The organism is Pseudophaeobacter profundi (genome assembly GCF_029697505.1).
GTDB lineage: Bacteria > Pseudomonadota > Alphaproteobacteria > Rhodobacterales > Rhodobacteraceae > Pseudophaeobacter > Pseudophaeobacter profundi.
In genome coordinates this window covers 110,576-165,750 of sequence record NZ_JARJEF010000006.1, presented here as the reverse complement: position 1 = coordinate 165,750, position 55,175 = coordinate 110,576, and the positions used below count along the sequence as shown (strand labels likewise).

Genomic DNA, 55,175 nt, shown 5'->3' with positions numbered 1-55,175 from the left:
GCAAAAATCGGCGAAGCGTAGAGGTTGTCTACCGGAATATCAAAGAAGCCCTGGATTTGCGCGGCATGCAGATCCATGGTCAGGACCCGCTCTACGCCGGCGCCGGTCAGCATATTGGCGACCAGCTTGGATGAAATCGGTGTGCGGGCCTTGGTGCGGCGGTCCTGACGGGCATAGCCGAAGTAGGGGATCACGGCGGTAATGCGTTGCGCAGAAGAGCGGCGCAGCGCATCAGAGATGATCAGCAGTTCCATCAGGTTATCATTCGCCGGATTGGAGGTCGGCTGAATGATGAACATGTCCTCACCGCGTACGTTCTCGTAAACCTCGACAAAGATCTCGCCGTCGTTAAAGCGTTCAACGCGAGCATCAACCAGACCTTGGTCGACACCACGGTGCATGCTCATTCGGCGGGCAATGGAAGTGGCAAGAGGGAGGTTGGCGTTCCCAGCAATAAGCTTGGGTTCGTGTAAAGTCGGCATTGGCTGATATCCCCGGCAGCAATGGCTATGTGACAGATTCGTGATCTTGCTCACCGCTTAACATGTGCGTAGCTTTCAGCCTAGTTCTAAGCGGGAGAAAACCACCATGGCCGTCATTGATTTCTACTTCTCGACCCTGTCGCCCTACGCATATCTGGCCGGAACCCGACTGGAAGAAGCGGCAGAGCGACAGAATGCGACGATCAATTACAAACCTTTGGACATTATTGCCCTGTTTGGTCGCACCGGTGGCACCCCTCCGAAGGATCGCCATATCTCGCGCCAGGAATACCGGGTGATAGAGATGCAGCGGCAGGCAAAAAAGAATGGGCTGGTGCTGAACCTCAAACCCGCCCATTGGCCAACCAACCCGGCGCCGTCGTCCTATGCGATCATTGCCGCACAGGCCGCAGGCGGCGGTGATATGGGGGCGCTTGTGCATGGGATCCTGCGGGCCGTCTGGGCGGAAGAACGCGATATTGCCCAGGACGATGTGATCAAATCCTGCCTGCAAGATGCCGGCTTTGACCCTGCACTGGCGGATAGCGGTCTCTTGGCCGGTGCCGAGACCTACGCGCAAAACCTAGAGGATGCCGTCAATGCCGGTGTCTTTGGTGTGCCGTTTTATATCACCGAAGATGGTGCGCGGTTCTGGGGACAGGACCGGATCACCGATCTGGAAGAACATCTTGCGGGCTGATACGGCTGGTGGGGATCAGATGAAGGATATCATTTTGAGCGAAGTTTTTTCCCGGCGTTTTGGGGCTGGGCCCCGTCAGGTTCTGGCGGTTCATTGTTCGCTTGCCCATTCGGGGGCCTGGCGCGGGCTGGCCACAGAGATGGAGCAGGAGATCACGCTCACCGCCTTTGATATGTTTTCCCATGGCCGCAGCCCGGATTGGGATGAACAGGCGACGGATTATCAAACGGCCAATGTGGCGGCCGGGCTGGCGCAACTGGGGGCCGCCGGGGTGCCGATGGATTTGATCGGCCATTCCTTTGGAGCCACCGTGGCGCTGCGCATGGCGCAGGCGCGTCCAGATCTGGTTAATAGCCTGACCCTGATCGAACCCGTGCTTTTTGCGGTGACGCGCCAGGACGCCCCCGATGCGCAGGCGGCACTAGAGGCCATAGAAGCCCCCTTTGCAGAGCTTTATGCCGCCGGAGACATTGAGGGTGCCACCCGGTTTTTTAACCGTATGTGGGGCACGGGCAAGCCAAAATGGCCGGATCTGACAGAGCAGGCGCGTGCGGCGATGATCCGCGCCATGGCAGTAGTCCCCAAGAGCTATGACACGCTATATCTGGACAACAACGGGGTGCTAGAGCCTGGGGCCTTGGCGGCTGTATCCATGCCGGTTCTGTTGCTCAGCGGCGGTGACAGCCAGCCGGTGATGCCGCTGATCAACGAAGGGCTGGCCCGGCGCCTGCCACAGGCGGTGAGCGTGGTTGTGCCTGAGACCGGGCATATGCTGCCGATCACCCATCCGACCGCGACCGCAGATCTGCTGCGCCGTTTCTGGGGGCAGGCTGCCCGCTAGAGCAGGGCCAGAAACTGATCCATCTGGGCTGTACTGATGGCCCAGTCGCAGACAAAACGCGCGGTGACCCGTTCTGTCAGATCACCCTCTAGCGGGCCATCCCACAGATGGTAGGCGGCGCCCGCTTCAAACAGGCGCTGATGGGTGGCACGGGGAAGGGCGGCAAAGATCATGTTTGCCTGCGGCTCATGCTGAAAGCTGGCCCCGGCCTGGCGCAGACCCGCCGCCAGATAAGCGCAGTTTGCATTGGCCTTGCGGGCGCTGTCGCGCCACAGGTCATCGCTCAGATAGGCCAGCATCTGTGCCGAAAGGTAACGATGCTTGGAAAACAGGTGGCCGCCGCGCTTGCGCCGTAGCTCAAACTCGCGGGCGTGTTTTGGATCAAAGAAGATCACCGCTTCGACCCCCATCAGCCCATTCTTGGTGCCGCCAAAGGACAGGGCGTCGACGCCAGCTTTCCATGTCATTTCAGCCGGGGTGCAGTCCAGGGCCACCATGGCATTGGCAAACCGGGCACCATCCAGATGCAGCGAAAGACCAAATTCGCGGGTCACAGCTGAAAGCGCCTGCAGTTCGTCCAGACTATAGAGCGTACCGCGTTCGGTGACCTGCGTCAGCGAAACAGGCCCACGCTGTGGCCCATGTACGCCGCGGGTTTCCTCTGCTGCGATGGTGGCGTACAGCGCCTGCGGTGTCATCTTGTCGTCACGCCCGGGCGCGCCAGGAACCAACGTCAGCTTGGCGCCGCCTGTGTAAAATTCCGGCGCATTGCATTCATCTTCGTGGATATGCGCGGTGGGGGTGCAAAAGATGGTTTCAAACGGCTGGCTCAGGGTGGCCAGCGCGATAGAGTTTGCCGCAGTGCCGGTAGCCACCAGATGCACCGCTGCCTCGGGCGCCTCGAAAATATCCCGCAGGCGTTTGGTTACTTCGGCCATTTCCGCATCGGCACCATAGCCCATGGCATAGCCTTCGTTGGCTTTTGCAAGGGCGTGCAGAACCTGGGCCGGAACCGGACCGGAATTGTCAGAGGCAAAGTACATCAGATCGGCTCCTCGATGATATGGTCTTCCCAGTCTTCTTCCGGGATATCGAATTCTGAAACGGTCCAGCCGCGCACGGTAACGCCTGCGGCATGGGGGCTATCGGGGTCGCCAGTCAGCAGGGGGTGCCACTGGGGCAGGGGCTTGCCTTGCCAGAGCAGCCGATAGGCGCAGGTCTGTGGCATCCAATAGGCATGGGTATCCAGGTTATCGGGCCGGAGCACGATGCATTCCGGAATGAACTGGTGGCGATTTTCATAATGGGCGCAGTGGCAGCTGTTGTCATCCAGCAGGCGGCAGGCCACGCGGGTCAGGGCGATCTCACCGCTGTCCTCGTCTTCAAGCTTGTTCAGGCAGCATTTTCCGCAGCCATCACAGAGAGCTTCCCATTCCTGTTGGTTGAGCTTGTCGAGCGGCTTCTTCTCCCAAAAGCGCGGCGTCAGCCCTCTGCGATCAATCCCGTCGCTCATGTGGTCACCTGCGGTTCAGCGGCAAGGATGGCGCGGGCACGGGCGCAATCGGCGTTCATCTGTTCAATCAGTGCCTCAAGCCCGTCGAATTTCATTTCCGGGCGCAGATATTCCACCAGCGCCACCGAAAGCGTCGCGCCATAGAGATTGCCTGTAAAATCAAACAGGAAGGTTTCGATATTGGGGTGGGCCCCGTCAAACATGGGTCGCACCCCAATAGAGGCCGCCCCCTGATAGCTGCCCTTATGTGGTCCATCCAGCACATCAACCAGCACCGCATAGACGCCGAAGGCCGGGGGATGCAGCCCGTCGATCGACATATTTGCAGTGGGAAAGCCCAGGTCACGGCCGCGTTGTTCGCCGCCGATCACCTTACCTTCGATCCGGTGCCAATGGCTGAGCATGGCCGCCGCATCCCGCGGTCGTCCCTCGCTCAGCGCAGTGCGGATTGCGGTAGAGGAAACGGTATGTTCTGAATGGGCCATCAAGGGCGCGATGGTGACGCCAAACCCCATTTCAGCACCAAAACGCTGCAGATCGGCGGCAGTGCCGCTGCGCCCCTTGCCAAAACAGAAATCAGCCCCCACCACCACATGGCGCAGGCCAAGCCCATCGGCGATGACGCGGCGGGCAAAGTCTTCCGGCGGCAGGCTCGACAGGGCGGCGTTGAAATTCAGCTCATAGAGCCGCTCTACCCCCAGTTTTTCCAACCGCGAGGCGCGGGCCTCGGGCGACATCAGGCGGAACGGTGGGGCGTTGGGGGCAAAAAAGGCGCGCGGGTGGGGTTCAAAGGTCATCACCCCCAGCGGGGCATCGGGGGCCGCGGCGCGGGCCTGCTCGATGACCGATTGATGGCCCCGGTGAACGCCGTCAAAATTGCCGATCGCAACGCTGGCGCCACGATCTTGCTGTTCTACGAATTGATAGTCTCGGATGATGCGCATGGCGTCTGCCTAGCGCCCTGCACTGGGGCTTGCAAGCACCGGATGGCTGTGCAGGCGGTGAAAGATGACCGGACTGCGGATCCGCCTTGGGCTACAGCCCCGCGCTGCAGGTGGCGCGTCAGTCGAACTTGCGCGAGGGGGCCATGACCATGGCTTCACCGACCAGAACCTTTTTGCCATCCACCATGCAGCGACAATCCAGTTTGACCCGGCGTTTGTCGATGACGATATCAGTGACTTCGACCTCGGCCAGGACCATATCGCCGGGCCGCACCGGGGCGAGAAATTTCAGCGATTGGCTCATATAGATGGTGCCATGGCCGGGCAGCTGTTCGCCAATGACCGCAGAGATCAGGCCGGCTGTCAGCATGCCGTGGGCAATGCGACCCTGAAAGATGGTGTCCTGAGCGTAAGCGTCATCCAGATGCACCGGGTTGCGATCAGTGGAGACCTGCGAGAACATCTCGATATCTTCGTCGGTGATCACTTTGCGGACAAAGCGCGTCATGCCCATCTCTATGTCTTCGATGCAGATGGTTCCGCGCGGCAGGTTATCCAACATTTGACCCTCCATGAGATCACCCTGACCGGGGCGGTCTTGCAATTTTCGAGCGCAAATATGCGCCATTTGGTAACTTTATTACTTTGCAGGTGCAGAAAATCAAGTGGTTTTTATGGCTGTTCCGGTGGTTCTATAGCCTGGTGCTGGGGGGCAGTGCGTGAAAGCTCGACGTCAGAGGGGGCGACGTCGAGCGAAGGAGGATGTGCCATAACTTTGAAAGTTAGGTGTTTTTTGCTACCGAAGAAACCCGATGCTGAAGGTTGGCGCTGCGCTTTCCTGTTCCAGATAGGCGGTGAGCGCTGCAGCATCTGGCTGGGTTGTTGTTTTTGTTTCACGGGCCGCCAGCCCGCCGGTGATAAACAGGGAATCAATTCCTTCGCCCATCGCGCCGGCCACATCGGTGTGCGGCCCGTCGCCAATGGCCAGAATGTCACCATCGGGAATATCGGTGCCCAGCTCGGCCAGACGACGACGGGCAAGGTCATAGATCGGCGGGTAGGGCTTGCCAAAGTAAAGGCTCTCGCCGCCCATCTCGGTATAAAGCCGCGCCAGCGCACCGGCACACCACTCCCGCTTTTCGCCGCGATCAACGATGATATCGGGATTGGCACAAAGCAGTTTCATGCCCATTTGTTTGGCCAGCATGAAATCGGCGCGGTTCACCTCTGGGTCGGCCATGGTATCAAAGGGGCCACAGCAGACGATGCCCTCGGCCTCGGCCAGGGGAACGCGGGTGATTTCGACCGGGTTGTGAATCACGTTCAGGGGCTCAAAAAAGCCGGCATCACGCTGCCATTCACCCATGAAATAGACTTTGCTGCCAACAGCGCCCGTAAACATCGCCGAACGGGCAGAATCGCCAGAGGTGGCGATGGTGTCATAGGCATCCTCTGGTACGCCAAATTCGGCCAGCTGCCCGGCCACCCCGGCGCGCGGTTTTGGCGAATTGGTCACCAGCACCACGATACCGCCACGGGCACGGTAGGCCTGCAGCGCGGCGACGGCTTCGGGAAAGGCGGTAACCCCATTGTGGACGCAGCCCCAGAGGTCGACAAAAAGCGCGCTGTAGCGGTCAGAGACCTCTGCGAGGGATTGGATGATGCGGGACATATATGCGCCTTTCCTGTCTGCGCCGCGCCGTCTGGTTTTGACGGGGCTAGGCTGTGCGGGGCTAAATATGACCGAGTTCCCCGGCCGATGCCACCGCGAAACGTGCAGGCCGCACTGGCGCAGGGGGAAATCGCCAGCAAACCGACATCCGGAAAAAGACGGGGAAAGCGCAGGCTGGGGCGGGTGGACCGGCGGCACCAAGGCGCCGCTGGCCAGAGATAACAAGCAGCGCTTAGGCGGCTTTTTTCAGCGCTTTTTTAGCGGCCTTCAGTTTTTCTTCCTGACGGGCAACCTTGGCTGCGCGCAGTTTGACTTCTTTTTTCAGGTCTTTGATTTTTGCTTTTTTGGCGTCGGCTTTTTTGCTCATGACGTTTGTCCTTGTCTCAAGTTTCAGAAGTAGTGTTGTCATGCTCACGCAGGAACCCACGGATGAAGCGGCGAATTTCGCGGGCGGCACTGGTGTCCAGCCCGTCGCACAGATCTACAAATGCGTCCCGCTCTTCCTTCGAGATCCGAATGATAAGCTGGGCATCCTTGCGGACCTTTTTGGTCTTTTCTGCTTTGGCCATCTGTGGCGGCTCCTAAGTAAGCGTGATTTTGTTACTGCAATGAATATCGTTTGTATATACATAAATTCCCCCGGTGGACGATTGTATCCGTCCCCAATCGAACAGGAGGGTATAAACAGGCTGGTATAAAACAGGCGGGCGCAAAAAGGGCGCCCCATTGGGACGCCCTGAAACAGTCAGCAGTCAGATGCTGTGGGTGACAGCCTGCTCATCAGAGTTTGAGGTTCGGAATGATCTGCTTTTTGCGGCTCATGACGCCGGGCAGGACAACCGAGTCGCCTTCAACAGTGACGCCAAAGCTCTTCTCGGCGACGGATTTCACCAGATCGTTGGGCACCATCAGGGTGGCTTCTTCGTTGAGGATATCCACCACAAAGAGCAGAACCTGATCAACACCGTCTTCGGTGGCCACGGTGGTCATGGTCTCCATCAGGCTGGCCTGACGGTCCAGCACCACGGCAGGAGCTGTGGTTTCCAGCACCGAGACGCGGAACTTGGTTCCCTCAACCGCGTATTCCTTGCTGTCCATGCGCAGCAGTTCTGCGTCCGAGAAGGACGAGACGTCGGATTTGGCGGCAAACATATCGGCGGCATAGGCGGCGATATCAATGCCCAGATCCGCGGCCAGCTTTTCGGATACGGCACGATCATGATCGGTGGTGGTGGGCGAGCGGAATTCCAGCGTGTCCGACAGGATGCAGGTCAGCGCCGCGCCTTTGATGGCTTCGGGCATCTTTGCCATGTCGTCACCGATCAGATCATACATGATGGTGGCGGTGCAGGCGAGCGGGCGGATGGTGATGTCGATGGGACCTTTGGTCTCCAGCCCGCCAACCAGTTTGTGGTGGTCGATGATGGCCTGAACGTCGGCGCCATTGATATTGGCGGGCAGCTCGGCGGGGTTGTTGGTGTCAACAATGACTACGGCCTGATCGTCGGCCACATCGGCGATGATTTCAGGTTTGTCCAGGTTCCAGCGCTGCAGCATAAAGGCGGCTTCGGTGTTGGGTTCCCCCAGCAGCTTGGCTTCGGCGGCGATGCCTTTGATCTCGTTCAGGTACCAGGCCCAGATGATTGGGGAGCCGGTGGAATCGGTATCGGGGGATTTATGGCCAAAAACTTGGACGGTCATGATGCTATCCTGTGAACAAAGGGGAGTTTGGCCGCCTTATAACAGGGTAAAACCACTTGTCACCCCACCAAGGCTGCAATGCGGCGCTTAGCCCTGTGCATGGCTTGTGCATCGGTCTGCACCGGCAATGCCGCCCGGCCGTCAGGCGCAGGGGCTGCGTGGCTATTTTGTTTTGCCAAACCTGCGGTTATGGTCGCGCGCATGGAGCGTGAAGATCAACTATATCCGCCTGTTAAGGCGCTGCTGCAATCCCAGGGCTATGAGGTCAAGGGCGAGGTCGGGGCAGCGGATGTGATGGCACGGCGCGGGCAAGAGGATCCGGTGATTGTCGAGCTGAAGTTGCGGTTTTCACTGTCGCTGTTTCATCAGGCGGTGACCCGCCAGTCGGTGACGGATCTGGTCTATATCGCAGTGCCGCGACCCAAGGGGCGGCAGTCGCGGCGGATGCTCAAGGATAATCTGGCCCTGTGCCGCCGTCTGGCGCTGGGGTTGATCACCGTGCTGCCAGATGGCCGCTGCGAGGTGCACTGCGACCCAGGTCCCTACGCACCGCGCAAATCGAAAAAACGCCAGCAACGGCTGCTGCGAGAATTTGAGCGCCTGCGCGGTGATCCCAACGCAGGCGGAGCCACCCGGCACGGCATTGTCACAGCCTATCGCCAGGATGCCCTGCGCTGTGCGGCCTATCTGGCCGAAGCAGGGGCCACCAAGGGATCCGAGGTGGCAAAGGCCACGCAGGTTGCCCGGGCCACAGCGGTGATGGCGGCCAATCACTATGGCTGGTTTGAGCGGGTGTCGACGGGCATTTATCAACTGACCGATGCAGGCAGCGCCGGGCTGACGCACTGGGCCTATAGCTGGGAAGGCACCGGTGGCGACTAATCGCCAAGCCGACGCGGGACCAAGAAGGCGGGCGCCTATGGAAGAATGCAGTCCCTATGATTTTACTGATGTTATAAATTACTATTAAAATTAAATGGCTTAGCTGTGTTCTCCGTGGCGCGGGGCCTGGGCGAAATCGCCGAAGGCGCTTGGGGCTGGGCCTGGCGGCATAAGGCGTGATCGGTTTCACTGCTTCCCCGTTGCGCAGCGGATGCAAGAAAAATGAATCCAGTGGTTGACTCACTCTGTTTTGGCTCCTAGCTATTCGATCGTTAGCACTCACCAGTCTTGAGTGATAACGCCTCTTGCAACGCGCAGGAGGGAACAGAGATAACAACCTTTGAGCCTATAAAGGAGCTGCAAAGATGGCCTTGAAACCACTCCACGACCGCGTGTTGGTTCGTCGCACCGAAAGCGAAGAAAAAACCTCTGGTGGGTTGATCATTCCTGAATCCGCCAAAGAAAAGCCCAGCGAAGGCCAAGTCGTCGCAATCGGCGAAGGCGCACGCAAGGACAGCGGTGAACTGATCGCGATGGCCGTTTCGGTTGGCGACAATATCCTGTTTGGCAAATGGTCCGGCACCGAAGTCACCGTCGACGGCGAAGAGCTGCTGATGATGAAGGAAAGCGACATCATGGGTATCATCGAGTAAGCTTTGCCGCTTCTCTGATCTCATATCACGCTTATTTACAAAGATTTTCTCGAGGAGAATAAAACATGGCTGCTAAGGACGTCAAATTTGACACCGATGCCCGTAACCGTATGTTGGCCGGCGTCAACATCCTGGCCGATGCTGTCAAGGTAACCCTGGGCCCCAAAGGCCGTAACGTGGTTCTGGACAAGAGCTTTGGCGCACCACGCATCACCAAAGACGGTGTGTCGGTTGCCAAGGAAATCGAACTGGAAGACAAGTTCGAAAACATGGGCGCCCAGATGGTGAAGGAAGTTGCTTCCCGCACCAATGACGAAGCGGGCGACGGCACCACCACCGCCACCGTTCTGGCCCAGGCCATCGTCAAAGAAGGCCTGAAGCAAGTTGCAGCCGGTCTGAACCCAATGGACCTGAAGCGCGGCATCGACCTGGCAACAAGCAAGGTTGTTGAAGGCATCAAAGCAATGGCCCGCGAAGTCAAAGACTCCGCAGAAGTTGCTCAGGTTGGCACCATCTCCGCCAACGGCGAAGCTGAAATCGGCCAGCAGATTGCTGACGCGATGCAGAAAGTCGGCAACGAAGGCGTGATCACCGTTGAAGAGAACAAGGGTCTGGAAACCGAGACCACTGTTGTCGAAGGCATGCAGTTCGACCGCGGCTACCTGTCGCCTTACTTCGTGACCAATGCTGACAAGATGGTTGCAGATCTTGAAGACTGCATGATCCTGCTGCACGAGAAGAAGCTGTCCTCGCTGCAGGCGATGGTGCCTCTGCTTGAGCAGGTGATCCAGTCGCAGAAGCCTCTGCTGATCATTGCTGAAGACGTCGAAGGCGAAGCGCTGGCAACTCTGGTTGTCAACAAACTGCGCGGCGGCCTGAAGATTGCGGCAGTGAAAGCACCTGGTTTCGGCGATCGCCGTAAAGCCATGATGCAGGATCTGGCCATTCTGACCGGCGGTCAGGTGATCTCCGAAGATCTGGGCATGAAGCTCGAGTCCGTCACCATGGACATGCTGGGCACCGCCAAGAAGGTCGAAATCACCAAAGACGAAACAACCATCGTTGACGGTGCAGGTTCCAAGGCCGAGATCGAAGCCCGCGTTGGCCAGATCCGCGCCCAGATCGAAGAAACCACTTCCGATTACGATCGTGAAAAGCTGCAGGAACGCGTTGCCAAACTGGCAGGCGGTGTTGCCGTGATCCGCGTTGGCGGCATGACCGAAACCGAAGTGAAAGAGCGCAAAGACCGCGTTGACGATGCCCTGAACGCAACCCGTGCGGCTGTGCAAGAAGGCGTGATCGTTGGTGGTGGTGTTGCTCTGGTTCAGGCAGGCAAGGCGCTGGAAGGTCTGGAAGGCGCAAACGCTGATCAGACTGCAGGTATCGTTATCGTGCGTAAAGCGATTGAAGCACCCCTGCGTCAGATCGCCGAAAACGCCGGTGTTGACGGTGCTGTGGTTGCTGGCAAAGTACGCGAAAGCGACGACAAGAACTTTGGCTTCAACGCGCAGACCGAAGAATATGGCGACATGTTTGCCTTTGGTGTGATCGACCCTGCCAAAGTGGCACGGACTGCCCTGGAAGATGCAGCCTCGATTGCTGGTCTGCTGATCACCACCGAAGCCATGGTTGCGGACAAGCCATCCAAAGACGGCGGCGCAGGTGGCGGCATGCCCGACATGGGCGGCATGGGCGGCATGGGCGGCATGATGTAAATCACGCCATCCTACCGGATGAATTGGGGGTCGCCTTTGGGCGACCCCCTTTTTGTTGCGCGCAGTCCTGCCGCGACGCCATCGCACCCCGCTTCACAGGGCTGCGAGTGTGGTTGCGCTGTCGTGCCCCCTGGGGTAGCGATCTGCTGACACGACATATCTGTGCCGGAATTCCCGGTCCGCGCGAGGCCCCGTGATGCAGCTGATCATACTGGTTCTTCTTGTCTTGATTGCCTTTGCGGCCAATTCTGTGCTTGGCCGGATGGCGATCAGTTGGGGCTATATGGATGCGCTTGGCTTTGGGCTTTTGCGGCTGGCTGCGGGCGCGGTGATGCTGTCGAGTCTGTGCCTGTTGCGCGGCGGTCATGGGCTGCGACAGCCGCTCTGGGCCAGTATCCGCGGCGGTGCGGCACTGACGCTCTATATGATTGGGTTTTGCCTGGCCTATCAGGGGCTTGATGCAGGGCTTGGGGCCTTGGTCCTGTTTGGTGTGGTACAGATTGCGATGTTTGGCTGGGGGGCGCTGCGTGGCAACCGGGTTGGCGCGGGGCAATTGGCGGGAGCCGGTCTGGCCTTTGTGGCGCTTGCCTATGTGGTCTGGCCGGACCAACAGTTGCAGGTGCCGCTGTGGGAGGCGGGCCTTATGGCACTTAGCGGGCTTGGCTGGGCCGCCTATAGCCTGCTGGGGCGTGGCGTGCGCGATCCGATTGCGGCCAGCGCGGTCAATTTTCTTTGGGCCACCGGGCTGATGCTGCCCTTTGTCTGGCTGTTCCAGGTCGAGGCGGTGATTTCTGCGCCGGGGGTTGCCCTGGCGGTTCTGTCCGGTGCGGTGACCTCGGGGCTGGGCTATGCGCTGTGGTATCGGGTCCTGCCGCAGCTGCAGCCCGCCGTGGCTGCAACAATCCAGCTGAGCGTCCCGGTGATTGCCATCCTCGGCGGTGTGATCTGGTTGAGCGAGCCCCTGGGGCTGCGACTGGTTCTGGGCACGCTTGGGGTACTGGCCGGCATTGCCTTGGTGATCTGGGCGCCAAGGCTGGCCAATTTCAAACGGGCCTGATTTGGGGTTTTCTCATCCCGTGCAAGCGCCTATCTGAAGGGTATGCAACCACTGACCAAAACCCTTGTACCGGCGGCTCTGTTGTTGGTGACCCAGCTGACCCCGGATCCGGCAGCGGCGGATTGTGTCGTGCTGCTGCATGGGCTGGCCCGCACCGAGAGCTCTTTTGTGGTGCTGGAGCAGGTACTGGAAAAACGTGGCTACCAAGTGGAACGGCCGGGCTACCCTTCTACGGAACACACCATCGCAGAGCTGGCGGCGCAGACCCTGCCAGCCGCGATCACCGCCTGCGGCAGCGATCAGCCAATCCATTTTGTGACCCATTCCATGGGGGGAATTTTGCTGCGCTATCATCTGCAGGATCCGGCGCACCGGCCTGCAAGCCTGGGGCGCAGCGTGATGCTTGGGCCGCCGAACCAAGGCAGCGAAGTGGTGGACGAGCTGGGAGACTGGGCCGTCTTTGGCATGATCAACGGACCGGCGGGCGGCAGCCTTGGCACCGGCCGTGACAGCCTGCCCAAACACCTGCCGCCAGTGGATTTCCCCTTGGGCGTTATCGCTGGAAACAGATCTATCAGCCCGGTGTTTTCGGCGATGATACCTGGTGATGATGATGGCAAGGTCTCTGTCGAGAGCACGAGGGTTGACGGCATGCTCGATCATCTCACGCTGCCTGTCACCCATACCTTTATGATGAATGATCCCTTGGTGATGACCCAGGTGCTACAGTTTATCGAACAGGGCGCATTTGACCCGGAAATTACCTGGATAGAGGGCCTGTCCGAGGTGATGGAGGGAACCTGCCTTGGCGCGGACTGTGGCTATGGGCTGCCGAATATCAGATAGAAGGGCATAGACCGATGACATTGCAAGAACTGCGCCTTCAGGGCGGTGATGTGCTGACCCCTGCGGGACTGGAGCGCAATGGAGAAATTGGCCTGGCGCAGGGGCGGATCAGTGCGGGCGGCTCTGGCCGTGCAGTCGATCTGTCGGGCTATCTGCTGCTGCCGGGCATCATTGATGCCCATGGCGACGGGTTTGAACGCCACTTGGCCCCCCGACGCGGCGCCATGAAGCAGATGGCCGAAGGGGTTGTCGCCACCGAGGCAGAGCTGGCCGCCAATGGCATCACCACGGCGGTTCTGGCCCAGTTTCACAGTTGGGAAGGGGGGCTGCGTAGCCCCGACTATGCCGGCCAGGTCTTTGCCGCCCTGGCCGAGGTTCGCGGCGATCTTGTGACCGATCTGATCCCGCAGCTGCGTTTTGAAACCCATATGCTGGACGATTATGCAGCGCTGCCACAGAAAATTGCAGACTGGGCCGTGCCCTACATCGTTTTCAACGATCACCTGCCGCATGACCGTCTGGCCCAGGGTAAAAAGCCGCCCCGGCTGACCGGACAGGCGTTGAAGGCTGGACGCAATCCTGACAGGCATTTTGAGATGCTGCTGGAGATGCACCGCCGCAGTGGCGAAGTCCCTGCCGCCCTAGAGGCGCTTTGTACGCAGTTGCATCACCTGGACCTGCGCATCGGCAGCCATGATGACCAGACTGCGCAGGACCGTGCCACATGGCGCGCACGCGGCGCGCTGATTTCCGAGTTTCCCGAAACCCAAGAGGCCGCCGAGGCGGCGCGGGCAGGCGGCGATCATATTATTCTGGGCGCGCCCAATGTGGTGCGGGGGGGCTCGCACAAGGGCAACGCCTCGGCGTTGGATCTGATTGCCATGGGGCTCTGTGATGCGCTGGCCTCGGATTACCATTATCCTAGTCCACGTCGTGCGGCCCTGATGCTGGCGCGGGCCGGACTGCTAGATCTGGGCGCGGCCTGGGGCCTGGTCTCTTCCGGGCCTGCGCAGCTGCTGGGGCTTTCTGATCGGGGGGATTTTTCCGTGGGAAAACGTGCTGATATGGTGATCCTGGACAGGGCAAGCGAGCGGGTCGCGGCCACGCTATCGGGCGGGCGGCTAAGCTATATGTCTGGCGAGATCGCAACACGGTTCATCGGGTAGCTTGTCGCAGATCAGGTTTGCCTGTCTGCGCCGAAAGACCAAGCGCCCGCCCTCAGTCGAGAGCGGGCGCTTTGCCTGTGCCATGAGAGGGATGTCACTTTTGCGCGCGGATGATCCGGTTCACATGGGCCATCTTGCGGCCTGGCTTGGCCTCGGCTTTGCCGTATAGGTGCAGGGCGCAGTCGCGCTCTTGCGCCAGTTCGGGCAGGCGGTCCATATCGTCGCCGATGAGGTTTTCCATCACCACATCCGCATGACGCTGCCCATCGCCCAGGGGCCAGCCTGCCACCGCGCGGATATGCTGTTCAAACTGATCAACCGCGCAGCCATTCTGCGTCCAGTGGCCAGAATTATGCACCCGTGGCGCGATTTCATTCACCACCAGCCCCTGTGGGGTGACAAACAGTTCGACGCCAAGCACACCGACATAGTCCAGCGCGTTCAGCACCTTGGCGGCAAGCAGCACCGCATCCATCCGCTGCCCCGCGCTAAGGCGTGCAGGCACGGTGGTGGTGTGCAGGATACCGTCGCGGTGAACATTTTCACCGGGGTCATAGCAGGCGACTTCACCGGTGATGCCGCGCGCCGCGATGACAGAGACCTCGTGGCTGAAGTCCACAAAGCCTTCCAGCACAGATGGGGCACCTGCCATGGCCTCCAGCGCGTCACCCGCCTGGTCAGGCGACATGATGCGGGCCTGGCCCTTGCCATCATAGCCAAAGCGCCGGGTCTTGAGGATTGCAGGCGTGCCGATCTCGGCCAGCGCGGCATCTAGGCTGGCGGTATCTGTGATATCGGCAAAGGCGGCGATTTTCAGATCCAACCCCTGCAGAAAGGTCTTTTCGGTCAGGCGATCCTGTGAAATTCGCAGCGCCTCGCGGCCGGGCCGAATGGGGCGATGCGCCTCCAGGGTATCCAGCGCGGCGGTGGGGATGTTTTCAAATTCATAGGTGACCACATCCACCGCATTGGCAAAACGCAGGAGCGCCTCGGTGTCCTCATAGCCGGCGGTGGTCACCTGATCGGCAACCTGGCCTGCGGGGGGATTGGCACCGGGTTCAAAGATATGAGTCTTGAAGCCAAGCCGCGCCGCCGCAACCGAGAGCATGCGCCCCAGTTGGCCGCCGCCTAGGATGCCAATGGTCGAACCGGGTTTTAACGCATCAGTCATCAACGGGTTCCTCTGGGATAGAGGCCGACAGGGCAGCGCGCCAGGCGTCCAGCCGTTCGGCCAAGGCCGGATCCTGCAGTGCCAGAATGCCCGCAGCCATCAGGCCCGCATTGGCGGCGCCGGCGGCACCGATGGCCATGGTCGCCACGGGAAAGCCCTTGGGCATCTGCACGATGGAGTAGAGCGAATCCACCCCCGACAGGGCGCGGGTCTGAACTGGCACGCCAACAACGGGTACCCGCGTTTTTGACGCCACCATGCCTGGCAGATGCGCGGCCCCTCCGGCCCCTGCAATGATCACCTGCAGACCGCGATCCGCTGCCGATTTCCCATAGGACCAGAGCCGATCCGGGGTGCGGTGTGCCGAAACGATCTTTGCCTCATAGGGGATGCCGAGTTCATCGAGAAGCGTGGCGGCCTCTTTCAGGGTGGGCCAGTCGGACTGGCTGCCCATGATGATGCCCACTTTGATGTCGCTGGGGGTGCTTGGCATGTGTTTTGTCCTGTCATGCCGCAGATTCCACGCGGGGAAGACTGCTTGGGTGGAAGGAGTGCGCACTATAGTCAAACTTGTCCATGGTGCAATGCGACAATGCGGTGATGTGCTGTAGAGGGCGGCTTGCCCTTGAAGAGGCCGCGCCGTGCAGATACCCGTTTGGCTGAAATCCTTAGCGGCAACCCTTGCCCTCCCTCAGGCGGGGGAAGGGGGCATTGGGGGGGCAATCCGCCGTGGCGCGGGGCAGGCCGTGACGTCAGGCAATGATATCGGGTGTCAGGCGGTCTTCGATCTGCGAGATCTTATCTTTCAGGCCGAGTTTTTGCTTTTTCAGCCGTCGGATTGTCAGCTGATCGCTGGTGCCACGTTCCTGCAGGGCGGTGATCGCCTCATCCAGATCGCGGTGCTGTCTGCGAAAGACTGCCAGCTCGACTGTGAGAACCTCGTCGTTCTTCATTGACATATCAGCAGGAGCATTCATGGGCGACTCAAACCATAAGGGAACCGGGAGGGCTAAGGTACTTCCTTAACGCCTTTTCCGCTAGACCTAGCGGTCAGAGACTTGAGAATTCTATATAAGTCACCATATTCTAGATATGCAGTTGCCGCTCAGGGACTGTGGATCAACGTCGCTTTGAAGTAAAAGGACGATACACGTGTCGAAACTCACCTTGGGTTCATACCCGCACATGCTGGGGTTTGAACAGTTGGAACGCCTGCTGGAACGCTCTGCGAAATCTGGAAACGAAGGCTATCCACCTTATAACATTGAACAAACTTCCGACTTTTCCTATCGCATCACCCTCGCTGTGGCAGGTTTTGCCGAGTCTGATCTGGCGATCACCGTCGAAGATCGGCAACTGGTAATCCGTGGCCGACAGGGCGATGACGGCGACGGGCGGGTCTTTTTGCACCGGGGAATCGCGGCGCGCCAGTTTCAGCGCATGTTTGTGTTGGCGGATGGCGTCGATGTGGGCGAGGCGGTTATGGAAAACGGGCTGTTGCACGTTGATCTCACACGCTCGCGTCCGGAAACTGTGGTTCAGACGATCAATATCAAAAAGGGGTAAGAGCAATGCAAACGCCATTTGACACCAATTCCACCGGTCCGCGTATCGTCTATGTCAAAGCGGTCGCGGTATCTGATCTGCCTAAGGACGTGCAGGCCAATGCCGAAGGGCGCGATCTACTCTATGCCGTGCATGATTCCGAGGGCGAGCAGCTGGCGGTCGTCACTGACCGGAAGCTGGCATTCTTGCTGGCGCGTCAGAATGACCTTTCTCCGGTTGCTGTGCACTAGGCCCTGGCCTCGAAACACCTGTAGGCTCTGGCCTCAAAACGCTTCTGCGCCCTCTCATCCGAGGGGGCGCTTTTGTTTGCGATGGCCAGAGGTGGTATTCACGTCGTTTAGGTGTGTTATGCTTTGGCAAAACTCAGCCAAACAGGTGGGGCGTGATGGGCAGATATGATTTTGATTGGGTCGATGCGTTTTCGGATCGTGCCTTTGGCGGCAATGGCTGTGCGGTGGTTCATGGGGGGGCGCATTTGCCGGTCGATATCTGCACCGCCTATGTGCGCGAAACGTCTTTGGTGGAATGCACCTTCACCGGCCCTTCTGAGGTGGCAGACCTTCAGGTGCGCTATTTCCTGGCCAGCCGCGAGATCCCCTTTGCCGGCCATCCTACCATTGCCACCGTGGCGGCGCTGCGCGACCGCGGCCTGATTGGTGATGGCGCGCTGCGGTTGGAAACCGGGGCAGGTGTCGTGCCAGTCGCGGTGCGCGGGGATCAGATCGAAATGACCCAGGTGGCGCCGCAGTTCGGCCTCTGTCCCGATTCGGCTCTGGTGGCCGCAGCAATTTCGCTGCCGGTCGAGGCCATTCTGGGGCGGCCGCAAACGGTCTCTACCGGGTTGCCCTTTTGTATTACCGTGCTGAAGGACCAGGAGGCGCTGGCAGCAGCCCGGCTTGACCTCGCGGCACTGGCGCGGCTGGGGCAGGCGCAGGGGGCGGATGGGATTGATATGATGGAACCCTTTCTGGTGACCCTGCAGGGGGCCACAGAAGTGGGCGATACCTATGCGCGGTCGCTGATGGCGCCCCCCAGTCCGCCGGAAGATCCGTTCACCGGCTCTGCCAGCGGCGCGATGGGCGCCTATCTGTGGCGCAACGGCCTGATGCAGAAAGATAGCTTTGTGGCCGAACAGGGCCATGGCATGGGTCGCCCTGGGCAGGCGCGTATCAGCCTGGTTGGCCCCGCCGAGGCCCCCGAAGGGATCCGGGTTGCGGGCACAGGGTACGTGCTGATGCGCGGCACGGTGGATCTGCCGGATTCAGCCTAACCCCGCTTCAGGCGTCGGGCGTCACGTTCTGCGCGGCGTTTGGATTTCCTGCGGTCCCAGGCGCGGCGCAGCCCTTGGGTCTTCAGCTCTGCTTCGGGGTCGAACATCAGGATCGAATTGCGAAAAATCCATTCGCCAACCGAACCGCGGCATCCCTTTTCCGGCCATAGGGACCGTTCTGACCAGATGTAATTCTCCCTGCGCTCGTCTGATTGTACCGGCTGCGCCATCGCCTGGTGCGACAGGCGGATCATCAGCTGCATGATGTTCTCTTCTTCCAGAACTTTGTCTCGGGCGGTGCGAATGGCTGCCTGGGCGCCTTCCCAGCGGCCATTTTGCATATCGCGGACCATGCGCTGGGCTTCCTGTTCCGGGTTGCTAAGGTCCAGGGTCGCAAAGCTGTCTTCTGGGAAATACGCAGGCACATTGGTGCAGCCGGCATAGAAGGGAAAGGACCAGCACAGCCATGGATCGGTCAGCTTCTCTGTCCAGACATGCGGGCCTTCGCCGTTTTCAATCGCAAGATTGTATTTGTTGGGCAGCAGCGCGTCGGCCTTGTCATCAACCGGGGTAAAGCCGCGACCGTATAGTTCGATATGTTCCGGGATCAGCTGGGTCATGGCCTCGACAAAGCGCATGCGCTTGCGGTGAAATTCCGTATAGACCTTGTTCGAGGTGACGATCGCGATTTTGTCTTGTTTCGCTGGGATGGCCAGAGTCTTGAACCAGTCATAGCCATGCGGCGCGCGCTGACCCGAAAAATCGGTACCAACCCACCAATACCAGCAGACGGCCCGGTGCCATTTCTTGGTGGTCAGCGGTTTGTCCGTGGTGGTCAGGGCCAGGCCAAACTGATTGAGAAAGCGGCAGCTATAGGGGTGAATGACATCCGGTTCCGCTGCGATAAAGATGCTGCGTTCGCGCGGTACCCGGCTTTTGATTGTGTACGAGGCGCGGTTAAACGCGATCAGGACGTCGGTATCTTCCGGGACGGTAGAGCCAAAGGTGAACCTGACATTTCCAATCTGCGATAGTCCGCCGGGTGCTTGTTTGAGAAATGAAATCTGGGGAATGTCGGTGAAAACATGAGTCTTAATCTGCTGGGGCATCTGTATCTTTACCTGTGAATAGGCCCAGTTTAGGTGGGAAACCGCCTACACGAAAGTGTGAATACCGCCGAAATCGCCATAAAATAACGCGCGCCCCTTCGTCAAAAGGGACGCGCGTCGCTGATATTTGTTGACTGCCTGTGGCAGCCTGGCGGGGCTGATCGCACCTTAGCCGGAGATCAGGCCCATGTTTTCCAGCTTCAGCAGCACCTGATGCGCGCAGTTGTCGACATCGACGTTTTCGGTCTCGACGCTCAGCTCGGGGTTGGTGGGCACGTCATAGGGATCAGAGATCCCGGTGAATTCCTTGATCTTGCCTTCACGGGCCAGTTTGTACAGGCCCTTGCGGTCGCGGCGTTCGCATTCTTCCAGCGAGGTGGCGACGTGGATTTCCACAAAGGCACCAAAGGCTTCGACATCTTCACGCACGGCCCGGCGGGTGGTGGCGTAGGGCGCAATGGGCGCACAGATGGCGATGCCGCCGTTCTTGGTGATCTCGGACGCCACATAGCCGATGCGGCGGATGTTGAGGTCGCGGTGCTCTTTCGAGAAGCCCAGCTCGGAGCTGAGGTTCTTACGCACGATATCGCCATCCAGCAGGGTCACGGGGCGGCCGCCCATTTCCATCAGCTTGATCATCAGCGCGTTGGCGATGGTGGATTTGCCGGATCCGGACAGGCCGGTCAGGAAGACGGTAAAGCCCTGCTTGGAACGCGGTGGCTTGGTGCGGCGCAGTTCCTTGACCACTTCAGGGAAAGAGAACCACTCGGGGATCTCCAGACCCTCGGAGAGGCGGCGGCGCAGCTCGGTGCCGGAAATGTTGAGGATGGTAACGTTATCCTTGTCTTCGATCTCGTCGATGGCTTCATATTGGGCGCGCTCGGACACCCAAACCATATGTTTGAAATCGACCATTTCGATGCCCATTTCTTCCTGATGGGTGCGGAACAGATCCTGCGCATCATAGGGGCCATAGAAATCTTCACCGGCCGAGTTCTTGCCAGGGCCAGCGTGGTCGCGGCCAACGATGAAATGGGTGCAGCCGTGGTTCTTGCGGATCAGCCCGTGCCAGACCGCTTCGCGGGGGCCTGCCATACGCATCGCCAGGTTCAGCAGGCTCATCGAGGTGGTGGAGGCGGGGTATTTGTCCAGCACGGCCTCGTAGCAGCGCACGCGGGTAAAGTGATCGACATCGCCGGGTTTGGTCATGCCGACAACCGGGTGGATCAGCAGGTTGGCCTGGGCTTCACGCGCGGCGCGGAAGGTCAGTTCCTGGTGGGCGCGGTGCAGCGGGTTGCGGGTCTGGAAGGCCACAACTTTGCGCCAGCCCAGCTTGCGGAAGTAGGCGCGCAGTTCGTTCGGGGTGTCGCGACGGGCGCGGAAGTCATAGTGCACAGGCTGCTGGATGCCGGTGACAGGGCCACCCAGATAGATCTTGCCGGCCTGATTGTGCAGGTAGTTGACCGCAGGGTGTGCGGCATCGTCGGCGCCAAACACCATTTCGGCTTCGCGTGCTTTGTTTGGCGTCCAGCTGTCGGTGACAGTCATGGTTGCCAGGATCACGCCTTCCTGATCGCGCAGTGCGATATCCTCGCCCACTTCCAGCGAGGCGGCAAATTCTTCGGATACATCCAGATTGATCGGCATTGGCCAGAGCGTGCCGTCGGCCAGGCGCATGTTTTCCACAACACCGTTGTAGTCTTCCTCGGTCAGGAAGCCTTTCAGCGGGTTGAAGCCGCCGTTCATCAGCAGTTCAAGATCGCAGATCTGGCGTGGGGTCAGGTCGTGGCTTTTCAGTTCGCCCGCCTCGGTTTTCAGCTTCTGGGCAGAGTCATAGGAGACATAGAGCTCGGGGATAGGAGCCAGGTTATTCTGCATTGGATGAGTCCTGTGTTTGATATGGGGCAAGCCGCTTGCGGTGCCGGTAAGTTCCGCGTGCAGCACATCGTATTCAGCCAGCTTGCGGGAGAGGAATTGATCGGTGAGTCGTCTTTTTTCAGCGGCGCCACGTCGTGTCAGCGTGTAGGCAAAGCGCTGCCGCTTATCGGGGCCAGCCCTGTCGCTTATGGTTATCAGCCCGCTATCGGCGACACTGCGCAACAGTGTGTTCAATCGCCCCAAAGAAAGACCCAGCGCTGTTGCCGTGGCGCGCTGTGACGCCTCCGGTGCCAGATCAAGCTGGCGCAGGAGGCGGAAGATCTGGTCTTCCTCGTTTGGGGTGGCGGGTGTGGCGGGCAGTGTCATGGCGCGATGGTATCTGGGTCAATGTGTGTTCACGCGTGAACGCATCGCATAAATGGCCCTGCGAGCAAAGGCCAAAAATACCTGCAATGCTTGGGATCGGGAGGCGTTGCTGCGCTGCAACGCCATTTGATCTGCTATGGCCTTGATTGCCGTAATACTGTCCCGTCCGGCAGGGATAATCAGGACTGTGGTTCAGATTTTTGCAAAATTTCGGGAAGTGTCGCAGCCTGACGCAGGGCAAGGGCCATCAGCGGCTCTGCGACGCCGCGCAGATGAAAGCTGCGCAGATCGAGATCTGAGGTGGCGTAGCCTGCCGCGTATAATACTGCGGCCGAAACCATCAACTCGACCCCTTCGTTCTTGCTGGCGCCCTCCAGGCGGCTGGCGGCATTGACGGTATCACCGATGATGGTGCGTGGGGCATGGCCTGCGGCGCCAATCTCGCCAATGACCAACTCGCCCAGATGCAGCCCCATGCCGATCTTTATGGGTTCATCCCCTTCCGCCTGCAGGGTCTGGTTGAAGGTTTCAAGTGCCAGGCCAATCTGGCTGGCGGCCCGAAGCGCCGCCTGGGCGGATTGCTTGGCCTCTGCCGCATCAAAGACGGCAAGAAAGCCATCGCCAAGGTATTTGTCCACATGGCCGCCGCTGCTGGTGACGCAGGGGACAACCGCATCAAAGAATCGGTTCAGCAAAAAGACCACATCATAGGGCAATTGCGCAGAGGTGCGGGCGGTAAAGCCGCGCATGTCGAGGAACAGGATCGCCAGCTGCTGTTCACGCCCCTGGCTGGCATGGGCGCGCTTTCGACGGCCGTTGGGGTGAAACATGCGGGTCACGGTGAGTGGTGTCTCTGGGCGGATCTGGCAGGCCAGCCGCATATTGGTCTGGGCTTTGACCGCCGCCAGGCTGCGTGCCTCGGGTGGGGCAGGGGGGGGCAGGCTGTCGCTGCCCGCGTCGATCACGACCCGGCAGGTGGTGCAGCGGCCCTTGCCGCCGCAGAGGGAGGTATGGGGCACTGCGTGGCTGCGTGACATTTCCAAAAGGGTCATGCCCTTTTCCGCGGTAATCGAGGGGCCGTCGGAATAGCTGATACGCACGGATCGGCCATTGCGGCGCAGCTTTTGTATCGCATAGGCGCAGGCAGTCAGGGCAAGCAGCAGCAAGAAGATCTGTAATAGCCGGGTTTCGGTCAGGCGCAGGGTGGCAAAACTCTCGGGGGTGGGCCAATTGAAATAGGCCATCAGATCGGCGCGCCTGCTGCCCTCGACAAAGATGTCATAGATCCGCCGCCCTTCGCTCAGCAATCCGGCCAGGGCGAAACTGGGAATGAAAACCGCCAGTCCGATCATGTAGGGGAGGGTCTTGCGCCACCATCGTGTGAGGCGCAGCCAGAAATGCAGCCCTATGCAGCCATGGATCCAGACCACCAGCAGCAGCGCCGACTGCCACCAGATCACCGGGCTGTTCCACATCAGCACGATAATATAGGGGTAGTCATCGCGCACTGCAAAGAGGTGATGCGCAACAGAGCTATGGGTGATGTGGGACAAGAGCTGCAGCGGGATCAGCAGGCCCAGAATGGTCTGAACAGCCTCGCCCAGGGGCATGCGCAGGCTACGTTTGCGCGCCAGCCGCCACAGCGCGAGGCCAGGATGCAGCAACAGGGAACTTGCCATGATGACAATCCCCAGGGGATTGCGCGTAATGACATGGCGCGCGTCTTGCATCGCCTCCATCGCGGTTGGTGAAAACAGTCCAAGCCCAAGGTTGATGAAATGAAAGAAAGCATAGGTCATCAACACCAGCCCGGTGATTATCCTGGTGCGGGTGATCCAATTCCCCTGCCAGAGTGCGCTTGCCACCCGCCGCTTCTCCTGTCTTGTGGGTTCTGTCCAGAAGCAGAGTGCCGGGCGTAGCCGCCCGGGTCAATGGCAGGGCAATGCCCCGTCGATCCTGGGTCGATCCTGCGGCGGCCGTGCCGATGCCAGGGCTGGGGCCGGGGCCAGGGCCGGGCGAGGGCGGTGTCTAGCTCTCCAGCCCCCAGCCATCGGGGGAAAACCCATGCTTCAGTGCGGCGCGGGTGGCCACTTCCTCGCCGATCCAGATGCCGGTGGCCGAAACCATCTGATCTGACAGCGTCGCGGCAAGATAGGGGGCACCATCTTCTGCGTCATCGGCACTGACATAGGTGCAGCTATACTCGCTGCGGCTCAGCTCCTCTGCCAAGGCACGCCAATCGGCCCCGTCGTGGGTGGGGACAAAGAAATAATCCACGTCCGCCACCTCGGGCAGGCCATGTTCGGCCTGCAGGGCGTTGAATGCCGCTACGGTTTCGGCGCGCTGGGTGTCGAAATCCTGCGGCATCCGGCTTACTCCTGTTCCGCGATAAAGCGTTCCGCGTCCAGCGCGGCCATGCAGCCCATTCCGGCCGAGGTCACCGCCTGGCGGTATTTGTGATCGGTCAGATCTCCTGCGGCAAAGATCCCGGGAACCGAGGTTTCGGTGGTGCCGGGCTTGACCGAGACGTATCCGCCATTGTGCATTTCAAGGCTATCCTTGACCAGTTCATTGGCCGGGGCGTGACCGATGGCCACAAAGACGCCCTTGCAGGGGATCTCGGTGATTTCGCCAGTCTTGCTGTGTTTGACGCGCACGCCCTCAACCCCAAGCGGGCTTTCGCTGCCGATCACCTCATCCAGTTCATGGAACCAGAGCGGCTCAATCTTGGGGTTTTTCATCAGCCGATCAATCAGGATCTTTTCGGCGCGCAGTTCGTCGCGGCGGTGGATCAACGTCACCTTGGAGGCAAAATTGGTCAGGAACAGCGCTTCTTCGACTGCGGTGTTGCCGCCACCAATTACCACGATTTCCTGGCCGCGATAAAAGAAACCGTCACAGGTTGCGCAGGCGGAAACGCCAAAGCCCTTGAACTTGTCTTCAGTTTCCAGACCCAGCCATTTGGCACGGGCGCCCGTGGCCAGGATCACAGCATCCGCCGTATAGGTGGTGCCGCTGTCGCCCTTGGCGGTGAAGGGACGCGCAGAGGTGTCGAGCGAGGTGATGATGTCGCCGATGATTTCGCAGCCCATGGCCTGGGCATGTTCCTGCATCTTGATCATCAGATCCGGGCCCTGCACCTCGGTAAAGCCGGGGTAGTTTTCCACTTCGGTGGTGGTGGTCAGCTGGCCGCCGGGCTCGATGCCCTGCACCAGGATGGGTTCCAGCATGGCGCGGGCGGCATAGACGCCAGCGGTATAGCCGGCTGGACCGGAGCCAATGATCAAAACCTTGGTGTGGCGCGTGTCGCTCATCTCGTATCCCCAATAACTGCGCAGTATTTGCACATTGAATCAGCAAAAATGGCGTCCGTGGCCGCCGTCAGGCTTGCATATAACGATAGGGGGGCGGCTCTTAAACCCCTGTTGCGCGGGCAAGGCGGGGCCTGGGGCGCACGATTTGGTGTGATCTGCGGCACCGGCTGCGCGACCTAGGGGAGGGGGCGTTTGCCGCTTGAACTTGGTAGGGGCAAAGAATATTGCGCCATTGTGAAATAATATTGCGCAGTCTTGCAGCAGTGCTATAAGAAACGCAATCTGACAGGAGCTTTACACCATGGTCACAACCCGTCTTGATCCGATTGATCGCAAGATACTCTCGGAGTTGCAGGCCGATGGGCGCATGACTAATGTCGAGTTGGCCAAGCGTGTGGGCATTTCTGCCCCGCCCTGCCTGCGCCGGGTGCGCGCCCTGGAAGAGGCTGGACTGATCGGCGGCTACCACGCCGATGTCAACGCCCGCGAGCTGGGCTTTGAGGTGCAGGTCTTTGCTATGGTGGGGCTGGAAAGCCAGGCCGAATCCGAACTCACCGCCTTTGAAGAGCAATGCCGCAGTTGGCCCTTGGTGCGCGAGTGTCACATGCTGAACGGTGAGGTGGATTTCATCCTGAAATGCGTCGCTCCGGATCTGAGCACCTTTCAAAGCTTTCTGACAGCGCAGCTCTTGACCACTCCAAATGTGGCCAGCGTGAAGACATCGCTGGTGATCCGTGGTGCCAAGGATGAACCAGGGGTGCCCTTTGATGTTCTGGAAGAACGGCTGCAGCGCGAGGCCTGAGCCGCGCGATCCCCCATTTCCTATCTTGCTGCGGCTGTTTGGCCAAGGGTGATGGCCCGGCTAGGGCTGGTCACCACGTTCTGGGGCCTGGCTGCGCTCATAGGCCAGTGGGCCAAAGCCTGAAATCGTATCGATATGGCTAAAGAGGTTGAGATAGAGGGTCTTGATGGCATAGCTGACCAGCTTCAGCGCCTCTGGGCCGGGATGATAGGTCTCGAACTCTAACCCGCCGACCCGGATCACCGCATGTTTGGGCAGGCAAAGGTGAAACAGATCCACCACTGTCGGTGGCGCGGTTTCAAAGATGTTCATGCCATCCTGAAATTCTTCCGCCAGGGTCAGCAGCGGTGGTCGATCGGTGCCGACCCGCAGATGTGGCGGCATCCGCAAGAGCCGCGCAGCAGGCCCCGCCACCACGCAGGAGGTTGGCTTTTGCAGGCCCAGGCTGTCAGCCATGAAACTGGTCAGGCGATGGCTGCGCCCCTTGGCATCAGCGCGGGCGGGCACCAGGCTGGTGCTGCCTTTCCAGATCAGCGGCTGGCAAGAGCCGTCCTGGGTGATCAGCTGGTCGCCGGGCAGCAGGTCTTCGACGGCGATTGGCCCGTTGCAGGTATCCACCATTGATCCTCGGGTAAAGGCGCTGAAGGCATCTTCGAAAATCGGCAGGGCTGGGGCGATATGGCGGGTTTCAGCGATTGCGCCATCGGGCAGCAGGGTGCTCACCTCATAGCGGCGCAGCTGGGGCTTTGTGCCCAGGCGAAGGGTCGCCGGATCCTGAAGCAAGGCCCGGGCTTCGGAAGCCCTGGCCGCGGCCTGTTGGAGTGACAGTGGCAGGGTCATGTGATCTGGCCCTTCGGTCGGCCCTGCCACCCGAATGCCGATCCCCATCGGCGCAGCGAACTGGCAGGGTGGTTTGGGGGAAAGATTATTGTCTGCATAATATGGCTCTGCACCAAAGTGCTTTACGGGTTACTATTTGGTCAATCTGCGAGATGCGGCCAATAGCCAGAGCATCCTGCGGGCGTTTCCTTAGGCGAGTGTGGTGGCGAATACCTAAGAAAGGGTCACTGCGCTCACAGATATCGCATGGTTTGCGGGCTGTTTACGGGCGGTTTGTCGTGGTTTTCGATCAGGATTGGCAGTGGCGCAGGCGGATCGGCCCTATGCTAGGCGCGCTGCTGTTGCGCAGACAGGTCGCTCTCCGCGGGATCCAGCGTAAATGGCTGTCTGGACTGCGGCAGCTGCCTTTTGCAATGTTTCTGCCAAGGGAGCCGCTGAATATCTGATTTTGCTTCTGAAATCATCGATTTTAGAAAACGTGATCCGGTGCTCATTTTGCAACTCCCAGCTGTAGGCCTCGGTGTTACCCAAGGCTTGTTTCAGCTTACTATCGGTAATCATTGCGTCATGAATATGGCTGGCCCATGGAAATTCCCAAGCACAGAGTTACCTCGGGCTGCGGCACCGTGTTCGAATGTTTCCCGGTTAAGGTGTTGATATTTAATTTTATTTTATTACGTTTTTGAGATCCGGGTGTCATCTGCGGCGAAATGGGGCCAAACCTGTGCGGCGCTGCCCTGATTTCGACCCTATAGGGCGATGCAGGAAATTAACCTTCCGTAGTCGGCTTCCCCCGCGTGGGTGGTGCGTCGGTAGGAATAAAACATATCCGCATCGCTATAGGTACAATGGCGGGTCCATTCGACCTGACCAATGCCTGCGGTGCGCAGCAGGTGCAGCCCCAGGCCGGGCAGGTCGAACTGATAGCGCCCCGCCGTACCATTGGCAAAGAAACGGGCGTGATCCGGGTCTTGCTGCAGGAAGTCTTCGTAGAACTCCGGTCCCACCTCATAGGCGCGTTGCGAAATGGACGGGCCGATCACTGCATGGGTCTTGCTGCGATCAGCGCCGAGGTCTTCCATCGCGTTCAACGTAGCCTCCAGCACGCCGTCCAATGCGCCGCGCCACCCTGCATGGGCGGCACCAATGACCCCTGCCTCGGCATCGGCAAACAGCACGGGCTGGCAGTCGGCGGTCAGAATCCCAAGGGCGATTCCGGGCGTTTTGGTCACCATGGCATCGGCGCGCGGGCGGTCGGTGGTGGGGGCGGTGATCACCGCCACATCGGCGGAATGCACCTGATGCACCCCAACCAGCGCTGTTGGTGCCACCTGCATGGCCTTGGCCACGCGCGCGCGATTCAGCGTTACCGCATCACGCTGATCGCTAGAGCCGAAGCCGCAGTTCAACCCCTTGAACACGCCGGTAGAGGCACCACCGCGACGGGTGAAGAACCCGTGATGAACACCGTCCAGTAGATCAGAGGTCAGAATTTCCAGCGTCATGAGATCAATCCAGGTGGTAATGAGGTCGTGGCGGGGGTGATCCCCAGAACTTTGAACAGGTTTCCCATTTCATCCGGGTGCGTCAACCGTCGATGTGCGGCAACCAGGCTGTCGAGCGCGGCGCCCTCCAGTCGGTTCGCCAGGGCGCGGGCGCGTTCGGTTATGCCAAGCCGCTCCAGAAAGACCCCCTGCGGTGTGACCCTGCTGTGGCTACAGCCCGCACCGGTCGCCACGCTGCACAGCACTTCAAAATCCACATGCGCGGTCAGGTCGGCAGTCCCTGGCACAAGCAGAGGATCCACTGGTGCATGCGATTTCAACGCCTGTAGCGTGTCACCCAAAGAACGCCAGTCTCCATAGTCGATGATCAGCGCAGCGCCGCCATGCTGGGCAATGCGCTGGGCCAGGCTGGCCGTGATGGGGGGGCTTGCGGGGCATAGCTCTACCAGATCGTCGGATTTGGTATCGGCCAGGCGGTGTTCCAGCGCGGGCTGTGGTGCTGCAGGGCCAAGCCCGAAGCACAGCGCGCCCTCGGCCAGGCCAACGCAGCGTTCGCGCCAGCCATCCCCATCGCGGACAAACTGGCGGATGGGAAGGGCATCAAAAAATTCATTGGCCACCAGGAACAGCGGCTGCTGCGGCAGCGCCTCTATGCTGTCGGCCCAGGTGACCTCATAGCCTTGCAGGGTCTCGGCCTGGGTGCGGCGCAGGCTTGGCGAGGCCTCAACCAGATGCAGGCGCAGCGCGGTGTGAAAGCCGGGCACGGCGCGGGTGGCGCGCAACAGATCCGCCATCAGGGTGCCGCGTCCGGGGCCCAGTTCGGCCAGGGTAAAGACCTTGGGGGCGCCCTGATCCAGCCAGCTTTGCGCCAGCGACAGGCCGATGAGTTCGCCAAACATCTGGCTGATCTCTGGCGCAGTGGTGAAATCCCCTGTCGTGCCAAAGGGTTGCTGGCGGGTGTAATAGCCATGTTCCGGATGCAGCAGGCAGTCTGCCATATAATCAGCCAGGCTGATCGGACCGTCGCTTCGGATACGGGCGGCCAGCTGATCCAGCAGCGATGTCATGCCGGGGCACCCACCACGGGCCGAGCTCGCAGAGCAAAGTACAGCCCCAGCGCAATCATCGGCAGCGACAGGATTTGCCCCATCGTCAGACCATAACCGCCCAGCTGCCAGGCCAGTCCCAGCGGGTTGCCCGGGCTGACAAAATGCGCATCGGGCTGGCGAAAGAACTCTACCAGGAAGCGCGCCGCGCCATATCCCGCCAGGAACAGGCCCAGGGCCAGACCTGGGCGCAAGAATGCCTGACGCCGCCAGACCAGCCAGATTAGCAGGCCGCCCAGCACCAGCCCCTCCAGCAGCGCTTCATAGAGCTGCGATGGATGACGGGCGCAGAGCGCGCCCAGGGCCTGTCCGCAGCTTTGCGCCGCGTCCCCCGGGAAGACCACGCCCCAGGGCAGCTCGGTGGGGCGGCCCCATAGCTCGGCGTTGATGAAATTGGCCAGTCGCCCTAGCAGCAACCCCGTCGGCACCGTATAGGCGACCAGATCGGCCATCTGTATCTTGGCGATCCCGTGGCGTGCGGCATAGGCCCAGGTCGCGACAATCACCCCAAGCAGGCCGCCGTGAAAGGCCATGCCGCCCTGCCAGATGCGCAGAATTTCCATCGGATGGCTGAGATAGTAGCCCGGCTGGTAGAACAGCACAAAGCCAAGCCGCCCCCCGAGAATCACCCCAAGAATGATCCAGGTCATCAAATCTTCGACCTGCTGGGGCTGCATTGGTGGGGTTTGCGCGGGCCAAAGGCGCTGCGTTTTCAGCGCAGCGACCGCCAGGCGCCAGGCAATCACGATGCCAACAATATAGGCCAGGGCGTACCAACGCAGGGCAAACTCCATGCCAAACAGGGAAATCGAGAAAATCTCGGGCGAAATATCGGGGAATGGGATCATGGCCTGCATGTGGTCCTGAATGCCTCTGGTCGTGAAGGGAAGTCAACGGCTTGCCGATGACCCTTTGCACCCCATATAGGGGGGGAGAGCGATACGGAGAAGATGATGCAGAGCCGCAACAAGATCATGGATGATATTTCCCAGCTGATGACCAATGCGATGGGCGTGGCCCAGGGTGCAAAGGACGAAGCAGATACCGCGATGAAGGGGCTGATGGATCGTTGGTTGGCCGACCACGATTTTGTCACCCGCGAAGAATTTGATGCGGTACGCGCCATGGCGCAAAAGGCACGCGAAGAAAACGAGGCCCTGAAGTTGCGCCTGGAGGCGCTTGAAGCCAAGGGCTAAGTGAGGCTGATCTGCCTGGCGCTGTTTGCCGGGTGCTTTTCGTCCGCTGTGCTGTACGGCGCAACGTGATGGCGTGCTGTGCCTGCGCCTGACGTGGTTGACCCATTCCATCCTGCCTGCGTCGATTTTTCAGGGCGCTAGCTTGGCTGTCCTCGCCCGTGCCTCTGCGCCGCTGTTTGGGGGCAAGGGGGCATTGGATCTGTGTCTCTCTGCTACCCTCACCCTCTGTTGCGCTGGGCAGTACCCGCGCGGCCTTCCCGTCGATTTATGCTTTCGCGGCCTGTTGCTGTGCCGGGGGTGCCGGTCCTGTTCATGGCCAGGCCGTGGAAGGTGCGAGGCGGCCTAGTATGCAATATTTTGCGGCTGAAGCGCTTTCGTCCACAACTTATTGCAGATATCCCCAGATAAAGGGTTGCCAGGATCACTCCCTCTTGCCACCATATATGGTATAGAGGCGGGGATGCTCCTCGTTCTGTAGACCAGAAACCTAGCTGTAGCGGGCACGCAGTGCCCCAGCGGTTAGAGACCCGAGAGGTGAGACTATGGCCCTTTCCGAATATCTTCTGGACGACGAGGCACACCCGATTGACATCGTCGAAAACCTTGCTGCGCATCATGATTGGGATTTTGACCGCATTGGCGACGATCAGATCGCCATGGCCGTCGAAGGTCAGTGGCGCACCTATTCGCTGACCCTTGCCTGGTCAGGTTATGAAGAAACGCTGCGGCTGATTTGCAGCTTTGAGATGGAACCACCCACCGCGATGATTCCGCAGCTGTATGAGCTGATCAATCTGATGAATGATCAGTGCTGGGCAGGCGGTTTCACCTATTGGGCGGATCACAAGGTGATGCTCTATCGCTATGGGCTGGTTCTGGCGGGCGGGCAATCGGCCAGCCCCGAGCAGATCGACGCGATGATCCATGCGGCAGTGTCTAGCTGCGAGCGCTACTATCCGGCGATCCAGCTGACCACCTGGGCTGACAGATCCCCCAAAGATGCTATTCAGGTCGCCATTGCAGAGACCTACGGCCGGGCATAAGATCTTGCCGTTCTAGGGTATTTTTGGAAACTTGTGCGGCGGGCGCCGTTTGGCGCGGTCGGCTGAACCCCTGACATTTTGTGCATTGGCCGATACGTGACGCGCGATTGACTTGGGAAGATGAACAGATGACCATATCACAGATTGAAACCGGCGGGCTGGTTCTGCTGGGCTGCGGCAAAATGGGCTCGGCTATGCTGGCAGGTTGGCTGGAGGGCGGATTGCCTGCAAGCTCGGTCTGGGTGCTGGACCCACACCCGTCAGAGTGGTTGCAGGGCACTGGGGTGCATATCAATCAAGACCTGCCCGGAGAGCCAGCTTTGGTGCTGGTGGCGGTAAAGCCCCAGATGATGGGCGCGGCATTGCCAAAATTGCAGGCGCTGGGCAATGGCAAGACGCTGTTTGTGTCGGTTGCGGCAGGCACGTCAATTGCCAGTTTCGAAGAGATCCTGGGCGATCAGACGCCGATTGTGCGCGCCATGCCCAACACCCCTGCCGCCATTGGCCAGGGCATCACGGCACTGGTTGGCAATCGGCGCGCCTCTGCCGCCGATCTTGACGTGACCGAAGAGCTGCTGTCCGCAATTGGCGAGACCCTGCGCCTGGAGTCCGAGGCCCAGATGGATGCAGTCACCGGGGTCAGCGGCTCTGGTCCGGCCTATGTGTTCCACCTGATCGAAACGCTGGCTGCCGCCGGAGAGGCCCAGGGCCTGCCGGCTGACATGGCGATGAAACTGGCCAAGGCCACTGTGGCCGGGGCCGGGGCATTGGCCAAGGTCGCCGAGGAAAGCCCCAGCCAGCTGCGGATGAATGTGACCAGCCCCAATGGCACCACCCAGGCGGCGCTAGAGGTTCTTATGCAGGAAGAGGGCGGCTTTCCCGATCTGTTGAAACGCGCCGTTGCGGCGGCGGCCAACCGATCAAAGGAGCTGTCGCGTGGCTGATCTTGATTTTGATGACTTCCTGAAGGTGGATATTCGCGTCGGAGAGGTGATCCGCGCGGAGCCCTATCCAGAGGCGCGCAAACCGGCGATCAAGATCTGGATCGATTTTGGCGCTGAGATCGGCGAGAAAAAGACCTCTGCCCAGGTGACGGCGCATTACACGCCGGAAACGCTGATTGGCAAACAGGTGCTGGCGGTGGTGAATTTCCCGCCGCGTCAGATCGGGAAATTCATGTCAGAGGTGCTGGTGCTGGGGCTGCCGGATGACGACGGAGAAATTCGCCTGGTTGGCCCCGACGGGCCGGTTCCGCTGGGGGGAAGGATGCATTGACGATGAAGCTGTTGATTACACGACCGATGACCGCCGCAGTCGAGGCCCGCGCGCGGGCTGAGTTTGATGTTGATATTCGCGCTGACACCCGCGTTATGTCCCGGCAAGAGATGACGGCCGCATTGCGGGACTATGATCTGGTGATGCCAACGCTGGGCGATACCTTTGATGCCAGTGTCTTTGCCGAAGTGGCAAACCCACGCTGCAAGCTTTTGGCCAATTTTGGCGTTGGGATCAATCATATCGATGTGGCCGCTGCACATGCCCATGGGGTGCAGGTGAGCAACACGCCCGGTGCCGTCACCGATGCCACGGCGGATATTGCCCTGACGCTGATCCTGATGTCGGCGCGCCGGGCAGGCGCGGGGGAACGGCTGGTGCGCAGTGGCGACTGGTCTGGCTGGCATCCGACCCAGATGCTGGGCCAGCATGTGACCGGCAAAAAGCTGGGTGTTGTCGGGATGGGCCGGATTGGCGCCGCGATTGCCCGGCGCTGCCACTTTGGCTTTGGTATGCAGGTTTCCTACATCGCGCGCAGCGACAAGGATCTGGATTTTGCCGCAGTGCGGATGCCCGACCTTACACAGATGGCCGCAGCGGTGGATTTCCTGGTGGTGGCGGTGCCGGGTGGGGCTGAAACGCGGCATCTTGTCGATACAGCGGTGCTGGCGGCGATGCAGCCAACGGCGCATCTGGTCAATATCGCACGCGGCGAGGTGGTCGACCAGGCGGCGCTGATTGCCGCCCTGCAAGCGGGAGGTATCGCAGGCGCGGGGCTTGATGTTTATGAATTCGAACCCGAGGTGCCGCAGGCGCTGCGGGATTTGGATAACGTGACGCTCCTGCCGCATCTGGGCACCGCCACCGAGGAGGTGCGCAGCGCCATGGGCCATATGGCGCTGGACAACCTTGCCGCAGGGCTTGCCAGTGAAACGCCGCCAAATTTGGCCTGAACCCGGCCCCTGGGTAAACAGGGGCGGAACAGGGGGGGGGGCGAGGGCGGTTAGGTCAATCGCCCGCCCGCATGGCGGCGCGCCAGTGGCGGCGGCACAGTGAAACATAGCTTTCGTTGCCGCCGATCTGCACCTGATCGCCCTTGGTGATGGCGCGGCCTGTCCCATCCTGGCGGATCACCATGGTGGCCTTTTTCCCGCAGTGGCAAATCGTGCGGACCTCGCGCATTTCATCGGCCAGCGCCAAGAGACTGGCAGAGCCGGGAAACAGCTGGCCTTGAAAATCCACCCGCAGCCCGTAGCACAGCACCGGTACGCCGAGATCATCCACGACATTGGCCAGCTGCCAGACCTGATCAGGGGTCAGGAACTGGGCCTCATCAACAAAAATGCTGGCCAGTTTTCCCTGGGCCAGACGGGTGCTGATCTTGGTAAAAAGATCATCGTCCGGCGCGAAGGTATCGGCAGCTGCGCTGATGCCAATGCGCGAAGCGATTCTTCCGGCGCCTTCACGGGTGTCGATCTGCGCGGTCAGCAGATAGGTGTCCATGTTGTTTTCACGGTAGTTATGCGAGGCCTGCAAGAGAACCGCCGACTTTCCCGCGTTCATGGTTGAGTAATTGAAATAGAGCTTTGCCATGGCGCTCCCATATCGCGCCGGAGCGGGGCTGGGCAAGGGGCAGAGCTGCCGGTGGCGGTGCCGGAACGACAGAAATGCCCCCCGGTTGTAGGCGCGGCTGATGGTTCTCTTCTGGCGATCTGCCAAGCCGTGGAGTTGCGCGGTCAACGCGCATCCCCTTAAATCTAGAGGGAAAATGGCAATCCTCCGAGGCCGCGTACGGGGATAGAGCAAATCGTACCCTTCCCGATCCTTCGCAGGTGATGGCCTGAAAGGGGAGGCCCGGCAAATGTGACCGGGCAGGCAGGAAGGGTACCTGTTTGAAAAGTTTGCCCATCTCAAAGCATGGGAAAATGCATTTTCTCTCGAAGACAGCCCACTCACAAAGCCGACTTCGCAATAAAATGGAGGCTGAAATATATCCTCCGTCACTCTCTAAATCCCTGAAAACCTTAGGGATGGCGCAAGAATAACAAATACTTTACAACACCCTTATGGGAAATTTTTCCCGACCTTCCCCTTTTGGCGCGGCATAGCTGGTGAGAGTTAATGGCAGAGATTGGTACCTATCTGAAAAAGCATACAGAGGCCCTGGTAAAGGATGTCGGGATTGAGGCGGCCTGCCAGATCACCGGAAAATCCAAGGCAACTTTGGGGCGGTATTATTCAGACAACGCAGAACACGCTGATCGTTTTATGCCGGTGGATGCGGTGGCCAAGCTGGAGAAAGAATCCTCTTATCCGCATGTGACCTCTGCGCTTGCGGATCTGAAGAATATCACCCTGTCTTACGAAAGCAGAAGTGGCGGCAATGCCGAAGGCGGTGCGGGTCGCAATGGCGGGGTCAACGCGGATGTAATCGCGCTCAGCCAGCGGTTTGCCTTTTTGATGAGCGAATACCAGACGGCAATCGAAGACGGTATTATCACCGTGAATGAAGCCAAGCGGCTGTTGCGGGAAACGGTGCTGTTGCAGCATGTCCTGTTGGATATGAAGCTGCATCTGGAAGAAGAAAGCGCCTAGCGCAAAAGGGTGGGCCAGGGGCTAGGCCAAGGCCAGACCGCTTTGATTGCGGGGCCTTGGCTGCCTTCTTCTGTATCGGCCTGCCTGCTTAGCTGCCGTGGTGGCGCCGCAGCAGAACCGATCCCACGGAATAGCCCGCGCCAAACGAACAGATCAGCCCCAGATCTCCCTCGGCCAGATCTTGCGAATATTTGGCAAAGGCAATGATCGACCCGGCAGAAGAGGTATTGGCATAGTCCTGCAGGATATTGGGTTGTTCCCCCGGCTGTGGGGTGCGGCCAAGGGCCTTTTTGCCGATGAAATCATTCATGGACTTATTGGCTTGATGCAACCACAGCCGCTTTAGCGCGTCGCTCTGAATGCCTTCATCCGCCATATGGGCGGCGATGTGCTGGCTGACCATTGGCAGCACTTCCTTGAAGACCTTGCGCCCGTTTTGCATGAACTGCATATCGCGCCGGTCTTTCACCCCATCAGGGCGAGAGCGCCGCAGGAAACCGTTGTTGTTGCGGATGTTGTTGGAAAATTCAGTGGCACAGCGGGTTGAAATCACCTCAAAATGATCGCCCTTGGCGTCTTCGATCCGCTCCAGCAGGGTTGCTGTTGCCACATCGCCAAAGATAAAATGGCAATCGCGGTCGCGCCATTCCAGATGGCCGGAACAGATTTCGGGGTTCACAACCAGGGCCGAACGAATGCTGCCAGAGCGGATCATATCGGCGGCAGTCTGAATGCCAAAAGTGGCCGAAGAACAGGCGACATTCATGTCAAAGGCAAAACCCTTGATCCCCAGAAGATCCTGGATTTCAATCGCAACTGCCGGATAGGCGCGCTCTAGGTTAGAGGCGGCGCAGATCACCAGATCGACATCTTCAGCGGTCTTGCCCGCCTGGGCCAGCGCCTTTTGGGCTGCGTCCAGTGCCATTTCGGCTAGGATGCCCGGCTCAGCGTCGTCGCGCTGGCGCAGCTGTGGATACATGATATCCGGGTTAAGCACCCCGGTCTTGTCCATGACATAGCGCTGTTCGATCCCAGAGGCCTTGAAGATGAACTCCTCCGAGGAATGCTGCAGCGGTTCAACGTCGCCTGCGGCAATGGCCTCGGCGTTTTCGGCGTTGATCCGGTCGGCATAGGCATTGAAGGCCTCAACCAGTTCGGCATTGGTGATGACTTGCGAGGGGGTGAAAACCCCGGTGCCGGTGATGGCGGCTGTGTACATGGCTTTGGACCTATGGGGATGAAACCCCGCAGTTGTGCCGCTTTTTTGTGCCAAAGGTCAAGGTTTACGACAGGTTCCGCGAAGGGGGCGCACAAAGATGGGCGCCGAACAAAGAAGTGTGAACTTCATCACATGAAAGGTTCATTGGCTGAAGTATGTCAGAGGGAATCACTTCTTTGCCGCCTGGAGCCAGATGTCACCGTCCTCACCAAAATCCTCTCTGCCTTCAGGGGCTGGTGCTGCCAGCGGGCCTGCCTTGTCGCGCGCGGATCAACCCAGTCAGCCTGCCAAGGTGATGCTGACGCCGGAAATGCGGGCGCTGCGGGGCGTCCTGGCCTTGCATCTGCGGATGGAAGAGGCCTTTGAACAGCAGGGGCTTGGTGCCGGGCTTGGCCGCATGGAGTGCTATCTGCTGATGCAGCTCGATTGCCCGCGCCGTATGGGAGAGCTGGCAAAAACGCTCTTGCTGGTGCCCTCCAGCGTGACCCTGGCGGCGGACCGGCTGGAACAAGAGGGGCTGGCGCAGCGCCAGCGTGATCCGCAGGATCGGCGTGCCCTGCAGCTGCAACTGACCGAAAAGGGGCGCCTGATGCGCAGCGCTCTAGAGGATCGCGCCGGGCGGACCCTGCGCCAGATCAGCGGGCTGACCCCGGATGAGATAGGCCAATTCGCGGAACTTTCCGACAAGATACAAGAGAACATTCTAGGCGCTGGTGACCAGCTGCTTGGCACAGAAAGGTAGAAGATGCAGCTATTGCAAAAATTAGCCGTGGCGATGGTGCCGGTTTTGACAGGTACTGCCCTGGCGGTTTCCAGTGTGGCAATATCTGGGCTGGCCCTGGCGGTGCCGGCACAGGCGGAAGAGGTGCTCAAACCGGTGAAACTGCTGACAACCCAGTCGGGCACCCGGTTGCTGGAACGGCAGTTCTTTGGCCAGGTGGCCGCCCAGCAGACGGTTGATCTGGCCTTTCAGGTGCCTGGCCAGGTGATGCGCTTCCCGGTGGCCGAAGGCTATATCGTGCCCAAGGGGCAATTGATTGCGCAGCTTGATCTGGAACCCTTTGAACTGAACCTGGAACAGGCGCGGCTGCAAAAGGAACAGGCGGATCGGACGGTTCACCGGCTGGAGCGGCTGAAAGGTACGGTAAGCGCGGTGTCGATCGAAGATGCCACAACCCAGGCGGGGCTGGCACGGGTGGCGCTGCGCAATGCCGAGTATGAACTGCGTCATGCCACCTTGAACGCCCCGTTCGAGGCGTTGGTTTCCACCCGCGAAGTTGAGAATTTCACCACCGTATCTGCCGGGGTGCCGATTGTGCGCCTGCATGACATGTCGGTGCTGCATATCGAAGTCGACGTGCCAGAGATCCTGTTCCAGCGGGCGGATCGTGGCGACGACGTTTCGACCACCGCGCGCTTTCCCGGCAGCGACGAGGAATTTCCTCTGGAGATCCTTGAATTCAAGGCCGAAGCCAGCAATATCGGCCAGACCTTCCGGGTGACCTTTCGTATGACCCCGCCAGAGGGGCGAGAAATCCTGCCGGGGGCCTCGGCCTCGGTGCGGATCAAGGTGGACACCGGCGAGCGGGGCATCCTGGTGCCGGGCACTGCGATTGTGACCTCTGCGGCGGGCGAAGTTGGCGTCATGGTCTTTTCCCCCAAGGGTGGCGAGACCGGGGTGGTCAACTGGGTCGCAGTAGAGCTGCAGGCGACGCAGAACGGCGATTTCGCCATTTCCTCTGGTCTGGACGGCGGCGAAGAGATCGTTGCCACCGGTGGCAATGCGCTGACCGACGGTCAATCGGTCCGCCGGTTTGCCGGTTTTGCGAGCTGAGGCCCGGAACATGGATATTGCACGCGCCTCGATCAATCGGCCACTTTATACTTGGATCATTATGCTGGTGGCCCTGCTGGGCGGCATATGGGGGTTCCTGAACCTGGGCCGCCTGGAAGACCCGGCCTTTACCATCAAACAGGCGGTCATCATCACGGCCTATCCCGGCGCCAGCGCCGAGCAGGTCGCCCGCGAGGTGACTGAGCCACTGGAATCAGCGATCCAGAAAATGGGCGAGGTAAAGACCATCACCTCGATCAATCGCCCCGGCAGTTCGCTGATCGAAGTGGAAATGCAAGACATCTATGATGGCAGTGAATTGCCTGCGATCTGGACCGATCTGCGGGCCAATATTCGCGACGCGGCGCGCGGGTTGCCCGATGGGGTTTCCCAGCCCTTTGTGAACGACAGTTTCGGCGATGTCTTTGGCCTGTTTTATGCAGTTACCACCGAGGGCTATACCGACGCCGAAAAACACGAACTGGCCACCTTTTTGCGGCGAGAACTGCTGGCGGTGGACGGGGTCGCGGATGTCGAGATTGCCGGCCTGCCGGAAGAGGCGGTTTTTGTCGAACCTGATATGGCGATTTCGGTCAATCAGAACATCTCTATCAATGCCATCGCCGGTTCTATCGCCACCTCCAATACTGTACGTTCTGGCGGGTTTCTTGATGCCGGACAGTCCGAGACCCGCATCAGCGCCCCGGCCGGATCAGATACCGTGTCGGAAATCGCCGGCCTGTCGATTGGCGCCCAGGGCGAGGTGATCAATGTGGTTGATATGGCCAAGGTCTTTCGTGGCCGTACCAGCAATCCCGACCTGATGATCCGGTTCAACGGGGTCGAAGCCTTCACCCTTGGCATTGCCGGCCTTGCCAGTGAAAATATCGTCGAAGTGGGCACACGGGTCGATGATCGTCTGGCCGCGCTGGACCGGCAGATCCCCTTTGGGGTAGAGCTGCTGCCGATCTATCAGCAGCATCTGGTGGTGGATCAGGCTTCCAATGACTTTCTTGTCAATCTTGCGACCTCGGTGGCGATTGTGGTTGCGGTGCTGGCCCTGTTCATGGGCTGGCGGGCGGCTGTGGTTGTGGGCACAACCCTGTTGCTGACTGTGGTGGGCACGCTTTTGTTCATGAACCTGTTTTCCATTGAAATGGAGCGGATCTCGCTGGGGGCGCTGATTATCGCCATGGGGATGTTGGTGGATAACGCCATTGTGGTGGCCGAAGGCATGCAGATTTCCATGCAGCGCGGCCGCGATTCCCGTGCGGCGGCCCATGATGCGGCCGCCAAGACGCAGATTCCGCTTCTGGGGGCGACGGTGATTGGCATCATGGCCTTTGCAGGCATTGGGCTAAGTCCGGATTCCGCCGGTGAATTCCTGTTCTCGCTCTTTGCGGTGATTGGCATTTCCCTGTTGCTGAGCTGGCTTCTGGCGCTGACCGCGACGCCGCTCTTGGGGCATTATTTCTTCAAACAGGGCGATGGCGACGACACGGATGCCTATGGCGGACTGTTGTTTCGCGCCTATGGTAGCTTGCTGCGGATCTCGCTAAAGCTGCGTTGGCTGGTGGTCGTGGGGCTGTTTGGCCTGACGGTGGTGTGCTTTGCCGCCTTTGGCACCGTCAAGCAGCAGTTCTTTCCCGATGCCAATACGCCGCTGTTCTTCGTGCACTACAAACTGCCGCAGGGCAGCACGATAGAAACAACTTCGGCGCATCTGGCCGTGGTTGAGGACTGGCTGAAAACGCGCGAAGACGTGGTGGATTTCACCACTTTCGTGGGGCAGGGTGCCACCCGTTTCATGCTGACCTACAACGCAGAGAAACCTAACCCAAGCTATGGTCATATGATCATTCGCACCGCCAGCCTGGCTGATATTCCGCCACTGCAGCAAGAACTGGAAGCCTTTGGACAGGCGCAGTTCCCCGAGGGCGAGTTCCGGACCAAGCGGCTTGTCTTTGGGCCGGGTGGCGGCGATCCCATCCAGGTGCGCTTCTCGGGCCCGGACCCAAAGGTGCTGCGTCAACTGGGAGAAGAGGCCAAGCGCCGCCTGGAGGCCGCTTCGCCCAATATCCTGAATACTCGGCAGGACTGGCGCGAGCAGGAACTGGTACTGACACCGCGCTATGCGACCGAGCGTGCCCAGACCGCTGGCATCGCCCGCGAAGACATTGCCGACACGCTGTTGTTTTCAACCGATGGGTTGCAGGCCGGGGTCTTTCGCGAACAGGACCGGCTGATCCCCATCATCATTCGCCGCCCCCGCGATGGCGCCTATAACATCATGGATCAGGTGGTCTATTCCAATAACGCGCAGAAGTTCCTGCCGATCGAACAAATGATCGATGGCGTCGATCTGAAGCTGGAAAACACCTTGCTGCACCGTCGCGACCGGGTGCCAACCCTGACGGTGGGCGCCGATATTCCGGTTGATTTGACCGCCGCCACGGTCTTTTCCGAAATCCAGGCCAGCATTGAAGAAATGCCGCTGCCTCCTGGCTATGCCATGGAATGGGGCGGAGAGCACGAAAGCTCGGGCGATGCCAATGAAAGTCTGGGCAAGCAGCTGCCTGTGACGGTGCTGATCATGGTGCTGATCTCTGTGCTCTTGTTCAACGCGCTGCGCCAGCCGATCATCATTTGGCTCTTGGTGCCGATGTCTGTGAACGGGGTGGTTGTCGGCCTGCTTGGCACCGGTCTGCCCTTTACCTTCACCGCGCTTTTGGGCCTGCTCAGCCTGTCGGGGATGCTGATCAAGAATGGCATCGTTCTGGTCGAAGAAATCGACCTGGTGCGCGAGACGGGCAAACCCCTGCGCGAGGCCATCGTCGAGGCATCCGTGTCGCGTCTGCGCCCGGTCATGCTGGCGGCGGTTACGACGATTTTGGGGATGATCCCGCTGCTGTGGGATGCCTTTTTTGTCTCCATGGCGGTGACCATCATGGGCGGTCTGGCCTTTGCCACGGTGCTGACCCTGGTGGCGGCGCCGGTGTTCTACCTGATCTTCTTTGCCCGTGATGAGAAGCGAGAGCGGAAGGCGGCACTGGCACTGGCGGCATAATGGGGCTGTGCTCTATCAAAACCATCTTGGGGGCTGCGGTGAAGACCGCGGCCCTTCTTGTTTCTATGCACTATGGTTCGCACAGGTAAGAATGGCGGGAGCAGTTTCCTTTCTTGGGGCTTCGCTGGTATCTTTGGCTGCGTGCGAAAAATGCAACGGATTGGACCATACGCCGCTTTATAAGTTTTTGCTGTCAAAGGTTGGGCAGGACTGGGACGATATCTATAGCGAAGCGGTGGCGTGGTTGGACAAGGATGAACCGATATTTCGGCTTGTCGCGCTGCAGCCAGAGGATGGCGAACGCTACGTGCGCACGGGGTAAAGCACCTATTTCAGCGGCCTGTTTGTGGGGGAAGACAATCGCCTTGCGCTGGTTGATCCCGAGCTTACGGTGGATCAGATGAAGCCCTGGTGCCCCTGCTGCACGCATACGCTTGACGGCGCGCGATTTACACAAAGCTTTGAAGGCGAGGATTGGGACCTGCCAAAAAACGAAACCCCGGCTCAATGAACCGGGGTTTTGTGTTTTCTGCTTTGAAAATGCGTCAACTAGCCCTGTAGGCTCTTCACTTCCACATCGCCTTCGGCCTGGGCCTTGATCGCCAGCGCCGCTGCATTCGAGGCTGCGGCGGTGGTGAAGTAGGGGATCTTGTCATAAAGCGCGACGGAGCGCATTTCCTTGCTGTCTTCCACAGCCTGTGCACCCTCGGTGGTGTTCATGAGCAGCTGCACATGGCCGTCTTTCAGCAGGTCCACCACATGCGGGCGGCCTTCATAGACCTTGTTGACAAGATCACAGGCGACGCCATGGCCTTCCAGCCATTTGTGGGTGCCACTGGTGGCCATCAGGGTAAAGCCTTGCTCGATCAGCACATTGGCGGCCTCGAGCATCGGGGCGCCCTTGTCGTCGTCTTTGATCGAGATAAAGGCACGACCCTCAGATGGCAGCACCATGCCGGCTCCCATCTGCGCCTTGAGGAAGGCGCGTGGGAAGTCGCGGTCCCAGCCCATGACTTCACCAGTCGAGCGCATCTCTGGCCCCAGAATGGTGTCAACGCCGGGGAAACGGGCAAAGGGCAGCACCGCTTCTTTCACCGAGAACCAGGGCATATCAGGATCGGCCAGGGTCATCGGGTCGGCCATTGGCGTGTCGACATCATAGCCGGCATCGGGCTTGTATGGGCCACGGTGCGGGAAGGCGGTGAGCTTTTCGCCGGCCATCACCCGCGCCGCAATGGAGGCGATGGCGCTGTCGGTGGCCTTGGCCACAAAGGGCACGGTACGGCTGGCGCGTGGGTTCACCTCAATGAGGAAGATCTCACCGTCCTTGATGGCAAACTGGATGTTCATCAGGCCGACAACATTCAGCGCCTTGGCCAGCGCATAGGTCTGGGTCTTGATCTCTTCGATCAGATCCTTGGACAGGGAGTAGGGGGGCAGCGAACAGGCACTGTCGCCCGAGTGCACGCCGGCCTCCTCGATATGCTGCATGATGCCTGCCACATGTACGTCGGTGCCGTCGCAGATCGCATCCACGTCCAGTTCAACCGCGCCAGAGAGATAGCTGTCCAGCAGCACCGGGCTGTCGCCGGAAACCACCACGGCCTCGGCGATGTAGCGGCGCAGCTGATCCATATCGCGGACGATTTCCATCGCCCGGCCCCCCAGCACGTAGGAGGGGCGGATCACCAGTGGAAAGCCGATTTCTTCGGCGATTTCCAGGGCTTGCTCATCAGTCGAGGCAATGCCGTTATGCGGCTGCTTCAACCCCAGATTGTTGACCAGTTCCTGGAACCGCTCGCGGTCTTCGGCCAGGTCGATGGCATCGGGCGAGGTGCCGAGGATTGGAATGCCTTCCTGCTCCAGCGCATTGGCCAGTTTCAGCGGGGTCTGGCCGCCAAACTGAACGATGACGCCATGCAGGCTGCCATTTTCCTGTTCAACCCGCAGGATTTCCATCACGTGCTCAAAGGTCAGCGGTTCAAAATACAGCCGATCCGAGGTGTCATAGTCGGTTGAAACTGTTTCCGGGTTGCAGTTGACCATGATGGTTTCATAGCCCGCGTCCGTCAGCGCGTAGCAGGCGTGGCAGCAGCAATAGTCAAACTCGATGCCCTGACCAATCCGGTTGGGACCACCGCCCAGAATGACAACCTTCTTGCGATCCGAGGGCCGCGCCTCGCATTCCACGTCGCCCATCATCGGGGCCTCATAGGTGGAATACATGTAAGGGGTCTGGGCCTCAAATTCGGCGGCGCAGGTGTCGATGCGCTTGAACACCGCAGTCACGCCTTTGGCAATCCGTGTATCGCGCACGGATTTTTCGCTCGCTTTGGTCAGGTTGGCCAGACGGGCATCGGTAAAGCCAAGCATCTTGAGGTGGCGCAGCGCCTTCTCATCGCTTGGCAGACCGTTGCTGCGCACCTCTGCTTCGGCTTCGACGATCTCGCGGATACGATCCAGGAACCAGGGGTCAAATTTGGTGACACCATGGATTTCATCATTGCTGAGACCGTGGCGCATCGCCTGGGCGATGGTGCGCAGCCGGTCCGGGGTCTGCTGGCTGATCGCCTTGATCACCGCGGCCTTGTCGGTGGCAATATCCCAGGTGCCGATGGTCAGACCAGGGATTTCGATCTCATCAAAGCCGGTGAGGCCCGATTCCATCGAGGCCAGCGCCTTTTGCATCGATTCGTGGATGGTGCGGCCAATCGACATGGCTTCGCCCACGGATTTCATCGCGGTGGTCAGATAGGGCTCGGAGCCGGGGAATTTTTCAAAGGCGAATTTGGGGATCTTGGTGACCACATAGTCGATCGAAGGCTCAAACGAGGCCGGTGTGACCTTGGTGATGTCATTGTCCAACTCGTCCAGCGTGTAGCCCACAGCCAGTTTGGCGGCAATCTTGGCAATCGGGAAGCCGGTCGCCTTGGAGGCCAGCGCCGAAGAACGCGACACCCGCGGGTTCATCTCGATGACCACCATACGGCCATCGGCAGGGTTCACCGCCCATTGCACGTTGGAGCCGCCAGTTTCGACGCCGATCTCGCGTAGCACGTTGATCGAATGGGTCCGCATGATCTGGTATTCTTTGTCCGTCAGCGTCAGCGCCGGGGCCACGGTGATCGAATCGCCGGTGTGCACGCCCATGGGGTCGATGTTTTCAATGGCGCAGACGATGATGGCGTTATCCGCCTTGTCACGGACCACCTCCATCTCAAATTCTTTCCAGCCCAGCAGGCTCTCATCAACCAGGATCTGATTGACCGGCGAGGCATCCATACCGGTGCGGCAGAAATGTTCATAGTCTTCGCGGTTATAGGCAACACCACCGCCGGTGCCGCCCATGGTAAAGGCGGGGCGGATGATCGCTGGCAAGCCGATATCTTCGAGCGTTTCCAACGCGATGCGCACACCTTCATTCAGGTCGGCCTTGCCGTCTTCCAGCTTGGGGGCGGTGACGATGGTGGCGCGGGGGTTTTCAATGCCCAGGCGATCCATCGCATCGCGGAACAGTTTACGGTCTTCGGCCATTTCAATGGCGTCGCGCGTGGCGCCAATCATCTCGACGCCAAATTCCGCCAGCACACCCATTTCTTCCAGCGCCAGCGAGGTGTTGAGTCCCGTCTGGCCGCCCATGGTGGGCAGCAGCGCGTCGGGGCGTTCTTTTTCGATGATCTTTGCAACCACTTCGGGGGTGATTGGTTCGATATAGGTGGCATCCGCCAGACCGGGGTCGGTCATGATGGTGGCCGGGTTGGAGTTCACCAGGATAACCCGGTAGCCCTCTTCCTTGAGGGCCTTGCAGGCCTGGGCACCGGAATAGTCGAATTCGCAGGCCTGCCCAATGATAATGGGCCCCGCACCAATGATCATGATCGACTGGATGTCGGTTCTTTTTGGCATGGGTAAGCTTCCTTCGTTATGTGCGAGCGGCAGGCCCGAGCGGTTTGCTCAGGTCGTTCAGAGATCGTTAGGCGAGTCGGGCAGCCCCAAGCGCCCAAATTGTCCTGCGTTATAGGGGTAGCGCAAAAAGGTGCAAGGGGGATCGGCGTTGCGCATCGAATTGCCGCTTTTATTGCTTTTGTTCGCATAGCGTACAGATATAAGCATCAGCAAGAGATTTGGCTGAATTCGGGGGCTGCGGCGTGCAAATTCGTTTTGATCAGGGGCCGCGTCTACAGGCGGCTATGGGGCAAGAGATGCTGTTTGCCGCGCCCCTGCGCATGATCCGGGCTGATTCTGTCGCCGAGGTTCCAAAAGCGCTGGCAGATCTGGAGACGGTGGGCCGTCAGGGCCATTGGCTGGCGGGCTATACAAGCTATGAACTCGGCTATGCGCTGGAGCCAAGCCTTGTGGCGCGTCTGCCGGTGAACCGGCGTCTGCCGTTGTTGTGTTTTGGGGTCTTTGACCCGCCGACCTGCGTTTCGCGCGCGAAACAATCGCCGCATCCGCACCATAGCGTTCAAAGTTCCACCGCAGGCCTGAGCGAGCTGCATCCGCGCTGGAATTTTGAACGCTATAGCGGGGCCTATAGCGAAGTGAACCGCGCCATTGGGGCAGGCGATATCTACCAGGCCAATCTGACCTTTCCGATTGATGCGGGTGTTGCGGGCCGTTCCAGCGATCTCTACGCGGCGCTGGCGGCGCGCCAGCAGGTCGGTCACGGCGCCCTGGTTCTGCAAGAGGGGTTGCCGGATCTGCTGTCGCGCTCGCCGGAGCTGTTCTTTCGTACCGATGCTGCGGGCCGGATCGAAACGCGGCCGATGAAAGGCACGCAACCGCGCTGTGCCGATCCGGTCGAGGACGCACAGGCCCGTGCCTTCTTGCAGCAGGACGCAAAGAATCGCGCCGAGAACCTGATGATCGTCGATCTGCTGCGCAATGATATCTCGCGCATCGCCGAGCTGGGATCGGTCTCGGTGCCGGAACTGTTCGAGGTCGAGAGCTATGCCACGGTGCATCAGATGGTCTCGACCGTGCAGGCGCAGCTGCGTCCGGGGGTCGGGCTGGGGCAGATATTGCAGGCGCTGTTTCCCTGCGGCTCTATCACCGGTGCGCCAAAAATCCGGGCGATGGAAATCCTGTCCGATCTGGAACCCTGGGCGCGTGATATCTATTGTGGCAGCATTGGCTGGCGGGCTCCGGATGGCAGTTCTGAATTCAACGTGGCCATTCGCACCTTGATGGTCGAAGAGGGGCGCGCCACCCTGAACGTTGGTGGCGGCGTTGTCTGGGACAGCACCGCCCAGTCGGAATATGAGGAAGCCCTATGGAAAGCCCGTTTTGCCCAGCTGACGCCATCGCCCAGGATGCCGATTTCCGCCTGATCGAAACCTTTGGTTACCGGGCTGGCTGCGGGATCAGGGGGCTGCAGCATCACCTGCACCGGCTGCAGCGATCAGCCAGGGTATTTGGCATTCCCTTTGACCCAAGGGCCCAGATGGCACCTTTGCAAGCGCTGCAGGCAGAAGAGGACCTGCGCTGCCGTCTCTCCCTGGCGGCAACTGGCGCAGTAGAGCTGAGCACGGTTCCGTTGCCACCCACGCCGCAGTCCTGGGTTGTTGCGCTGGCAAAACAAAGAGTCAGATCCGATGATGCCTGGCTGCTGCACAAGACCACCCATCGTCGGCTGTATGATGCGGTGCGTAATACTCTGCCTGCCGGGGTGGATGAGATGCTGTTTCTCAATGAAAGGGATGAGCTCTGCGAGGGCACGATCACGAATGTCTTTGTGACACTGCGCTCTGGTCGCCGGGTAACGCCGCCCCTTTCATCTGGCTTGCTGCCCGGCGTGCTGCGACAGCAGCTGTTGGAGGCAGAGCAGGTTTCAGAGCAGGTGGTCACGCTTCAGGACTTGCGGGATGCGCAAGCTGTCACCCTGGGCAATTCCCTACGGGGGGAGATCCGTGCGATCTTTTCCGGTGTGGTGGCGCCGTCTCGGTGATCCGGAATGCCGTCGGATGGTCCTGATGCTGGGCCCCAAAGCCCGACTGCGGGGCTGGTCCCCCGCCCGGCCTGGCCGGGGAACCAGCACGACGGGGGCAGTATATCTTCAGATTGCGGCGAAAACGTCGCGCTTTGCTTGACAAGCGCGCCGCAACCCTGTGTATCGGCCCAGACGAATTTTGCGCCGAATTCCCAGCGCCAACGCGCATATCCCGAATGACGGCCCGCCCAAAGACTAGACCCGCATACCGAAAGGTCACGCCATGCATGCCTATCGCAGCCATACCTGCGCCGAACTGAACAAATCCAACGTGGGCGACACCGTCCGCCTCTCCGGCTGGGTCCATCGTGTCCGCGATCATGGCGGATTGCTGTTCATCGACCTGCGTGACCATTATGGCATTACCCAGGTGATGGCCGATCCTGACAGCCCCGTCTTTGCCGAGATCGAAAAGGTGCGCTCCGAATGGTGTATCCGCATCGACGGCAATGTGCTGGCGCGCGACGCAAGCCTGGTCAATGACAAGCTTCCCACCGGTGAGATCGAGGTCTTCATCCGCGACATCGAAGTCCTGGGCAAAGCCGAAGAACTGCCGCTGATGGTCTTTGGCGAACAGGAATACCCGGAAGAAACCCGCCTGCGCTATCGCTACCTCGACCTGCGCCGCGAGAAGATGCAGGCAAACATGCTCTTGCGCTCCAACATGGTGCAGTCAATCCGCAAGCGCATGTGGAACAAGGGCTTCAACGAATACCAAACCCCCATCATCACCGCCTCCTCCCCCGAAGGGGCGCGTGACTTCCTGGTACCCTCGCGTCTGCATCCCGGCAAATTCTACGCGCTGCCGCAGGCGCCGCAGCAGTTCAAACAGCTGATGATGGTCTCGGGCTTTGACAAATACTTCCAGATCGCGCCTTGTTTCCGGGACGAAGACCCGCGCGCCGACCGCTCGCCCACCGATTTCTACCAGCTTGACCTCGAAATGTCCTTTGTTACCCAGCAGGATGTCTTTGATACCATCCAGCCAGTGATGCAGGGCGTCTTCGAAGAGTTCGGCGGTGGTCGCAAGGTTGACACAGACTGGCCGCAGATCTCCTACCGCGATGCGGCGCTTTGGTATGGCTCGGACAAGCCCGACCTGCGCAACCCGATCAAGATGCAGGTGGTCTCCGAACATTTTGCCGGTTCCGGCTTTGCCATCTTTGCCAAACTGCTGGAACAGGAAGGCACCGAGATCCGCGCTATTCCGGCGCCCACCGGCGGCAGCCGCAAGTTCTGCGACCGCATGAACGCCTTTGCGCAAAAAGAAGGCCTGCCCGGCATGGGCTATATCTTCTGGCGCAAACAGTCGCCGGACAGCATTGCCCAGGAGCGCGGCATCACCGTCAAAGAGGTCAACGCCCTGGTCAAATCCGGCGAGATCACCCTCGGCAGCGAGGCCGCAGGCCCCCTGGCCAAGAACATCGGCCCCGAGCGCACCGAAGCGATCCGCCAGCAGCTCGGCCTTGACGTGGGCGATGCCGCCTTCTTCCTCGGCGGCAAACCCAAAGCCTTCGAAGGCGTTGCTGGCCGCGCCCGCAACGTAATCGGCGAAGAACTGGGCCTCACCGACAAGGACCGCTTTGCCTTTGCCTGGGTTGTCGACTTCCCGATCTACGAAGCGGATGAGGAAACCGGCAAGATCGACTTCGAGCACAACCCTTTCTCGATGCCCCAGGGCGGAATGGAAGCGCTTGAGGGCAACCCGCTTGAGGTGCTCGGCTACCAATATGACCTGGCCTGCAACGGCTACGAGCTGGTCTCGGGTGCGATCCGGAACCACCGTCCCGAAATCATGTTCAAAGCCTTTGAAATCGCCGGCTACGGCAAGGACGAGGTTGAAAAACGCTTTGGCGGCATGGTCAATGCCTTCCAATATGGCGCCCCGCCGCACGGTGGCTGTGCTGCCGGCATTGACCGGATGGTGATGCTGCTGGCGGATGAGGCCAATATCCGCGAGGTCATCATGTTCCCGATGAACCAGCGCGCCGAAGATCTGATGATGTCGGCGCCAAGTGAGCCAATGTCTGAACAGTTGATGGAACTGGGCCTGCGGGTCATCCCCCAGGACCAGTAGGCCGCGTCTCGCGGTGGTCCCTGCAGCTCTGTAAAACGACGACACCCGGAAGGTTTCTTCCGGGTGTTTCTGCATCGACCTACCAGCGCCTCTCAGCAACAGTGGCATCGGGGTGCGCTTTGCCGACTTCATTTGGCCTGAAATATCCCGGGGGAGCGCCCGCCGGGCGCGGGGGCAGAGCCCCTATATTCAAACGCGGCAGGGCCCTCATAACTATCACCGGTCTTGGGCAAAGACGCGCATGGGCGGGAAGATGCGCAAGAGACCATGCAGTGGTGCAAAGCCTGCAAGTCGGGGGTAGCCTGTCAGTCAGGCCCTCTGGCTGACAGGCCCCCTCGCTGATAGACACTACGGCGCTCGGTGCTACAATACTGAACCATGTCGGGAGAATACGATGCCCTATGATCCTGAACTGGCAGCGATCCGCTTTGGCTGTGGGTTGTCGCCAGGGATCCCTGCGCCAGGATCGGCCGACCAGATGCTGGCGCAGTTGCAGGGGCCGGATCTGGCGTCGCAGCACTTTCCCATCGCGGGCGCTACAGCGGGCCTGGCGGCTGTGCAGGGGTTTCGCCAGATGCGCAAAGAGGCCCGGCGCAGTCAGGGCACGCCCGAGGGCGAGCAAAGCCAAGAGGCCTTTCGCCGCTATCGCCGCCGCCATTTGCAGCAGCGCGATCACTGGTTTCGCCAGCTGTTGTTGCGCCAGATCACCACCCGGGATGGCCTGCGGGAACGACTGACGCTGTTCTGGGCAGATCATTTCACGGCTCAGGGCAAAGGTCAGGCGATGCGGCCCCTGGGGTATGGCTATGTCGAAAGTGCAATTCGCCCGAATATAACTGGCAGGTTCGAAGATCTTCTCATTGCTGCCGTCACCAGCCCCTTGATGTTGCACTACCTTGATCAGACCCACTCTCAGGGGGCGCACAGCCAGGCTTCGCGGCGTCAGGGGGGGCGTGGCGGGCTGAATGAAAACCTGGCGCGCGAGGTGTTGGAGCTGCACACTGTGGGGGTGAACGGCCCCTATAGTCAGGCGGACGTTGGGCAACTGGCGGAACTGTTCACCGGGCTCAGCTATCGCGTCAAATCCGGTTTTGTCTTTCGCAGGGCCCTGGCCGAACCCGGCGCAGAGCAGGTGCTGGGCCAGAGCTATGGCGGCGATACCGCGGGGCTGGAGCCTGTGTTACAGGCGCTGCGCGATCTGGCCCGGCACCCGGCCACAGCCGATCACATTGCCTGGAAGCTGGCAGTGCATTTCACCCGCGACGCCCCGGACCCCGCCCTGGTGGCGGACCTTGCCGCCAGCTACCGCGACAGCGGCGGCCATCTCGGCGCGCTGTATGAACGGTTGTTGACCCATCCGCTGGCCTGGGAACCGGGGCTGCAGAATGTAAAACCCCCCTTTGATTTCATTGCCTCCAGTTGTCGCGCTCTGGCGCTGTCACCCGCTGCACTGTCCGGGCTGAACGGCAAGCGCATCCGACAGAGCTTTCTTGTGCCGCTGAAAGTCATGGGTCAGAACTGGCAGGCGCCGAGCGGGCCGGATGGCTGGGATGAGGCAGATGAGGCCTGGATTACCCCACAGGGGCTGTCAGCGCGGCTGCGCTGGTCTATGTCTGCCCCCAGCCGTCTGCTCGATACTCTGCCTGACCCCGACGCCTTTGCCCGCCAAAGCCTGGGCGCGCGGGCTGATGCGCAGGTGCGGTTTGTTGCATCGGCGGCCGAAACCCGGGCCGAGGCCATTGGTCTGGTGCTCTGTGCACCAGGTTTTCAACGGCGCTAGGCCCAAACGGGGCCGGTGCTACAAAAGGGAGATCGCAGATGACGCTCTCACGTCGTAAATTTCTTGCCCGTAGTGGCCTGTTGGGCTGTTCATTGGCAGCCAGCCCGCTGATCACCCCGATGAGCTTTGCCGCCGCGCCCTGGGATCGGCGTCTGGTGGTGATCATTCTGCGCGGCGGCATGGATGGGCTGGATGTGCTCAGGCCCTATGGTGATCCTGGCTTTGCCGGACTGCGCCCCGGCTTGTTGCAGGCCAAGAACGCGGATGCGGCGGGCGGGCTTGATCTTGATGGTTTTTTTGCGATGCACCCGGCGCTGGCACCGCTGATGCCCCTGTGGCAGCAGCAAGAGCTGGGCTTTGTGCAGGCGGTTTCTACCCCTTATCGCGACCGGCGCAGCCATTTTGACGGGCAGGATCTGCTGGAGGCGGGCACCATTGGACTGGGAGAGCGCCGCGATGGCTGGCTGAACCGGCTGTTGCAGGTGCAAACCGGGGTGGTCGCGCGCACCGCATTTGCCATTGGCAATGGCGATCTGCGGCTGTTGCAGGGGGCCGCGCCAGTGTCGGACTGGTCGCCGGATGCCGATCTGGCGCTTAGCCCGCAGGCGGAGCAACTGGCGACACTGATGATGCAGGAAGACCCGCTGTTTTCGGCGGCCCTGTCCGAAGCGCTGGCCCTGTCACGCGACGCGGCAGCGGCAGCGGCGGCGCCCGCCTTTGGGGGGCAAGCGGTCGACATGATGGCAGATATGGCAGCAGGCGCGATGGAAATGCCTCGCCCGGCCCCCGGCAAGCCGCATGTAAAGCTGGCCAGCTTTGCGGCGGAACAGTTGCGTGGGGATACCCGGATCGCGTCGTTCTCGCTGAATGGCTGGGACACGCACAACCGCCAGAAGGCATCTCTGAAACCGGCCCTGACACGGCTGAGTGATTGCATTTTAACGCTAAAACAAGAGCTTGGAGAAACTGTTTGGGACAAAACCGCAGTTGTTGCCATGACAGAATTTGGCCGTACAGTCCGCGAGAACGGCACCGGGGGCACCGATCATGGCACCGGGGGGGCGATGGTTCTTGCCGGGGGGGCAATCCGGGGGGGGCGCGTCTATGGGCGCTGGCCAGGGCTGGAGGAGGCGGCGCTGTATAATCGCCGCGATCTGATGCCCACGGGCGATGTGCGTGAGGCAACCGCCTGGATCATGCGGGGGCTGACAGCGACAGGCCAGAGGGATCTGGAAACCACAGTGTTTCCGGGGCTGCAAATGGGGCAGGACCCCGGATTTCTGCGGTAAAACTGGGGATTGGGTGCCCAGCCCGCCTGCCGATCAAGCGGCCCGCCAGCTGAGATAGCGCCAGACAGCAGCCGAATGAGAGGAACTGACACCAGAGTCCGTGGCGCCAATTTGCATTCGCGTGACTGGCTCTGCTTTTGTGGTGTCGCATGTCTTAGGTGCGCAAAACCGGTCCCCGGTGTTGCGCTACAGATTCTAGCGTTTCGTGGGGTGGATCAGCAAGGATTGCACGCTATCGGCTGCCCGAGCACGGTTGCGGCGGATGGCCCGGGCTGAATGTCGTGCTTGCAGGTAGAAAACAATGGCAAGGGTTGCCAGGGAAATGACAAGAACTTCCAGCATGATTAGATGGCGATCTTTTGTTCCAGTCGTTTATGCACCAGTCCGGCCATCAGCGCAGCATCACTGGCAACAGGGCGACCTTCCGACCGGGCGCGGGCCAAGTCTTCTGCGGCCTTGGCCAGGGGGGCATCGCCAGCGCTGCGGGCAACACCACCGACAAACTGTGCCAGATAATCCAGGGTTTTTTCTTCGCCCCTGTTGGTCAACAGGTCCGCCGCATGGGCCATGTCATCCATAAATGCAAGGAGATCTGGCTCTATGGTTTCAGCGCTAACCTGACGAGGACCGCTAGGTTGGTCGTCACAGGGAAGGCGCGACAGGATGGCGTTTTGAAAACTCGCGAGTGAGGTGATCGGCTTGGCGATGAAGCCATCGGCACCAGCCTTGAGCGTGGCCTCTTCGACGCCTTCATCGCCGGAAATGGCGAGGACAATCCGGACCCTTGGGCGCGCAGCGTTCATTTCTCTGATGAGATCCAGACCAGAGCCATCTGGCAGGCCAACATCCGTGATCACCACCGAGGGGCGGTAGACCTGTAGGTGACGGCGGGCAGATTTCAGGCAATCGGCACGTCGAATACGGGCGCCACTGCGCAGGCAGAGCAACCGCAGTGCCTCGCAGGCATAGCGACTGTCTTCGACGACCAGAATGGTCAGCCCCAACAGGGGGCGGCGGGCATTTGGCAATCTTTGGGCGGCAGCAAACAGTTCCGAATCGTCCATTACTCATACTCCTTCCGCGATACACAGGCTGACGCTATAAATTATTGGCTAATTCAAAGTTAACAGCGTCCAGCCGTGGCAGAGAGTGGGGCAGGGCGCAGACAGCGGCACAGGGCGCAGTTTGGCGGGCAGGGATGGCACGGGCGCGGTGGAACCCCGCGTGATATGGCGACCTGGGCGCATTGGCGCACTTGCACTGGCTGGCGGCACTTGTGCATATGGCAGCATAACGCATCGCCAAGGAGAAGCCAGATCATGATTGGACGCCTGAATCACGTCGCCATTGCCGTTCCCGACCTAGAGGCCGCATCGGCGCAGTATCGCAGCACGCTTGGTGCCAAGGTCGGCGCGCCTCAGGATGAACCTGATCACGGGGTGACGGTTGTCTTTATCGAACTGCCAAACACCAAGATCGAACTTCTGTATCCGCTTGGCGAAAACTCTCCTATCAACGGCTTTCTGGAAAAGAATCCGGCCGGGGGCATTCATCACATCTGCTATGAGGTCGACGATATCCTGGCCGCGCGTGATCACCTTCTGGCGGAAGGCGCGCGGGTACTGGGCGGCGGAGAGCCGAAGATCGGCGCCCATGGCAAGCCGGTTTTGTTCCTGCACCCAAAAGATTTCAATGGCTGTCTGGTGGAACTTGAACAGGTTTGACATTAGGTAGGTCCTGCTCTGACTGAGGGGCAGCATGCACGTAAGGAAGATGCACAATGGCGATTACATCCGGTTTGGTTTTGTTCGCGGTGATCTGGTTCATGACCTTTCTGGTCATCATCCCGATCCGCATTGAAACACAGGGCGACAAGGGGGTGATCGCACCCGGCACCCATGCGGGCGCACCCGAAAATCATTATCTCAAGCAGAAGGCGCTGATCACCACCGGTGTTTCCTGTCTGTTGTGGATGCTGATTGCCGGCATCATTTTGTCCGGGGTGATCAGCGTCAATGATTTTGACTGGTTTGATCGCCTGCCAGACCCTGTCTAAGCCGAGATGGACCGGGGTCGCTGTAATCTGACAAATCAGTAACCTGACAAACGAAAGACCCGGCGCCACAGGCTATGTGGCTGCCGGGTCATTGTTTTTTGGGTGCTTGCTTTGGCGTGTCGGCGTTTCAACCCTGGCGCCACAGGGCATGAAACAGGTGGGTAAAGGTCGCCGCGCCCAGGATCGGGATCACCAGATTGACCAGTGGGATCGACAGCGGCATGGCCATCAGGATGCCGGCCCCCCAAATCGTGCCCTGATGCCTGCGGCACATCTTGCGGGCCTCAACCGGGCCGACGCGGCGGCTGGCGGCCAGGGTGAAATATTCCCGCCCCAGCAAGAAACCGTTCAGGGCCCAAAAGATAAAGGGCGCGGCGGGTGGGAAGATGACATAGAGGATCAGCGCCAGAATATTGGCCCCGATCAGCACCCCCAGAAAATTCATCGTATCCTTGACCGCTTCCCAGATGGGAATAGCCGCGACCTCTGGAAGGTGGGGGAAATGACGGTCTTCTACCGCCTGCGCCACCTCGTCCAGAAACAAAGAGGTAATGGCCGAGGCCACCGGCACCATCAGGAAGACCGATAAAAACATCATCAAAATGACAGAGCCGATGGAAAACACATCATCCAGCCAGGTAACGGACCCAATCAAT

56 protein-coding genes (2 of these 56 running past the window's edge) are annotated in these 55,175 nt (G+C 60.1%); 29 read left to right on the top strand and 27 right to left on the bottom strand.

Annotated elements, in window-relative coordinates; genetic code table 11:
- Positions 1-482, bottom strand: partial view of a ribose-phosphate pyrophosphokinase gene (locus tag P2081_RS11790; protein ID WP_278923066.1) — the beginning only. Its footprint begins 541 nt before the window's first position; only the first 482 of its 1,023 coding nucleotides appear in the window; it begins with the start codon at positions 480-482; its stop codon lies beyond the left edge, outside the window.
- A gap of 106 nt (positions 483-588) precedes the next feature.
- Here P2081_RS11790 and P2081_RS11785 point away from each other — a divergent pair, with 106 nt between their 5' ends.
- Both P2081_RS11785 and P2081_RS11780 read left to right on the top strand, forming a co-directional pair.
- Positions 589-1,182, top strand: a complete 594-nt coding sequence (locus P2081_RS11785; protein WP_278923065.1) for a 2-hydroxychromene-2-carboxylate isomerase — start codon at positions 589-591, stop codon at positions 1,180-1,182.
- A gap of 19 nt (positions 1,183-1,201) precedes the next feature.
- Positions 1,202-2,023, top strand: coding sequence for an alpha/beta fold hydrolase (locus P2081_RS11780; protein ID WP_278923064.1), 822 nt, complete (start codon positions 1,202-1,204; stop codon positions 2,021-2,023).
- On the opposite strand, the gene P2081_RS11775 is transcribed toward P2081_RS11780, so the two are convergent.
- The 8 genes from P2081_RS11775 to P2081_RS11740 form a co-directional block, all read right to left on the bottom strand.
- A complete protein-coding gene (locus P2081_RS11775; RefSeq protein ID WP_278923063.1) occupies positions 2,020-3,066 on the bottom strand; it encodes a threonine aldolase family protein in 1,047 nt (348 codons plus the stop codon). The genes P2081_RS11780 and P2081_RS11775 overlap by 4 nt on opposite strands.
- Positions 3,066-3,536 carry a YcgN family cysteine cluster protein gene (locus P2081_RS11770; RefSeq protein ID WP_278923062.1) on the bottom strand — a complete coding sequence of 157 codons (471 nt, stop codon included), beginning with the start codon at positions 3,534-3,536 and terminating at the stop codon, positions 3,066-3,068. Before P2081_RS11770 ends, P2081_RS11775 begins: the two co-directional genes overlap by 1 nt.
- Complete coding sequence (locus tag P2081_RS11765) at positions 3,533-4,480, bottom strand: bifunctional riboflavin kinase/FAD synthetase (RefSeq protein WP_278923061.1); 948 nt, start codon at positions 4,478-4,480, stop codon at positions 3,533-3,535. The genes P2081_RS11770 and P2081_RS11765 overlap by 4 nt, the downstream gene beginning before the upstream one ends.
- Positions 4,481-4,598: 118 nt before the next feature.
- Positions 4,599-5,042, bottom strand: coding sequence for a MaoC family dehydratase (locus tag P2081_RS11760; protein WP_278923060.1), 444 nt, complete (start codon positions 5,040-5,042; stop codon positions 4,599-4,601).
- Positions 5,043-5,276: 234 nt separating this feature from the next.
- The gene (locus P2081_RS11755; protein ID WP_278923059.1) at positions 5,277-6,152 is read right to left on the bottom strand and encodes a TIGR01459 family HAD-type hydrolase; all 876 of its coding nucleotides are present in this window, start codon (positions 6,150-6,152) and stop codon (positions 5,277-5,279) included.
- A gap of 232 nt (positions 6,153-6,384) precedes the next feature.
- Positions 6,385-6,519, bottom strand: a complete 135-nt coding sequence (locus P2081_RS11750; RefSeq protein ID WP_278923058.1) for a hypothetical protein — start codon at positions 6,517-6,519, stop codon at positions 6,385-6,387.
- 16 nt (positions 6,520-6,535) lie between these two features.
- Positions 6,536-6,721, bottom strand: a complete 186-nt coding sequence (locus P2081_RS11745; protein WP_278923057.1) for a hypothetical protein — start codon at positions 6,719-6,721, stop codon at positions 6,536-6,538.
- A gap of 211 nt (positions 6,722-6,932) precedes the next feature.
- Complete coding sequence (locus tag P2081_RS11740) at positions 6,933-7,853, bottom strand: manganese-dependent inorganic pyrophosphatase (protein ID WP_278923056.1); 921 nt, start codon at positions 7,851-7,853, stop codon at positions 6,933-6,935.
- 201 nt (positions 7,854-8,054) lie between these two features.
- On the opposite strand from P2081_RS11740, the gene P2081_RS11735 reads away from it, so the two are divergent.
- The 6 genes from P2081_RS11735 (at position 8,055) to P2081_RS11710 (ending at position 14,172) form a co-directional block, all read left to right on the top strand.
- Complete coding sequence (locus tag P2081_RS11735) at positions 8,055-8,735, top strand: DUF2161 domain-containing phosphodiesterase (RefSeq protein ID WP_278923055.1); 681 nt, start codon at positions 8,055-8,057, stop codon at positions 8,733-8,735.
- 365 nt (positions 8,736-9,100) lie between these two features.
- Positions 9,101-9,388 (top strand): co-chaperone GroES, encoded by a 288-nt coding sequence (locus P2081_RS11730; RefSeq protein WP_278923054.1) that lies wholly within the window; start codon positions 9,101-9,103, stop codon positions 9,386-9,388.
- A gap of 65 nt (positions 9,389-9,453) precedes the next feature.
- On the top strand, positions 9,454-11,103 hold the full coding sequence (gene groL / locus P2081_RS11725; RefSeq protein WP_278923053.1) for a chaperonin GroEL: 1,650 nt from the start codon (positions 9,454-9,456) through the stop codon (positions 11,101-11,103).
- Positions 11,104-11,299: 196 nt separating this feature from the next.
- Positions 11,300-12,160, top strand: coding sequence for a DMT family transporter (locus tag P2081_RS11720; RefSeq protein ID WP_278923052.1), 861 nt, complete (start codon positions 11,300-11,302; stop codon positions 12,158-12,160).
- 42 nt (positions 12,161-12,202) lie between these two features.
- Complete coding sequence (locus tag P2081_RS11715) at positions 12,203-13,006, top strand: esterase/lipase family protein (RefSeq protein ID WP_278923051.1); 804 nt, start codon at positions 12,203-12,205, stop codon at positions 13,004-13,006.
- 14 nt (positions 13,007-13,020) lie between these two features.
- A complete protein-coding gene (locus P2081_RS11710) occupies positions 13,021-14,172 on the top strand; it encodes an alpha-D-ribose 1-methylphosphonate 5-triphosphate diphosphatase (protein ID WP_278923050.1) in 1,152 nt (383 codons plus the stop codon).
- Positions 14,173-14,266: 94 nt separating this feature from the next.
- Here P2081_RS11710 and P2081_RS11705 read toward each other — a convergent pair whose 3' ends face one another.
- From P2081_RS11705 to P2081_RS11695, 3 genes are all read right to left on the bottom strand, one after another.
- Positions 14,267-15,343, bottom strand: coding sequence for a 5-(carboxyamino)imidazole ribonucleotide synthase (locus P2081_RS11705; RefSeq protein ID WP_278923049.1), 1,077 nt, complete (start codon positions 15,341-15,343; stop codon positions 14,267-14,269).
- Entirely contained in the window at positions 15,336-15,836 is a 501-nt protein-coding gene (purE, locus tag P2081_RS11700) for a 5-(carboxyamino)imidazole ribonucleotide mutase (RefSeq protein WP_232405190.1), read from the bottom strand. Before purE ends, P2081_RS11705 begins: the two co-directional genes overlap by 8 nt.
- A gap of 259 nt (positions 15,837-16,095) precedes the next feature.
- Complete coding sequence (locus P2081_RS11695) at positions 16,096-16,320, bottom strand: YdcH family protein (RefSeq protein ID WP_278923048.1); 225 nt, start codon at positions 16,318-16,320, stop codon at positions 16,096-16,098.
- 175 nt (positions 16,321-16,495) lie between these two features.
- On the opposite strand from P2081_RS11695, the gene P2081_RS11690 reads away from it, so the two are divergent.
- From P2081_RS11690 to P2081_RS11680, 3 genes are all read left to right on the top strand, one after another.
- On the top strand, positions 16,496-16,909 hold the full coding sequence (locus P2081_RS11690; RefSeq protein WP_232405186.1) for an Hsp20 family protein: 414 nt from the start codon (positions 16,496-16,498) through the stop codon (positions 16,907-16,909).
- Between the two features lie 5 nt (positions 16,910-16,914).
- Positions 16,915-17,139: a DUF1150 family protein gene (locus P2081_RS11685; protein WP_278923047.1), complete on the top strand. Its 225-nt coding sequence runs from the start codon at positions 16,915-16,917 to the stop codon at positions 17,137-17,139.
- A gap of 155 nt (positions 17,140-17,294) precedes the next feature.
- Entirely contained in the window at positions 17,295-18,179 is an 885-nt protein-coding gene (locus P2081_RS11680) for a PhzF family phenazine biosynthesis protein (RefSeq protein ID WP_278923046.1), read from the top strand.
- Here P2081_RS11680 and P2081_RS11675 read toward each other — a convergent pair.
- The 5 genes from P2081_RS11675 to trxB form a co-directional block, all read right to left on the bottom strand.
- Positions 18,176-19,288, bottom strand: coding sequence for a hypothetical protein (locus P2081_RS11675; protein ID WP_278923045.1), 1,113 nt, complete (start codon positions 19,286-19,288; stop codon positions 18,176-18,178). The two genes, P2081_RS11680 and P2081_RS11675, sit on opposite strands and share 4 nt — an antisense overlap.
- Positions 19,289-19,456: 168 nt before the next feature.
- On the bottom strand, positions 19,457-21,532 hold the full coding sequence (locus P2081_RS11670) for a bifunctional sulfate adenylyltransferase/adenylylsulfate kinase (protein ID WP_278923044.1): 2,076 nt from the start codon (positions 21,530-21,532) through the stop codon (positions 19,457-19,459).
- A 179-nt stretch (positions 21,533-21,711) separates the two neighbouring features.
- Positions 21,712-23,397, bottom strand: coding sequence for an adenylate/guanylate cyclase domain-containing protein (locus tag P2081_RS11665; RefSeq protein ID WP_278923043.1), 1,686 nt, complete (start codon positions 23,395-23,397; stop codon positions 21,712-21,714).
- Positions 23,398-23,560: 163 nt separating this feature from the next.
- Positions 23,561-23,899 (bottom strand): ribonuclease E inhibitor RraB, encoded by a 339-nt coding sequence (locus tag P2081_RS11660; RefSeq protein ID WP_278923042.1) that lies wholly within the window; start codon positions 23,897-23,899, stop codon positions 23,561-23,563.
- Positions 23,900-23,904: 5 nt separating this feature from the next.
- Positions 23,905-24,846 carry a thioredoxin-disulfide reductase gene (trxB, locus tag P2081_RS11655; protein WP_278923041.1) on the bottom strand — a complete coding sequence of 314 codons (942 nt, stop codon included), beginning with the start codon at positions 24,844-24,846 and terminating at the stop codon, positions 23,905-23,907.
- Positions 24,847-25,147: 301 nt separating this feature from the next.
- On the opposite strand from trxB, the gene P2081_RS11650 reads away from it, so the two are divergent.
- A complete protein-coding gene (locus P2081_RS11650; protein ID WP_278923040.1) occupies positions 25,148-25,648 on the top strand; it encodes an Lrp/AsnC family transcriptional regulator in 501 nt (166 codons plus the stop codon).
- A gap of 60 nt (positions 25,649-25,708) precedes the next feature.
- Here the strand turns inward: P2081_RS11650 and P2081_RS11645 are convergent, their stop codons facing one another.
- From P2081_RS11645 to lgt, 5 genes are all read right to left on the bottom strand, one after another.
- Positions 25,709-26,488 carry a Hint domain-containing protein gene (locus P2081_RS11645; protein ID WP_278923039.1) on the bottom strand — a complete coding sequence of 260 codons (780 nt, stop codon included), beginning with the start codon at positions 26,486-26,488 and terminating at the stop codon, positions 25,709-25,711.
- A gap of 326 nt (positions 26,489-26,814) precedes the next feature.
- Positions 26,815-26,982: a hypothetical protein gene (locus P2081_RS11640; protein WP_278923038.1), complete on the bottom strand. Its 168-nt coding sequence runs from the start codon at positions 26,980-26,982 to the stop codon at positions 26,815-26,817.
- A 255-nt stretch (positions 26,983-27,237) separates the two neighbouring features.
- Positions 27,238-27,993 (bottom strand): peptidoglycan editing factor PgeF, encoded by a 756-nt coding sequence (gene pgeF / locus P2081_RS11635; protein ID WP_278923037.1) that lies wholly within the window; start codon positions 27,991-27,993, stop codon positions 27,238-27,240.
- Positions 27,990-29,060, bottom strand: coding sequence for a class I SAM-dependent methyltransferase (locus P2081_RS11630; protein ID WP_278923036.1), 1,071 nt, complete (start codon positions 29,058-29,060; stop codon positions 27,990-27,992). The genes pgeF and P2081_RS11630 overlap by 4 nt, the downstream gene beginning before the upstream one ends.
- On the bottom strand, positions 29,057-29,956 hold the full coding sequence (lgt, locus tag P2081_RS11625) for a prolipoprotein diacylglyceryl transferase (protein WP_278923035.1): 900 nt from the start codon (positions 29,954-29,956) through the stop codon (positions 29,057-29,059). The genes P2081_RS11630 and lgt overlap by 4 nt, the downstream gene beginning before the upstream one ends.
- Before the next feature lie 96 nt (positions 29,957-30,052).
- Here lgt and P2081_RS11620 point away from each other — a divergent pair, with 96 nt between their 5' ends.
- From P2081_RS11620 to P2081_RS11600, 5 genes are all read left to right on the top strand, one after another.
- On the top strand, positions 30,053-30,295 hold the full coding sequence (locus P2081_RS11620) for an accessory factor UbiK family protein (protein WP_278923034.1): 243 nt from the start codon (positions 30,053-30,055) through the stop codon (positions 30,293-30,295).
- A gap of 542 nt (positions 30,296-30,837) precedes the next feature.
- Positions 30,838-31,338 carry a type III secretion system chaperone family protein gene (locus P2081_RS11615; RefSeq protein ID WP_278923033.1) on the top strand — a complete coding sequence of 167 codons (501 nt, stop codon included), beginning with the start codon at positions 30,838-30,840 and terminating at the stop codon, positions 31,336-31,338.
- A 128-nt stretch (positions 31,339-31,466) separates the two neighbouring features.
- Positions 31,467-32,282 (top strand): pyrroline-5-carboxylate reductase, encoded by an 816-nt coding sequence (proC, locus tag P2081_RS11610; protein ID WP_278923032.1) that lies wholly within the window; start codon positions 31,467-31,469, stop codon positions 32,280-32,282.
- Positions 32,275-32,613, top strand: coding sequence for a tRNA-binding protein (locus P2081_RS11605; RefSeq protein WP_278923031.1), 339 nt, complete (start codon positions 32,275-32,277; stop codon positions 32,611-32,613). The genes proC and P2081_RS11605 overlap by 8 nt, the downstream gene beginning before the upstream one ends.
- Before the next feature lie 2 nt (positions 32,614-32,615).
- On the top strand, positions 32,616-33,566 hold the full coding sequence (locus P2081_RS11600; RefSeq protein ID WP_278923030.1) for a 2-hydroxyacid dehydrogenase: 951 nt from the start codon (positions 32,616-32,618) through the stop codon (positions 33,564-33,566).
- 55 nt (positions 33,567-33,621) lie between these two features.
- Here the strand turns inward: P2081_RS11600 and P2081_RS11595 are convergent, their stop codons facing one another.
- Complete coding sequence (locus tag P2081_RS11595) at positions 33,622-34,206, bottom strand: thymidine kinase (protein WP_278923029.1); 585 nt, start codon at positions 34,204-34,206, stop codon at positions 33,622-33,624.
- 528 nt (positions 34,207-34,734) lie between these two features.
- On the opposite strand from P2081_RS11595, the gene P2081_RS11590 reads away from it, so the two are divergent.
- Positions 34,735-35,208 (top strand): hypothetical protein, encoded by a 474-nt coding sequence (locus P2081_RS11590; RefSeq protein ID WP_232405157.1) that lies wholly within the window; start codon positions 34,735-34,737, stop codon positions 35,206-35,208.
- 88 nt (positions 35,209-35,296) lie between these two features.
- Here P2081_RS11590 and P2081_RS11585 read toward each other — a convergent pair whose 3' ends face one another.
- Entirely contained in the window at positions 35,297-36,427 is a 1,131-nt protein-coding gene (locus tag P2081_RS11585) for a beta-ketoacyl-ACP synthase III (protein ID WP_278923028.1), read from the bottom strand.
- 256 nt (positions 36,428-36,683) lie between these two features.
- On the opposite strand from P2081_RS11585, the gene P2081_RS11580 reads away from it, so the two are divergent.
- From P2081_RS11580 to P2081_RS11565, 4 genes are all read left to right on the top strand, one after another.
- A complete protein-coding gene (locus tag P2081_RS11580; RefSeq protein WP_278923027.1) occupies positions 36,684-37,169 on the top strand; it encodes a MarR family winged helix-turn-helix transcriptional regulator in 486 nt (161 codons plus the stop codon).
- 33 nt (positions 37,170-37,202) lie between these two features.
- Positions 37,203-38,261 (top strand): efflux RND transporter periplasmic adaptor subunit, encoded by a 1,059-nt coding sequence (locus tag P2081_RS11575; RefSeq protein ID WP_278923135.1) that lies wholly within the window; start codon positions 37,203-37,205, stop codon positions 38,259-38,261.
- Positions 38,262-38,271: 10 nt separating this feature from the next.
- Entirely contained in the window at positions 38,272-41,328 is a 3,057-nt protein-coding gene (locus P2081_RS11570) for an efflux RND transporter permease subunit (RefSeq protein WP_278923026.1), read from the top strand.
- A 91-nt stretch (positions 41,329-41,419) separates the two neighbouring features.
- Complete coding sequence (locus P2081_RS11565; protein ID WP_278923025.1) at positions 41,420-41,650, top strand: hypothetical protein; 231 nt, start codon at positions 41,420-41,422, stop codon at positions 41,648-41,650.
- A 227-nt stretch (positions 41,651-41,877) separates the two neighbouring features.
- Here the strand turns inward: P2081_RS11565 and carB are convergent, their stop codons facing one another.
- Positions 41,878-45,234 (bottom strand): carbamoyl-phosphate synthase large subunit, encoded by a 3,357-nt coding sequence (carB, locus tag P2081_RS11560; RefSeq protein ID WP_278923024.1) that lies wholly within the window; start codon positions 45,232-45,234, stop codon positions 41,878-41,880.
- A gap of 242 nt (positions 45,235-45,476) precedes the next feature.
- Here carB and P2081_RS11555 point away from each other — a divergent pair, with 242 nt between their 5' ends.
- From P2081_RS11555 to P2081_RS11535, 5 genes are all read left to right on the top strand, one after another.
- A complete protein-coding gene (locus P2081_RS11555) occupies positions 45,477-46,658 on the top strand; it encodes an aminodeoxychorismate synthase component I (protein WP_278923023.1) in 1,182 nt (393 codons plus the stop codon).
- Entirely contained in the window at positions 46,601-47,275 is a 675-nt protein-coding gene (locus P2081_RS11550; protein WP_278923022.1) for an aminotransferase class IV family protein, read from the top strand. The genes P2081_RS11555 and P2081_RS11550 overlap by 58 nt, the downstream gene beginning before the upstream one ends.
- A gap of 265 nt (positions 47,276-47,540) precedes the next feature.
- Complete coding sequence (gene aspS / locus P2081_RS11545; RefSeq protein ID WP_278923021.1) at positions 47,541-49,394, top strand: aspartate--tRNA ligase; 1,854 nt, start codon at positions 47,541-47,543, stop codon at positions 49,392-49,394.
- A 394-nt stretch (positions 49,395-49,788) separates the two neighbouring features.
- Positions 49,789-51,174 carry a DUF1800 domain-containing protein gene (locus P2081_RS11540; protein WP_278923020.1) on the top strand — a complete coding sequence of 462 codons (1,386 nt, stop codon included), beginning with the start codon at positions 49,789-49,791 and terminating at the stop codon, positions 51,172-51,174.
- A gap of 38 nt (positions 51,175-51,212) precedes the next feature.
- Positions 51,213-52,463, top strand: coding sequence for a DUF1501 domain-containing protein (locus P2081_RS11535; RefSeq protein WP_278923019.1), 1,251 nt, complete (start codon positions 51,213-51,215; stop codon positions 52,461-52,463).
- Between the two features lie 344 nt (positions 52,464-52,807).
- On the opposite strand, the gene P2081_RS11530 is transcribed toward P2081_RS11535, so the two are convergent.
- Positions 52,808-53,527, bottom strand: coding sequence for a response regulator (locus P2081_RS11530; RefSeq protein ID WP_278923018.1), 720 nt, complete (start codon positions 53,525-53,527; stop codon positions 52,808-52,810).
- A 255-nt stretch (positions 53,528-53,782) separates the two neighbouring features.
- Between P2081_RS11530 and mce the strand changes: the two genes are divergently transcribed.
- Entirely contained in the window at positions 53,783-54,187 is a 405-nt protein-coding gene (mce, locus tag P2081_RS11525; RefSeq protein ID WP_278923017.1) for a methylmalonyl-CoA epimerase, read from the top strand.
- Between the two features lie 56 nt (positions 54,188-54,243).
- A complete protein-coding gene (locus P2081_RS11520; RefSeq protein ID WP_278923016.1) occupies positions 54,244-54,519 on the top strand; it encodes a DUF1467 family protein in 276 nt (91 codons plus the stop codon).
- Between the two features lie 127 nt (positions 54,520-54,646).
- Here the strand turns inward: P2081_RS11520 and P2081_RS11515 are convergent, their stop codons facing one another.
- Positions 54,647-55,175, bottom strand: the 3' portion of a protein-coding gene (locus P2081_RS11515; RefSeq protein WP_278923015.1) for an EI24 domain-containing protein. 164 nt of this gene lie beyond the right edge of the window; only the last 529 of its 693 coding nucleotides appear in the window; its start codon lies beyond the right edge, outside the window — the gene reads right to left on this strand; it ends in the stop codon at positions 54,647-54,649.

Excerpts from the sequence above, each read along its gene's own strand:
- P2081_RS11745 (WP_278923057.1), bottom strand. The coding sequence starts at position 6,721 with ATGGCCAAAGCAGAAAAGACCAAAAAGGTCCGCAAGGATGCCCAGCTT.
- P2081_RS11780 (WP_278923064.1), top strand. The coding sequence starts at position 1,202 with ATGAAGGATATCATTTTGAGCGAAGTTTTTTCCCGGCGTTTTGGGGCT.
- trxB (WP_278923041.1), bottom strand. The coding sequence starts at position 24,846 with ATGAGCGACACGCGCCACACCAAGGTTTTGATCATTGGCTCCGGTCCA.
- P2081_RS11685 (WP_278923047.1), top strand. The coding sequence starts at position 16,915 with ATGCAAACGCCATTTGACACCAATTCCACCGGTCCGCGTATCGTCTAT.
- mce (WP_278923017.1), top strand. The coding sequence starts at position 53,783 with ATGATTGGACGCCTGAATCACGTCGCCATTGCCGTTCCCGACCTAGAG.
- P2081_RS11695 (WP_278923048.1), bottom strand. The coding sequence starts at position 16,320 with ATGAATGCTCCTGCTGATATGTCAATGAAGAACGACGAGGTTCTCACA.
- purE (WP_232405190.1), bottom strand. The coding sequence starts at position 15,836 with ATGCCAAGCACCCCCAGCGACATCAAAGTGGGCATCATCATGGGCAGC.
- P2081_RS11620 (WP_278923034.1), top strand. The coding sequence starts at position 30,053 with ATGCAGAGCCGCAACAAGATCATGGATGATATTTCCCAGCTGATGACC.
- P2081_RS11570 (WP_278923026.1), top strand. The coding sequence starts at position 38,272 with ATGGATATTGCACGCGCCTCGATCAATCGGCCACTTTATACTTGGATC.
- P2081_RS11630 (WP_278923036.1), bottom strand. The coding sequence starts at position 29,060 with ATGACATCGCTGCTGGATCAGCTGGCCGCCCGTATCCGAAGCGACGGT.
- P2081_RS11765 (WP_278923061.1), bottom strand. The coding sequence starts at position 4,480 with ATGCGCATCATCCGAGACTATCAATTCGTAGAACAGCAAGATCGTGGC.
- P2081_RS11520 (WP_278923016.1), top strand. The coding sequence starts at position 54,244 with ATGGCGATTACATCCGGTTTGGTTTTGTTCGCGGTGATCTGGTTCATG.
- P2081_RS11730 (WP_278923054.1), top strand. The coding sequence starts at position 9,101 with ATGGCCTTGAAACCACTCCACGACCGCGTGTTGGTTCGTCGCACCGAA.
- P2081_RS11735 (WP_278923055.1), top strand. The coding sequence starts at position 8,055 with ATGGAGCGTGAAGATCAACTATATCCGCCTGTTAAGGCGCTGCTGCAA.
- aspS (WP_278923021.1), top strand. The coding sequence starts at position 47,541 with ATGCATGCCTATCGCAGCCATACCTGCGCCGAACTGAACAAATCCAAC.
- P2081_RS11710 (WP_278923050.1), top strand. The coding sequence starts at position 13,021 with ATGACATTGCAAGAACTGCGCCTTCAGGGCGGTGATGTGCTGACCCCT.
- P2081_RS11640 (WP_278923038.1), bottom strand. The coding sequence starts at position 26,982 with ATGAGCACCGGATCACGTTTTCTAAAATCGATGATTTCAGAAGCAAAA.
- P2081_RS11530 (WP_278923018.1), bottom strand. The coding sequence starts at position 53,527 with ATGGACGATTCGGAACTGTTTGCTGCCGCCCAAAGATTGCCAAATGCC.
- pgeF (WP_278923037.1), bottom strand. The coding sequence starts at position 27,993 with ATGACGCTGGAAATTCTGACCTCTGATCTACTGGACGGTGTTCATCAC.
- P2081_RS11755 (WP_278923059.1), bottom strand. The coding sequence starts at position 6,152 with ATGTCCCGCATCATCCAATCCCTCGCAGAGGTCTCTGACCGCTACAGC.
- P2081_RS11715 (WP_278923051.1), top strand. The coding sequence starts at position 12,203 with ATGCAACCACTGACCAAAACCCTTGTACCGGCGGCTCTGTTGTTGGTG.
- P2081_RS11785 (WP_278923065.1), top strand. The coding sequence starts at position 589 with ATGGCCGTCATTGATTTCTACTTCTCGACCCTGTCGCCCTACGCATAT.
- P2081_RS11670 (WP_278923044.1), bottom strand. The coding sequence starts at position 21,532 with ATGACACTGCCCGCCACACCCGCCACCCCAAACGAGGAAGACCAGATC.
- P2081_RS11760 (WP_278923060.1), bottom strand. The coding sequence starts at position 5,042 with ATGTTGGATAACCTGCCGCGCGGAACCATCTGCATCGAAGACATAGAG.
- P2081_RS11750 (WP_278923058.1), bottom strand. The coding sequence starts at position 6,519 with ATGAGCAAAAAAGCCGACGCCAAAAAAGCAAAAATCAAAGACCTGAAA.
- P2081_RS11590 (WP_232405157.1), top strand. The coding sequence starts at position 34,735 with ATGGCAGAGATTGGTACCTATCTGAAAAAGCATACAGAGGCCCTGGTA.
- P2081_RS11770 (WP_278923062.1), bottom strand. The coding sequence starts at position 3,536 with ATGAGCGACGGGATTGATCGCAGAGGGCTGACGCCGCGCTTTTGGGAG.
- P2081_RS11540 (WP_278923020.1), top strand. The coding sequence starts at position 49,789 with ATGCCCTATGATCCTGAACTGGCAGCGATCCGCTTTGGCTGTGGGTTG.
- P2081_RS11680 (WP_278923046.1), top strand. The coding sequence starts at position 17,295 with ATGGGCAGATATGATTTTGATTGGGTCGATGCGTTTTCGGATCGTGCC.
- P2081_RS11595 (WP_278923029.1), bottom strand. The coding sequence starts at position 34,206 with ATGGCAAAGCTCTATTTCAATTACTCAACCATGAACGCGGGAAAGTCG.
- P2081_RS11600 (WP_278923030.1), top strand. The coding sequence starts at position 32,616 with ATGAAGCTGTTGATTACACGACCGATGACCGCCGCAGTCGAGGCCCGC.
- P2081_RS11740 (WP_278923056.1), bottom strand. The coding sequence starts at position 7,853 with ATGACCGTCCAAGTTTTTGGCCATAAATCCCCCGATACCGATTCCACC.
- P2081_RS11550 (WP_278923022.1), top strand. The coding sequence starts at position 46,601 with ATGGAAAGCCCGTTTTGCCCAGCTGACGCCATCGCCCAGGATGCCGAT.
- carB (WP_278923024.1), bottom strand. The coding sequence starts at position 45,234 with ATGCCAAAAAGAACCGACATCCAGTCGATCATGATCATTGGTGCGGGG.
- lgt (WP_278923035.1), bottom strand. The coding sequence starts at position 29,956 with ATGCAGGCCATGATCCCATTCCCCGATATTTCGCCCGAGATTTTCTCG.
- P2081_RS11705 (WP_278923049.1), bottom strand. The coding sequence starts at position 15,343 with ATGACTGATGCGTTAAAACCCGGTTCGACCATTGGCATCCTAGGCGGC.
- P2081_RS11650 (WP_278923040.1), top strand. The coding sequence starts at position 25,148 with ATGGTCACAACCCGTCTTGATCCGATTGATCGCAAGATACTCTCGGAG.
- P2081_RS11720 (WP_278923052.1), top strand. The coding sequence starts at position 11,300 with ATGCAGCTGATCATACTGGTTCTTCTTGTCTTGATTGCCTTTGCGGCC.
- P2081_RS11575 (WP_278923135.1), top strand. The coding sequence starts at position 37,203 with ATGGTGCCGGTTTTGACAGGTACTGCCCTGGCGGTTTCCAGTGTGGCA.
- P2081_RS11675 (WP_278923045.1), bottom strand. The coding sequence starts at position 19,288 with ATGCCCCAGCAGATTAAGACTCATGTTTTCACCGACATTCCCCAGATT.
- P2081_RS11585 (WP_278923028.1), bottom strand. The coding sequence starts at position 36,427 with ATGTACACAGCCGCCATCACCGGCACCGGGGTTTTCACCCCCTCGCAA.
- groL (WP_278923053.1), top strand. The coding sequence starts at position 9,454 with ATGGCTGCTAAGGACGTCAAATTTGACACCGATGCCCGTAACCGTATG.
- P2081_RS11775 (WP_278923063.1), bottom strand. The coding sequence starts at position 3,066 with ATGTACTTTGCCTCTGACAATTCCGGTCCGGTTCCGGCCCAGGTTCTG.
- P2081_RS11645 (WP_278923039.1), bottom strand. The coding sequence starts at position 26,488 with ATGACCCTGCCACTGTCACTCCAACAGGCCGCGGCCAGGGCTTCCGAA.
- P2081_RS11565 (WP_278923025.1), top strand. The coding sequence starts at position 41,420 with ATGGCGGGAGCAGTTTCCTTTCTTGGGGCTTCGCTGGTATCTTTGGCT.
- P2081_RS11535 (WP_278923019.1), top strand. The coding sequence starts at position 51,213 with ATGACGCTCTCACGTCGTAAATTTCTTGCCCGTAGTGGCCTGTTGGGC.
- proC (WP_278923032.1), top strand. The coding sequence starts at position 31,467 with ATGACCATATCACAGATTGAAACCGGCGGGCTGGTTCTGCTGGGCTGC.
- P2081_RS11615 (WP_278923033.1), top strand. The coding sequence starts at position 30,838 with ATGGCCCTTTCCGAATATCTTCTGGACGACGAGGCACACCCGATTGAC.
- P2081_RS11660 (WP_278923042.1), bottom strand. The coding sequence starts at position 23,899 with ATGCCGCAGGATTTCGACACCCAGCGCGCCGAAACCGTAGCGGCATTC.